The sequence below is a fragment of the Brachybacterium tyrofermentans genome (assembly GCF_014897585.1).
Lineage (GTDB): Bacteria > Actinomycetota > Actinomycetes > Actinomycetales > Dermabacteraceae > Brachybacterium > Brachybacterium tyrofermentans.
The window spans coordinates 1-57,671 of the sequence record NZ_JABUXW010000012.1; the positions used below are offsets into that span (position 1 = coordinate 1).

48 protein-coding genes (1 of these 48 running past the window's edge) are annotated in these 57,671 nt (G+C 70.4%); 20 read left to right on the top strand and 28 right to left on the bottom strand.

The features are described from left to right. Positions 1-445 precede the first annotated feature (445 nt). Positions 446-2,056, bottom strand: coding sequence for an MFS transporter (locus INT49_RS10130; protein ID WP_193117623.1), 1,611 nt, complete (start codon positions 2,054-2,056; stop codon positions 446-448). A 431-nt stretch (positions 2,057-2,487) separates the two neighbouring features. Here INT49_RS10130 and iolD point away from each other — a divergent pair, with 431 nt between their 5' ends. Genes iolD through INT49_RS10155 form a run of 5 tightly spaced genes read left to right on the top strand, consistent with a single transcriptional unit; the run spans position 2,488 to position 9,070 of the window. Further along, positions 2,488-4,398: a 3D-(3,5/4)-trihydroxycyclohexane-1,2-dione acylhydrolase (decyclizing) gene (iolD, locus tag INT49_RS10135; RefSeq protein ID WP_193117624.1), complete on the top strand. Its 1,911-nt coding sequence runs from the start codon at positions 2,488-2,490 to the stop codon at positions 4,396-4,398. A 35-nt stretch (positions 4,399-4,433) separates the two neighbouring features. After that, a complete protein-coding gene (locus tag INT49_RS10140; RefSeq protein ID WP_193117625.1) occupies positions 4,434-5,930 on the top strand; it encodes a CoA-acylating methylmalonate-semialdehyde dehydrogenase in 1,497 nt (498 codons plus the stop codon). Between the two features lie 57 nt (positions 5,931-5,987). Next, positions 5,988-6,938 (top strand): TIM barrel protein, encoded by a 951-nt coding sequence (locus tag INT49_RS10145; protein WP_319021574.1) that lies wholly within the window; start codon positions 5,988-5,990, stop codon positions 6,936-6,938. 16 nt (positions 6,939-6,954) lie between these two features. Next, positions 6,955-7,824, top strand: coding sequence for a sugar phosphate isomerase/epimerase family protein (locus tag INT49_RS10150; protein WP_193117626.1), 870 nt, complete (start codon positions 6,955-6,957; stop codon positions 7,822-7,824). A gap of 58 nt (positions 7,825-7,882) precedes the next feature. Then, positions 7,883-9,070, top strand: a complete 1,188-nt coding sequence (locus INT49_RS10155) for a Gfo/Idh/MocA family protein (RefSeq protein WP_193117627.1) — start codon at positions 7,883-7,885, stop codon at positions 9,068-9,070. Positions 9,071-9,146: 76 nt separating this feature from the next. On the opposite strand, the gene INT49_RS10160 is transcribed toward INT49_RS10155, so the two are convergent. The 9 genes from INT49_RS10160 to INT49_RS10200 all read right to left on the bottom strand — a co-directional run bounded on the left by INT49_RS10160 (position 9,147) and on the right by INT49_RS10200 (position 20,408). Then, positions 9,147-10,874: an ATP-binding cassette domain-containing protein gene (locus tag INT49_RS10160; RefSeq protein WP_193117628.1), complete on the bottom strand. Its 1,728-nt coding sequence runs from the start codon at positions 10,872-10,874 to the stop codon at positions 9,147-9,149. Then, on the bottom strand, positions 10,874-12,565 hold the full coding sequence (locus tag INT49_RS10165) for an ABC transporter substrate-binding protein (RefSeq protein ID WP_193117629.1): 1,692 nt from the start codon (positions 12,563-12,565) through the stop codon (positions 10,874-10,876). The genes INT49_RS10160 and INT49_RS10165 overlap by 1 nt, the downstream gene beginning before the upstream one ends. Beyond that, the gene (locus INT49_RS10170) at positions 12,562-13,611 is read right to left on the bottom strand and encodes an ABC transporter permease (protein ID WP_193117630.1); all 1,050 of its coding nucleotides are present in this window, start codon (positions 13,609-13,611) and stop codon (positions 12,562-12,564) included. Before INT49_RS10170 ends, INT49_RS10165 begins: the two co-directional genes overlap by 4 nt. Then, complete coding sequence (locus tag INT49_RS10175; protein WP_193117631.1) at positions 13,611-14,549, bottom strand: ABC transporter permease; 939 nt, start codon at positions 14,547-14,549, stop codon at positions 13,611-13,613. Before INT49_RS10175 ends, INT49_RS10170 begins: the two co-directional genes overlap by 1 nt. A gap of 190 nt (positions 14,550-14,739) precedes the next feature. Beyond that, a complete protein-coding gene (locus INT49_RS10180; RefSeq protein ID WP_193117632.1) occupies positions 14,740-14,952 on the bottom strand; it encodes a hypothetical protein in 213 nt (70 codons plus the stop codon). A 42-nt stretch (positions 14,953-14,994) separates the two neighbouring features. Further along, positions 14,995-15,285, bottom strand: a complete 291-nt coding sequence (locus INT49_RS10185; protein WP_193117633.1) for a hypothetical protein — start codon at positions 15,283-15,285, stop codon at positions 14,995-14,997. A 118-nt stretch (positions 15,286-15,403) separates the two neighbouring features. Next, positions 15,404-17,731: a four-carbon acid sugar kinase family protein gene (locus INT49_RS21090; protein ID WP_226850227.1), complete on the bottom strand. Its 2,328-nt coding sequence runs from the start codon at positions 17,729-17,731 to the stop codon at positions 15,404-15,406. Between the two features lie 79 nt (positions 17,732-17,810). Then, positions 17,811-19,211, bottom strand: coding sequence for a GntP family permease (locus INT49_RS10195; protein WP_193117634.1), 1,401 nt, complete (start codon positions 19,209-19,211; stop codon positions 17,811-17,813). Positions 19,212-19,436: 225 nt separating this feature from the next. Then, on the bottom strand, positions 19,437-20,408 hold the full coding sequence (locus INT49_RS10200) for a 3-hydroxyacyl-CoA dehydrogenase family protein (protein WP_193117635.1): 972 nt from the start codon (positions 20,406-20,408) through the stop codon (positions 19,437-19,439). Positions 20,409-20,974: 566 nt separating this feature from the next. Between INT49_RS10200 and INT49_RS10205 the strand changes: the two genes are divergently transcribed. Both INT49_RS10205 and INT49_RS10210 read left to right on the top strand, forming a co-directional pair. Continuing rightward, on the top strand, positions 20,975-22,459 hold the full coding sequence (locus INT49_RS10205) for an Nramp family divalent metal transporter (RefSeq protein ID WP_193117636.1): 1,485 nt from the start codon (positions 20,975-20,977) through the stop codon (positions 22,457-22,459). After that, entirely contained in the window at positions 22,456-22,998 is a 543-nt protein-coding gene (locus INT49_RS10210; RefSeq protein ID WP_193117637.1) for a hypothetical protein, read from the top strand. The genes INT49_RS10205 and INT49_RS10210 overlap by 4 nt, the downstream gene beginning before the upstream one ends. A 108-nt stretch (positions 22,999-23,106) precedes the next feature. On the opposite strand, the gene INT49_RS10215 is transcribed toward INT49_RS10210, so the two are convergent. The 3 genes from INT49_RS10215 to INT49_RS10225 form a co-directional block, all read right to left on the bottom strand. Continuing rightward, positions 23,107-23,958 carry a fumarylacetoacetate hydrolase family protein gene (locus INT49_RS10215; RefSeq protein WP_193117638.1) on the bottom strand — a complete coding sequence of 284 codons (852 nt, stop codon included), beginning with the start codon at positions 23,956-23,958 and terminating at the stop codon, positions 23,107-23,109. Between the two features lie 249 nt (positions 23,959-24,207). Then, positions 24,208-25,392, bottom strand: coding sequence for an L-rhamnonate dehydratase (gene rhmD / locus INT49_RS10220; protein WP_193117639.1), 1,185 nt, complete (start codon positions 25,390-25,392; stop codon positions 24,208-24,210). Next, a complete protein-coding gene (locus INT49_RS10225; protein WP_193117640.1) occupies positions 25,389-26,486 on the bottom strand; it encodes a zinc-dependent alcohol dehydrogenase in 1,098 nt (365 codons plus the stop codon). Before INT49_RS10225 ends, rhmD begins: the two co-directional genes overlap by 4 nt. Before the next feature lie 454 nt (positions 26,487-26,940). On the opposite strand from INT49_RS10225, the gene INT49_RS10230 reads away from it, so the two are divergent. Then, complete coding sequence (locus INT49_RS10230) at positions 26,941-27,702, top strand: SDR family NAD(P)-dependent oxidoreductase (RefSeq protein WP_193117641.1); 762 nt, start codon at positions 26,941-26,943, stop codon at positions 27,700-27,702. A 291-nt stretch (positions 27,703-27,993) separates the two neighbouring features. On the opposite strand, the gene INT49_RS10235 is transcribed toward INT49_RS10230, so the two are convergent. From INT49_RS10235 to INT49_RS10245, 3 genes are read right to left on the bottom strand one after another with little or no spacing between them, the layout of a single operon-like run. After that, entirely contained in the window at positions 27,994-29,562 is a 1,569-nt protein-coding gene (locus tag INT49_RS10235) for a tripartite tricarboxylate transporter permease (RefSeq protein ID WP_193117642.1), read from the bottom strand. Between the two features lies 1 nt (position 29,563). Further along, complete coding sequence (locus INT49_RS10240; protein ID WP_193117643.1) at positions 29,564-30,196, bottom strand: tripartite tricarboxylate transporter TctB family protein; 633 nt, start codon at positions 30,194-30,196, stop codon at positions 29,564-29,566. Then, a complete protein-coding gene (locus INT49_RS10245) occupies positions 30,193-31,287 on the bottom strand; it encodes a tripartite tricarboxylate transporter substrate binding protein (protein WP_193117644.1) in 1,095 nt (364 codons plus the stop codon). The genes INT49_RS10240 and INT49_RS10245 overlap by 4 nt, the downstream gene beginning before the upstream one ends. Positions 31,288-31,616: 329 nt before the next feature. On the opposite strand from INT49_RS10245, the gene INT49_RS10250 reads away from it, so the two are divergent. Beyond that, positions 31,617-32,633, top strand: a complete 1,017-nt coding sequence (locus INT49_RS10250; protein WP_193117645.1) for a LysR family transcriptional regulator — start codon at positions 31,617-31,619, stop codon at positions 32,631-32,633. 171 nt (positions 32,634-32,804) lie between these two features. Then, on the top strand, positions 32,805-34,058 hold the full coding sequence (locus INT49_RS10255; RefSeq protein ID WP_193117646.1) for an MFS transporter: 1,254 nt from the start codon (positions 32,805-32,807) through the stop codon (positions 34,056-34,058). 377 nt (positions 34,059-34,435) lie between these two features. Here the strand turns inward: INT49_RS10255 and INT49_RS10260 are convergent, their stop codons facing one another. The 6 genes from INT49_RS10260 to INT49_RS10285 all read right to left on the bottom strand — a co-directional run bounded on the left by INT49_RS10260 (position 34,436) and on the right by INT49_RS10285 (position 40,556). Further along, on the bottom strand, positions 34,436-35,230 hold the full coding sequence (locus INT49_RS10260; RefSeq protein ID WP_193117647.1) for an SDR family NAD(P)-dependent oxidoreductase: 795 nt from the start codon (positions 35,228-35,230) through the stop codon (positions 34,436-34,438). After that, complete coding sequence (locus INT49_RS10265) at positions 35,227-36,297, bottom strand: 2-hydroxyacid dehydrogenase (RefSeq protein WP_193117648.1); 1,071 nt, start codon at positions 36,295-36,297, stop codon at positions 35,227-35,229. The genes INT49_RS10260 and INT49_RS10265 overlap by 4 nt, the downstream gene beginning before the upstream one ends. Further along, the gene (locus INT49_RS10270; RefSeq protein ID WP_193117649.1) at positions 36,294-37,577 is read right to left on the bottom strand and encodes an alpha-hydroxy acid oxidase; all 1,284 of its coding nucleotides are present in this window, start codon (positions 37,575-37,577) and stop codon (positions 36,294-36,296) included. The genes INT49_RS10265 and INT49_RS10270 overlap by 4 nt, the downstream gene beginning before the upstream one ends. Positions 37,578-37,695: 118 nt before the next feature. Then, complete coding sequence (locus tag INT49_RS10275) at positions 37,696-38,499, bottom strand: SDR family NAD(P)-dependent oxidoreductase (RefSeq protein ID WP_193117650.1); 804 nt, start codon at positions 38,497-38,499, stop codon at positions 37,696-37,698. A 46-nt stretch (positions 38,500-38,545) separates the two neighbouring features. Then, positions 38,546-39,466, bottom strand: coding sequence for a sugar phosphate isomerase/epimerase family protein (locus INT49_RS10280; protein WP_193117651.1), 921 nt, complete (start codon positions 39,464-39,466; stop codon positions 38,546-38,548). A gap of 310 nt (positions 39,467-39,776) precedes the next feature. Continuing rightward, positions 39,777-40,556 carry a FadR/GntR family transcriptional regulator gene (locus tag INT49_RS10285; protein ID WP_193117652.1) on the bottom strand — a complete coding sequence of 260 codons (780 nt, stop codon included), beginning with the start codon at positions 40,554-40,556 and terminating at the stop codon, positions 39,777-39,779. 270 nt (positions 40,557-40,826) lie between these two features. Between INT49_RS10285 and INT49_RS10290 the strand changes: the two genes are divergently transcribed. The 7 genes from INT49_RS10290 to INT49_RS10320 all read left to right on the top strand — a co-directional run bounded on the left by INT49_RS10290 (position 40,827) and on the right by INT49_RS10320 (position 48,951). After that, on the top strand, positions 40,827-41,711 hold the full coding sequence (locus INT49_RS10290) for a sugar phosphate isomerase/epimerase family protein (protein WP_193117653.1): 885 nt from the start codon (positions 40,827-40,829) through the stop codon (positions 41,709-41,711). A 152-nt stretch (positions 41,712-41,863) separates the two neighbouring features. Then, the gene (locus INT49_RS10295; protein ID WP_193117654.1) at positions 41,864-42,766 is read left to right on the top strand and encodes a phosphogluconate dehydrogenase C-terminal domain-containing protein; all 903 of its coding nucleotides are present in this window, start codon (positions 41,864-41,866) and stop codon (positions 42,764-42,766) included. 62 nt (positions 42,767-42,828) lie between these two features. Next, positions 42,829-44,328 (top strand): GntT/GntP/DsdX family permease, encoded by a 1,500-nt coding sequence (locus INT49_RS10300; RefSeq protein WP_226850229.1) that lies wholly within the window; start codon positions 42,829-42,831, stop codon positions 44,326-44,328. Positions 44,329-44,553: 225 nt separating this feature from the next. Continuing rightward, positions 44,554-46,269, top strand: a complete 1,716-nt coding sequence (locus tag INT49_RS10305) for a dihydroxyacetone kinase family protein (RefSeq protein WP_193117655.1) — start codon at positions 44,554-44,556, stop codon at positions 46,267-46,269. Between the two features lie 42 nt (positions 46,270-46,311). Beyond that, positions 46,312-46,782, top strand: coding sequence for a ribose-5-phosphate isomerase (locus INT49_RS10310; RefSeq protein WP_193117656.1), 471 nt, complete (start codon positions 46,312-46,314; stop codon positions 46,780-46,782). Between the two features lie 249 nt (positions 46,783-47,031). Further along, positions 47,032-47,811, top strand: a complete 780-nt coding sequence (locus tag INT49_RS10315) for a triose-phosphate isomerase (RefSeq protein WP_193117657.1) — start codon at positions 47,032-47,034, stop codon at positions 47,809-47,811. Positions 47,812-48,144: 333 nt separating this feature from the next. After that, positions 48,145-48,951, top strand: a complete 807-nt coding sequence (locus tag INT49_RS10320) for a hypothetical protein (RefSeq protein WP_226850231.1) — start codon at positions 48,145-48,147, stop codon at positions 48,949-48,951. 103 nt (positions 48,952-49,054) lie between these two features. Here the strand turns inward: INT49_RS10320 and INT49_RS10325 are convergent, their stop codons facing one another. From INT49_RS10325 to INT49_RS10335, 3 genes are all read right to left on the bottom strand, one after another. Continuing rightward, positions 49,055-49,771 (bottom strand): GntR family transcriptional regulator, encoded by a 717-nt coding sequence (locus INT49_RS10325; RefSeq protein WP_193117658.1) that lies wholly within the window; start codon positions 49,769-49,771, stop codon positions 49,055-49,057. A 150-nt stretch (positions 49,772-49,921) separates the two neighbouring features. Continuing rightward, positions 49,922-50,923, bottom strand: coding sequence for a Gfo/Idh/MocA family protein (locus INT49_RS10330; protein WP_193117659.1), 1,002 nt, complete (start codon positions 50,921-50,923; stop codon positions 49,922-49,924). Then, a complete protein-coding gene (locus tag INT49_RS10335; RefSeq protein WP_193117660.1) occupies positions 50,917-51,912 on the bottom strand; it encodes a Gfo/Idh/MocA family protein in 996 nt (331 codons plus the stop codon). The genes INT49_RS10330 and INT49_RS10335 overlap by 7 nt, the downstream gene beginning before the upstream one ends. 229 nt (positions 51,913-52,141) lie before the next feature. On the opposite strand from INT49_RS10335, the gene INT49_RS10340 reads away from it, so the two are divergent. After that, a complete protein-coding gene (locus tag INT49_RS10340) occupies positions 52,142-52,579 on the top strand; it encodes a VOC family protein (RefSeq protein ID WP_193117661.1) in 438 nt (145 codons plus the stop codon). A 64-nt stretch (positions 52,580-52,643) separates the two neighbouring features. Next, positions 52,644-53,222 carry a sugar O-acetyltransferase gene (locus INT49_RS10345; protein ID WP_193117662.1) on the top strand — a complete coding sequence of 193 codons (579 nt, stop codon included), beginning with the start codon at positions 52,644-52,646 and terminating at the stop codon, positions 53,220-53,222. A gap of 15 nt (positions 53,223-53,237) precedes the next feature. On the opposite strand, the gene INT49_RS10350 is transcribed toward INT49_RS10345, so the two are convergent. Genes INT49_RS10350 through INT49_RS10360 form a run of 3 tightly spaced genes read right to left on the bottom strand, consistent with a single transcriptional unit; the run spans position 53,238 to position 57,137 of the window. After that, positions 53,238-54,488: a nucleoside permease gene (locus INT49_RS10350; protein WP_193117663.1), complete on the bottom strand. Its 1,251-nt coding sequence runs from the start codon at positions 54,486-54,488 to the stop codon at positions 53,238-53,240. Between the two features lie 50 nt (positions 54,489-54,538). Then, a complete protein-coding gene (locus tag INT49_RS10355; protein WP_193117664.1) occupies positions 54,539-55,873 on the bottom strand; it encodes an aminotransferase class I/II-fold pyridoxal phosphate-dependent enzyme in 1,335 nt (444 codons plus the stop codon). A 10-nt stretch (positions 55,874-55,883) separates the two neighbouring features. Next, entirely contained in the window at positions 55,884-57,137 is a 1,254-nt protein-coding gene (locus INT49_RS10360; protein WP_226850233.1) for an MFS transporter, read from the bottom strand. Between the two features lie 321 nt (positions 57,138-57,458). On the opposite strand from INT49_RS10360, the gene pdxS reads away from it, so the two are divergent. Further along, a protein-coding gene (gene pdxS, locus INT49_RS10365; RefSeq protein ID WP_193117666.1) for a pyridoxal 5'-phosphate synthase lyase subunit PdxS crosses the window boundary here: on the top strand, positions 57,459-57,671 show its 5' end (the start). It continues 696 nt past the right edge of the window; only the first 213 of its 909 coding nucleotides appear in the window; the start codon lies at positions 57,459-57,461; the stop codon falls past the right edge of the window.

Sequence of the window (57,671 nt, forward strand, 5' to 3'; positions counted from 1 at the left end):
CAGTAGCACCCTCATCGTAAGAGGGCCCACTGTCCGAAAACCACGCGGCACCTCAAAGGGGTGAAGAGGTCATGTCGGGTCCTTTCCCGGGAAGGTGCGGGTCTTGTGTGGTGGTGAGGGGTGCGTGGTGGTGCGGGGTGCGGGGTGGTGCGGGGTGCGGGGTGCGTTGGGGTAGGTGGCTTCGGGGCGGTCGAGGCCGGCGGGAGGCGGTCGGAGGTCGGCGGTCGGCGGTCGGCGGTCGGCGGTCGGCGGTCGGCGGTCGGCGGTCGGCGGTCGAGATGGCCTGACGCGTCGGTATGAGGGGTCGATAGCGACGCGTCAGACCTCATCGGCGCGAGCGCTCGGCGCGTGAGCTCGGTGCGTGAGCTCGGTGCGAGAACTCGGTGCGTGAGCTCGGCACGTGAGCTCAACGCGAGAACTCGGCACGAGAGCCCAGCGCGAGAGCTCAGCGCAGGCGGATCACGCCGCCGGCCTCGCGGAACTCCCATTCGATGCGCTCGAGGGTGAACTTCTTGGTCTCGGGGATGCGCAGGAAGTACCAGATCACCGCGAAGATGTTGATCGCCGCGAAGATCCCGTACGTGGCGACCGGGCCGATCCCGTCCATCATCACGGGGAAGGTCACGGTGACCGCGAGGTTCGCGATCCACAGGATCATCACCGCGAAGCCGTTGGCCGCGCCGCGGATCGCGTTGGGAAAGATCTCCGAGAGCATCACCCACATCACCGGTCCGGGGCCGGACTGCATGCCGAGCATGAACAGCACGATCACCAGCACCACGAGGTAGGGCACGAACGGCGGGATGTCCGGCGAGACCGCCCCGTCGGCCGTGATGTACGGATCGATGCCGAGCAGGAAGATCGCGGTCATCGCGATGAGCGACAGGGTCAGGATGGTCTGGCCCACCAGGAGCACCTGGCGCCGGCCGAAGCGACGCAGCGCGAGCAGGCCCGCGGCCGAGCCGATCACCGAGGCGAGACCGGTGAAGACGTTGAGGATGATCGAGGCCTGGGCGTCGAAACCGGCCGCCATCAGCACCTTCGGCGCGTAGTACATCATCGTGTTCACGCCGGTGAGCTGCTGGAGGATCGCGAAGATGCCGCCGAAGATGATGATCGAGCGCAGCCACGGGACCCGCAGCCCGGCCCGCAGGGTGAGCTTGTCCCGCTTCTCCTCCGCGCGACGGTTGGCCTCCATCTCGGCGACCTCGACGGCCACGTCGTGCGTGCCCTCGATGCGCACCCGCTTGAGGTTCGCGATCGCCTGCACGAGCTCCCCGCGACCCACGTGCCAGCGGGCCGATTCGGGCATCATCCGGATCCCCAGCCACAGCGCGATCGCGGGGATCGAGCAGAGCACCAGCATGAAGCGCCAGGCGTGGCCGTTGCCGTCGGAGACCGCGACGCCGCCGATCCCGGCGAGCAGGCTCCAGGAGGCGGATTCGCCGGCCTCGTAGGTGCCGGAGGGATCGTTGGCCACGACGGCCTCCGGGCCGCCCTGGAGCGAGGCGATCAGGGCGTTCATCCCGAAGGCGATGAACTGTCCGGTGACGATCATGAGCTGGTCGACGGCGACCAGCATGCCGCGCTGCTCCTTGGGCGCCGTCTCCGAGAGGTAGACGGGCACGGTGGTCGAGGCGCCGCCCACGGCGAGGCCCAGCACGAAGCGCGCCGGGTACAGCACCCAGAGGCTCGGCGAGAGGGCGCAGGCCACAGCGCCGACGAAGAAGACGACGGCGAGGATCAGGAGGTTGTGCCGGCGCCCGTAGCGGTCCGAGAGCCGGCCGCCGATGATCGCGCCGACGGCGCAGCCCGCCAGCAGGAAGCCGCCGACGAGGCCCTCCTCGAGGGAGGTCAGGGCGAGGCCGCCGGCCTCCTTGGGCATGTACATGTAGGGCAGGGCGCCGGAGATGACGCCGGTGTCGTAGCCGAAGAGGAAGCCGCCCAGGCAGGCGACGACGGCGAGCAGGCCGATGGAGCGTTTCGGCCCGGCGGCGGGGGTGGTGCGGACGAGCTCGGCGATGCGAGTGCGTTCCGCATGGTGCGACTGGCTCATGTTCCCTCCTTGGAACCTGAGTCCGGTGCGGGACCTCGGGGATCGCGGGGATACACAGGTCTCACCGGAGGCCGGTCGGGGACCGGCAGGGAGTCGGGGAGCCGGGCACGAGCACTCTCGCGGAAGACGTCCATGTCCTACAGGAGTCGCCCTCAAGGCATCTCATGTCCGGTCGAAGTGAGTGTTCGTCACTGACTTGGAGGCAAGCTAGCACAGCGGTCACCGGCGACGGAACCCCTCTATCCCCACTGGGGTCGGCAGCGAGCCGCCCACCAGGGACGACACGGCACAGATCTTGTCCTGACAAACTCTTGACAAGTGCGGGGAACGCTCGGCATGCTGGTCACATCTGAACTCACCGTCGAGTCCCAGCGACAGATGGTGTCACCCAGGGCCCGCCCTTGCGACGGAGCCCGCATCACGGAGGCAGCATGAGCGTCCCCTCGTCGACCCCCGCCGGCACCGTCCGGCTCACCGTCGCCCAAGCCCTCGTCCGGTTCCTCGCCGCCCAGTTCGCCGAGCGCGACGGCGTGCGCGACCGGCTGATCCCCGGCACCTTCGGGATCTTCGGCCACGGCAACGTGGCCGGCATCGGCCAGGCCCTGCTCCAGAACGCCACGGATCCGGCCGACGGGGAGAACCCGATGCCGTACTACCAGGCGCGCAACGAGCAGAACATGGTCCACACCGCCGTCGCCTACGCCCGCACCACGAACCGCCTCCAGGCCTTCGCCTGCGCGGCCTCCATCGGCCCCGGCTCCACGAACATGATCACCGGGGCGGCGCTCGCGACCGTGGACCGCATCCCCGTGCTGCTGCTGCCCAGCGACATCTTCGCCACCCGCACCGTGGACCCCGTGCTCCAGCAGCTCGAGGACGAGACCGCCGGGGACGTCTCCGTCAACGACGCCTTCCGGCCCGTCTCCCGCTACTTCGACCGCATCTCCCGGCCCGAGCAGCTGATCCCCGCGGCGCTGCAGGCCATGCGCGTGCTCACCGATCCCGCCGAGACCGGCGCCGTCACCCTCTCCCTCCCCCAGGACGTGCAGGCCGAGGCGTTCGACTGGCCGCTGGAGTTCTTCCGCGAGCGCACCTGGCACGTGGCCCGGCCGGTGCCCGAGCCCGCCGCCCTGCAGCGCGCGGTCGACGTGATCCGCGCGGCCCGTCGGCCCGTGCTCATCGCCGGCGGCGGCGCCATCTACTCCGAGGCGAGCGAGGCCCTCGCGGCCTTCGCCGACGCCACCGGGATCCCGGTGCTCGACACCCAGGCGGGCAAGGGCGCGCTCAGCGCGGACCACCCCCTGGCGATCGGAGGCGTGGGCTCGACCGGCAACAACGCCGCCAACGAGCTCGCCGCGGAGGCCGACGTGATCATCGGCGTGGGCACCCGCTACACCGACTTCACCACCGCCTCGCACACCGCCTTCCGCAACCCCGAGGCGCACTTCGTGAACCTCAACGTGAAGGCCTTCGACGCCGCGAAGCACTCCGCGACCATGGTCGTGACCGACGCGCGCACCGGCCTGGACGCCCTGCGCGCGGCCCTCGGCGACCATCGGGCTCCTGCCGAGCACGGCGAGCGCGCCCAGCAGCTGCGGGCGCAGTGGGAGGAGCTCATCGAGCCCTGCTTCCAGCCCCACGACCAGGAGCTCCCCGCGCAGACGGAGATCTTCGGCGCCCTCAACGACATGATGGGCGACGAGGACATCGTCATCAACGCCGCCGGTTCCATGCCCGGTGACCTGCAGGCGCTGTGGAAGGCCCGCTCCCCCATCCAGTACCACCTGGAGTACGGCTACTCCTGCATGGGCTACGAGCTGCCGGCCTCCCTCGGCGCGAAGATGGCGAGCCCCACCAGCGAGGTCGTCGCGATCATCGGCGACGGCACCTTCCAGATGGCCCCGCAGGAGATCGCCACGATCGTCGCCGAGCGGGTGAAGGTCATCCTGGTGATCCTGCAGAACCACGGCTGGTCCTCGATCGGCTCCCTCTCGGAGTCCCACGGCTCCCAGCGCTTCGGCACCAAGTACCGGATGCGCAACGAGGAGACCGGGATGCTGGACGGCGAGAAGCTGCCCTTCGACATCCCCGCGAACATCCGCTCCTACGGCCTCGAGGTGCAGGAGGTCTCCGACACCGCGGCCTTCCGCGAGGCCTACCGTCGCGCCGAGGCCTCCGCCGAGGCCACCGCGATCGTGGTGAACACGAACCTGTACGGCCCCAACCCGCCCGGCAACAGCTGGTGGGACGTGCCGGTCTCGCAGGTCTCGCGCCTGGAGTCCACCCAGCAGGCCTCGACCGCCTACGAGGCCGAGAAGGCCCCGCAGCGCCACTACCTCTGACCACCCCTCACCGTCCGACCCGCAAGGAGAACACCATGGGACAGAACGTCCAGCACTGGATCAACGGTCGCGAAGAAGCCGGCACCGGCTCCACCCAGCCGATCCTGAACCCCGCCACCGGTGAGCAGATCCGCACCCTCCACCTCGGCGATGCCTCCACCGTCGACCGCGCCGTCGAGGTCGCCGTCGCCGCGCAGCGCGAGTGGGCGAAGGTGTCGCTGGCCAAGCGCACCCAGATCTTCTACACGATGCGCGAGCTGCTGATCGCGGCCACCGAGGAGATCGCCGTGGTCATCTCGCAGGAGCACGGCAAGACGGTCGCCGACGCGAAGGGCGAGATCGCCCGCGGCCTGGAGACCCTCGAGTTCGCCACCTCCATCACCCAGGACCTCAAGGGCGGCTTCTCGGAGAACGTCTCGACCGGCGTCGACGCGCACACCATGCGCCAGCCGCTCGGCGTCGTCGCCGGCATCACCCCGTTCAACTTCCCGGCGATGGTGCCCTTCTGGATGCACCCGGTCGCCCTGGCCACCGGCAACGCCTTCATCCTCAAGCCGTCGGAGCGGGACCCGTCGGCCTCGAACATCGTGGCCCGCCTCTACCAGGAGGCCGGCCTGCCCGACGGCGTCTTCCAGGTGGTCCACGGCGGCAAGGAGACCGTCGATGCGCTGTGCACGCACGACGACATCTCCGCCGTCTCCTTCGTGGGATCCACCCCGATCGCGAAGCACGTGCACGCCACCGCCTCCGCAGCCGGGAAGCGGGTCCAGGCCCTCGGCGGCGCCAACAACCACGCCGTGGTGATGCCCGACGCGAACATCGAGTTCGCCGCCTCGCAGGTCGCCTCCGGCGCCTTCGGCTCCGCCGGCGAGCGCTGCATGGCCGTGCCGATCGCCGTCACCGTCGGCGACATCCATGACGAGTTCGTCGCGGCGATCACGGCCGAGGCGGAGAAGCTCGTGGTGGGTCCCGGCGACGCCGAGACCACCGACATGCCGCCCGTCATCACGAAGGACGCCCGCGACCGCGTGATCCGCATGACCGACGAGGCCGAGCAGGCCGGGGCCACGATCGTCGTCGACGGCCGTGGACTGGTGGTCGAGGGCTTCGAGAACGGCAACTTCGTGGGGCCGACGGTCATCACCGATCTGGACCGCAGCCACGCCACCTACACCGACGAGGTGTTCGGGCCGCTGCTCGTGGTCATGCACGTGGACAATTTCGACGAGGCCCTCGAGCTCGTGAACTCCTCCCCCTTCGGCAACGGCACCGCGATCTTCACCGACTCCGGCCACTACGCGCGCCGCTACCAGGAGGAGGTCGAGGTGGGCATGATCGGCATCAACGTGCCGATCCCGACCCCCGTGGGCTACTACTCCTTCGGCGGCTGGAAGGACTCCCTGTTCGGCGAGCACCACGCGCACGGCCCCGAGGGCCTCAGCTTCTACACGAAGCAGAAGGCCGTCACCACCCGCTGGCCCTCGCAGAACGAGACCGTCGATGCCTCGATGAGCTTCCCGACCCACGACTGACACCACGGGAACCCCCACCGGGGAGAACCCCGCCACGACCACCGAAGGAGCTGCGCCGTGACCTCTTCCGACGCCCCGCGCATCGACCGTTCCCGCAATCCCGACGCCCCGTTCGACAAGCTCACCATCGGCGTGTGCCCTGATCAGTGGGGCGTGTGGTTCCCCGAGGACGAGAAGCAGATCCCGTGGCGCACCGCGCTCGGCGAGATGGCCGAGGCCGGCTTCTCCGTGATGGAGACCGGGCCCTGGGGCTACTTCCCGCAGGATGCGAAGCAGCTGCAGTCCGCGATGGACGAGCACGGCTTCCGCGTCGTGGCCGGCACCGGCTGGGGCATCCTGCACAAGGAGGAGGCCTGGGCGGAGACCGAGCGCACCTTCCGCGCGATCGCCGAGACCCATGCAGCCGTGGGCGCGGAGTACATGGTGCACCTGCCGCCGATGTACCGCGACGAGAAGACCTGGGAGTTCACCGACGACCGGGAGCTGACCGGCGACGCGTGGAAGCGCTATGTCACCAACGCCAACGAGCTGGGCCGGATCATGAAGGAGGACTACGGGCTGACGATGGTGCTGCACCCCCACGGGGACAGCCACATCGAGATGCCCGAGGAGATCGCGCGGGTCTTCGAGGCGACGGATCCGGAGCTGGTCTCGTTCTGCCTGGACACGGGCCACATCGTCTACGGCGGCGGCGACCCGATCGCGATGATCGACGAGTACCCCGAGCGCATCGGCTACGTGCACATCAAGGCCTTCGACCCGGATCTCACCCGTGAGGCGCACGAGAAGGACTGGCCGTTCGGGGAGGCCGTCGCGAAGGGCGCGTCGGTGTGCCCGCCGAAGGGCCTGCCGAACATGAAGGACCTGGTCGCGAAGCTCGCCACGATGGACAAGGAGCTCTACGTGATCTGCGAGCAGGATCTCTACCCCTGCGAGCCCGGCCTGCCGCTGCCCAATGCGATCGCGACCCGTGAGTTCCTGGCCGAGTGCGGACTCGGCGTGAAGTGAGAAGGAGAGCGACCCGATGGTGAAGATCCTGCTGGACCCGTCCATGTACCACCCGCATCTCTCGGTCGCGCAGGAGCTGCACAAGGCCCGTGAGCTGGGCTTCAACTACCTCGAGCTGTCCCCGCGCGCGGATTTCCACGAGTGGCACCACTACCCCAAGGTGGATCGCCATCAGATCACCGAGGTGAAGCGCGCGATGAAGGACTCCGGGGTGAGGATCTGGTCGCTGAACCCCGTCTTCGACTGGGCCTCGCCGGATGAGCAGGAACGTCAGGCGCAGGTGCGCAACTGGACGCGTCTGCTGGAGATCGCCGACGCCCTCGAGGTGCCGCTGATCGCCACCGAGTTCTCCGGCGACCCGAACCGGGCGCTCGCCTCGGAGCACCAGTTCTACCGGTCCATGGAGGAGCTGGTCCCCGTCTTCGAGAAGTACGGCCTGGAGTGCACGATCGAGGCGCACCCCTACGACTTCGTCGAGGAGAACGACCAGGCCGTGCAGATCATCCGCGGCGTGGACCGCGACTGGTTGAACTACGAGTTCTGCTTCCCGCACGCCTATCACGTGGGCCGCGGGAACCGGGATCCGCGCGAGATGATGGACTACGCCGGGGACCGCCTGAAGCACCTGCACATCGCGGACGTCTTCGACCACACCGCCAACGTTGGCAACCGCTACATCATGAACCCGCCCGGCGTCGACGCCCGCATCCACCAGCACAACGAGATCGGCAACGGCGAGATCGACTGGGACTCCGCCTTCACCTACCTGCGCGAGCGCGAGTACGACGGGCCGATGTCCGTGTGCGTGTTCGGGTGGGAGGAGGAGGCCGACGCCGTCAACGTGCGGATGCGCGAACGCCTGCTCGCGGAGTTCGACGGCGACTGACCACGGGGCCGACGGGGCTACGCGTACCCGCCCCACCACACGACCTCAGGAGAAGACCATGCAAGACATCGGCATCGGCGTGATCAGCCTCGGCTGGATGGGGCGCCTCCACTCCACCTCCTACCAGCGGATCCCCTCCCGCTTCCCCGAGCTCGGGCTGCGGCCCCGTCTGGTGGTCGCGGCGGACCCGCTCGAAGCGAATCAGCTCGCCGCCACCGAGCAATTCGGCTTCGAGAAAGCGGTGGCCAGCATCGATGAGGTGCTCGCCGATCCTGACGTGGAGGCCGTCTCGATCTGCTCGCCGAACTTCCTGCACCGCGACTTCGCGATCAAGGCCGCCGCGGCGGGGAAGCCGTTCTGGATCGAGAAGCCGATGGGCGTCTCCGCCGCGCAGTCCCGCGAGATCCACGACGCCGCGGCCGCCGCCCGCGTGGCCACCGCGGTGGGCTTCAACTACCGCCACGCCCCGGCCGTGCAGCACCTGCGCTCCCTCGTCGCGGATGGCCGTCTGGGCCGGATCACCAACGTGCGATGCTGGCTCAACGCCGACTACGCCTCCTCCCCCGATGGCGCCCTGACCTGGCGCTACGACCGGGAGAAGGCCGGCAGCGGCGTGATCGGGGATCTCCTCTCGCACGGCGCGGACCTCGTCAAGTACGTGACCGGGCAGCACATCGAGGAGGTCACCGCGACCTCGGACATCTTCATCCCCGAGCGTCCGATCCCCACCTCGGCCGGAGTGGGACACGGCGGCATCGAGGTGGGCGAGGAGCGCGGCCCCGTGCAGAACGAGGACTGGGTCGCGGCTCTCTCCCGGCTCTCCGGCGGCGCCCACGCGACGCTGGAGTCCTCGCGGGTGGCCCGCGGGCACCGCAGCGACTACGCCCTGGAGCTGTTCGGCACCGAGGGTTCGGCCCGCTGGTCCTTCACCCGGATGAACGAGTTCGAGGTGATGCTCAGCGACGGTGAGGGCGCCGGCGGCGGGAGCAGCAGCACCGAGCACGGCTACACGACCGTTCTGGCCGGCCCCGGGCACGGGGACTACGCCCGCTTCCAACCCGGCCCGGGCATCCCCATGAGCTTCGATGACCTCAAGACGATCGAGGCGGCGGAGTTCCTCTCCGACATCGCCCACGGCACCCATCTCGCCCCGAACGCGGCCGACGGCCTCGCCGCCGCCGAGGTGTGCGAGGCCGTGGTGCGCTCCGCGGCCAGCCGGGCGTGGGAGACCGTGCCCCGGCCCTAGGCCGGAGCCCGGAGCCGAGCCAGAGGCAGGGGCAGAACCTGGATCCTGGTCTCATACCTGGAGCCGAAACCCGGGCCTACGCCGCCTCGCCGCCATCCTCGCGCAACCGCCGCTCGGGGTCGGGGACGCTCGCGAGCAGGGCGCGCGTGTACTCGTGCTGCGGATCCCCGAGCACCTCGCGCGCGGTGCCCTGCTCTACGGCGCGACCGGCGCGCAGCACGGTCACGTGGTCCGCGAGAGAGCCCACCACGGCCAGGTCGTGGCTGATGAACACGCAGGCGAAGCGGGTCTCGGCGATCGCGTCGCGCAGCACGTCGATCACGTGCGCCTGGATGGTGACGTCCAGGGCGCTGGTGGGCTCGTCGGCGATGAGCAGCGCCGGTTCGAGGATGAGCGCGCGGGCGATGGAGACCCGCTGGCGCTGACCGCCCGAGAGCTCATGCGGGAGCCGGCTCACGTACGAGGCGGGCAGGTGCACGATCTCCAGCGCCCGCTTCACCCGCCGGGCGATGTCGGTGCGGGAGATGCCGCCGGCCAGCTGCAACGGCTCCCCGATGCTCCAGCCCACGGTGCGGCGCGGGTTCAGCGAGGAGGCGGGGTCCTGGAACACGAGCCCCACCCGCGCGTACGCCGCCCGGCGCTGCGAGGCGCCGAGCGTGCGCGGGTCCACGCCCTCGATCTCGAGGGTGCGCGCCTGTGCGGGGACCAGGCCGGCCAGGGCCTTCCCCCAGGTGGACTTCCCGGAACCGGACTCCCCGACCAGGCCGTGGATCTCCCCGCGGCGGATCTCCATGCCGACGTCGTCGAGCGCTCGGTGCGAGCCGCCGCGCCGGTGGTACTCCACGCTCAGCCCCTCGACCCGCACGACGGGTGCCTCGTCGACGGCAGCAGCGGTCTGTGCGGCGGGCGCGTCGGCCCGCCCGGCGTCGGCCCCGCCGGCCCGTCCGGCGTCGTCCGCGCGGGCGGCACGTCGGCCCCGGGCGGCGCCGCCGCGCACCCCGTCGGCCCGCTCGAGGCTCTCGGCGAGGCGAGGCACGGCGGCGAGCAGGGCCTGCGTGTAGGGGGCCTCGGGCGCGGAGAGCACCTCGCGCACCGGCCCCGTCTCGACCACGTCGCCGTCCTTGAGGACCACGACCTCGTCGGCGATCTCGCCCACCACACCCATGTCGTGGGTGATGAGCAGGACCCCGATCTGCCGCTCCGCCACGATCCTCACCAGCAGGTCGAGGATCCCGCGCTGCACGGTGACGTCGAGCGCCGTGGTGGGCTCGTCGGCGATGAGCAGGGCCGGGTCGCCGCTGAGCGCGAGGGCGATGACCACCCGCTGCAGCTCGCCGCCGGAGAGCTCGTGCGGGTAGGAGGCGGCGGAGCGGTCCGGATCCGGCAGGCCGACGGAGGACAGCAGCTCCCGCATCCGCGTCTCGGCCTGCGCCCGGGACCGGATGCCTTCGCGCACGGCGAGGACATGCCGGAACCCCGTGGACACCTTCATCACCGGGGACAGCGACTGCCCCGGCTCCTGGAAGATCATCCCGATCTGCCCGGACCGGATCCGGCGCATCTCCGCGGCCGAGCAGCCGACGAGCTCCGCCGCGCCCAGCCGGGCGCTGCCGCGCACCTCGGCGCTGCGCGGCTGGAGGCCGATCGTGGACAGGGCCGTCATGCTCTTCCCGGACCCTGACTCGCCCACCAGCGCGGTGATCCGCCCCGCGTGCACGGTGAGGTCCAGGCCGGTCACGATGGACCGGCCTGCGATGCTCACCTGCAGGTCGCGGAGGGCGAGGAGCTCGTCGGCAGTGCTCATCAGCCCAGCGTGACCGTGAGGTAGTTCGGGTACGCCGGGAACTCGCCGATCACGAAGTTCTCCACGCCGGAGCCGTGGATGAAGGAGTTCTTCGAGTAGATCAGCGGCACCACGGGGGACTCCTCGAGGATCTGCTTGTCCACGGCGGCCCACTTCGCATGCGCCTCATCGGCGTCGATCGTGGAGGAGGCCTCCAGGATCGCGGCATCGACATCCGGGTTCGCGTAGCGCGCCAGGTTGTAGTTGCCGTCGCCGATCTGGCTGGAGTCGAACAGCGGGGTGAGGTTGGCGTTGGGCGAGGGGACATCGGGCTGCCAGGAGCTGAGCACCAGGTCGTAGCCGGTGCCGTCGCCCGCAGTCACCTCGGAGGAGTAGGCGTTCTCGTCCAGCGGCTGGATCGTCACGGTGATCCCAGCGCGCTTGAGGCCCTGCTGGATGGACTCGGCGGCACCGGTCTGGTCATCGGTGATCACCAGACGCAGCGAGATCTCTCCGGCCCCGGCCTCCTTGAGCAGCGCGGCGGCCTTGTCGACGTCGCCGGTGGGCTCGTCGGAGTACAGCGAGTACTCCTCACGCCCGGCGATGCCCGGGGTGATCAGCGTGGTCGCGTAGTCACCGGAGATCTCGCCGCCCTTGGCGGTGCGGTAGGCCTCCTTGTCCACGGCGTACTGGATGGCCTGGCGGACCTTGACGTCCTTCAGCGCGTCGGACTCGGTGTTCAGCGCCAGGTACTCCAGCGCACCCGGGCCGGAGGTGACCAGGCGGTCCCCGACCTTCGGATCGTTCTGCGCCTGGACCAGCTGCGCGGTGGGCACGAAGGTCGACAGGAACGAGTCCTGGGCATCCGAGCGGTCCGCGATGATCGACTGCGCGACGACGCTCGCATCCTGGGCGAGGGTGAACTCGATCGAGTCCGGGCCGCCGAGGCGGGCCTGGTCGGTGTCCACGTCCCACTTCTCGTTGCGCACGAGCACCGCCTTGCTGCCCGGTGCGTAGGACTCCAGGCGGTACGGACCGCTGGCGACGGGCTCCGTCGCGTAGGTCTCGGGCTCACCGGACTCCTCGGGGACCGGGGCGAACGCGGGGGTCGAGGCGATCCAGCCGAAGTCGCCGTAGGGGCGGTTGAGGTGGAAGACGAGGGTGAGGTCGTCGGGCGTCTCGATCGAGTCGAGGTGCTTGTCCGAGAACGGGCCGGCGTAGTCCTCGCCGCCCTCGAGCAGCACCTTGTGATAGGTCAGGCCGCCGGTGAGCTCAGCCGCGAAGGACCGCTCCAGGCCGTACTTCACGGTCGCCGCGGTGATCGGGGTGCCGTCCTCGAACAGCAGCCCCTCCTGGAGGGTGAACGTCCAGGTCTGGCCGTCGTCGGAGGCCGTGCCGACGTCGGTCGCGAGGTCCGGGATCAGCTCGGTGGGCGCATCGGTCGAGGTCTTCCAGGCGGTGAGCCGGCGCGCGGTCAGGCCCAGCGTGGTGATCGCGAGGTTCTGGCTGGTCGCGGGGTCGAAGCTCATCTCCTCCCCCGTGGAGAAGATGGTGAGCGTGCCACCGGTGTCCCCGCCGCCCCCGTCGGAGGAGCCGCCGGATCCACCGTTCGAGCAGGCGGCGAGGGTTCCCACGCCGAGCACGAGCGGGGTGGCGGCGAGGATGCCGCGTCGCGAGAAGTGGCGCGAGGGATTCGAGGGCTGCGAGGTCATGAGGTCGTCTCCTGGGGGTTCTGGTCGGGCAGGGTGGTGGCGGTGGAGGGGCGGCGCGAGCGGCCGCCCCGGGCGAGCCGACGATCCAGCAGCGGTCGTGCGAGATCGGCGCTGAGGTTCGCGAGCACGATGAGCAGCGAGCCCACGAGCGTGGTGCCGACGATGACCGGCAGGTCCGCGGTGGACGTCGCATCCAGCAGCAGGGCGCCGAGACCGGGCTGGCCGAAGATCCGCTCGGTGATCACGGTCCCGCCCAGCAGCGCCCCGATGTCGAGGGCGATGAGCGTGGTCAGCGGCAGGGCGAGGTTGCGCAGCGCATACCGGTCGATCCGTCGTTCGGACAGGCCGCTGGCCCGCGCGGTGCGCACGTAGTCCAGGCCCAGCTGCTCGATCATCGAGGAGCGCACGAGCCGCGCGTAGATGGCGCCGTTGAGGAAGGCGAGCGTCGCCCAGGGCAGCACCAGGTGCCGCGCCCACTCCAGCGGTCCCTCGGTGAAGGGCTCGTACCCGCCGCTGGGCAGCAGGTCCAGGCGCAGCGCGAAGACCACCACGGCGAGCAGCCCCACCACGAAGGCGGGGGCCGACGCGGCGATCACGGACACGCCGGTCACGACCCGGTCCAGGATCCCGCCCTGGCGCCGCGCGGCGAGCGCCCCGGCGGCGATGCCGAACACGGCCTGCAGGGCCACGGCACCGAGCGCGATCGACAGGGAGACCGGGAAGCGGTCCGCGAGCAGGGCCGTGACCGGCTGGTGGAGCTGGAAGGAGTACCCGAGGCAGGGGGCAGCGCACTCGACGACCACGTCGGCCGAGCCGAACGTGCGTCCGGTGACGATCGCGCCCAGGAAGGTGCCCAGCTGAACCCACCAGGGCTTGTCGAAGCCCATGAAGCCGCGGGCGGCCTCGAGGTCCTCGGGCGAGCAGGGCTTCCCGCACATCCGCAGGGCGGGGTCGATGGGGGCGACGTAGAAGATCGCGAAGGTCAGGCCGACGACGACCAGGAGCACGCCGAGGCTGCGCGCGACGCGCTGCAGGGAGAGGGCCATCAGCGCACTCCCCGGGGGTCGAGGGCGTCACGCAGGGTGTCGCCGAGGATGTTGAAGGAGAACGTCACCACGAACAGCGCGGCGGCGGGGAACAGCAGGAAGGCGGGGTCCACGAGCAGCCAGCTGATCGCGTCGCCGATCGAGCGGCCCCACGACGGGGTGGGCGGCAGCACGCCCACGCCGAGGAACGACAGCGTGGCCTCGGCGCTGATCCGGCCCGGCAGGGAGATGCACGAGTAGACGATCACGGTCGAGGCGACGTTGGGCAGCACCTGGTGACGGAAGAGGTGGCCGAAGCGGGCGCCCATCACCCGGGAGGCGACGACATAGGGCTGCTGCACGATCACGCGGGTCTCCGCGGCGACCACGCGGGCGATGCCGGGCCAGCCGAACATGCCGATGACCAGGGTGAGCAGCAGCGCTCGCGGTGCTTCGAGCGGGAACAGGGCGCTGAGCGCGATGGCGAAGATGAGGAAGGGGAAGCCGAGGGTCACGTCGGTGGCGAAGTCCACCAGCTTCTCGACGATCCCGCCCACGGCACCGGCGACGATGCCGAGCACGACCCCGATGACCGTGGCCAGCACGGTCGAGGCGATGCCCACCAGCAGCGATACACGCGCCCCGTGGACGACCAGGGAGAACAGGTCACGCCCGGTTCCGGGCTCCACCCCGAACCAGTGCTCTGCGCTGACTCCGCCGAAGAAGCCCGTCGGTGACGTATCCGGCCCCAGGGCGTCCGCGTGATAGGTGAACGGGTCGTTCCCGGACAGCGCGCTCAGCTGGCTCGCGAAGATCGCGGACAGCAGGCTGATGACCACCACGACCGCGGCGGTCGCCGGCACCGGGCGCAGGAAGGAGCGCCACACAGGGGCGCGGGAAGGTCGCTCGTCCGTGGAGGCGGCGGCCTCGACCGGAAGAGCATCACTGGTCGTCATCATGGATGCTTTCGGTTGTGCAAAGTTCAGCGTTGGAAAGTATTGCACCACCGCGCGCCGCGGAGCCCGCGACCTCGTCACAATTCGACAACTCCGCCGCCCCGGCTCACGCGGGCGTCGGCGTCGGCGTCGGCGTCGGCGTCGGCGTCGGCGTCACGGTCGAGGCCGGGGCCGGGGCCGGGGTCCCAAGTGGTCAGTCAGCGTTCGCGTCCGTGTTTTCGGACGTGCTCTCGGCCGTGTTCTTCCGTCGTCCCCGGATGACGATGACCGAGACCAGTGCGGCCGAGAGCACGCCAAGGCTCGTGACGAGTCCGCCGGAATGCGTCTCCGGCGAGAGCACGATCCACACGCCGATAAGGATCGTCACGATGGCGCAGAGCCAGGTCACGGCCTTCAACAGGCGCACGGTGCGCTCCTCTCGATCACGGGTCGCGGGTCTCCGCAGTGCTCAGGCGCCATCGGAACCGGCCCTCCCCTCCGACCGGCGTGCGATCTCCCGATCGTTCGCATCCGCCCGACGCGATCCGACAGCAGCACCCAGCGCGATGCCCGCGCCGAGCCCGATCGCCGTGGCATACCCGAAGTCGCCGGGCAGCGCCTGCCCGAGGAGCTGGCCGATGACGGCACCGAGGAACCCGCCCAGGATGATCCACACGGCCAGGATGCCGCTCCGGCTCCACACCGGAGCCCTGCGCTTCCCGGTCACCTCGCGGGCCCGCTGCATGTCGTCCTGCGCCATCGCACTCCTCCTCGCTCGTCGGATTCCCAGGGAATCACAGTCGACCCGCCCGGGGGTCGGGAAAGGGGGGGGGAGAGGTCGGGAGAGAGCGAGGGCGCTGCGGCTGCGCCCGACTCGGTCAGCCCTTCTCGCCGCGCAGCACGTCGAACACGATCGAGTCGTCCTTCCGGTCATGGCCCAGCTCGCTGCCGCGCTGGTAGATCCCTTCGGCCGACGCCGCGAGCGGAACCTCCTGGCCCACCTCTCGGGCGGCCTCGCTCACCAGGCCCATGTCCTTGACGAAGATGCTGAGCGCCGAGCGGACCTCGTCGAACGCCGCGTCGTCGCGCGCGCCCTCGACCATCCGCCCGCCCCGGTCGCCGAACATGAACGATGCGGCGGCGCCGGTGTTCAGCACCTCGTGGACCTGCTTCAGGTCCAGCCCCATGGAGTCGGCGAGTGCGAGGGCCTCGCCGGCGGCAGCGATGTGCACGCCGCACAGCAGCTGGTTGACGACCTTGAAGCGCTGGCCGTCCCCGGGGCGCGGGCCGACGACGGGGGCGTTCGCGGCGAGTGCGTCCAGCAGCGGGCGCACGGTGGCCACATGGGGCTCCGCGCCGCCGACCATGATCAGCAGGTCACCGGTCCCGGCGCGGGCCACACCCCCGGAGACGGGCGCGTCGACCACATGCGTCGTGATGCCCTCGAGCGCGGTGACGGTCGCCTCGATCGCGGCGGGGCCGACGGTGGACATGATCAGCAGCGTGGTGTCAGCGGTGAGCGCGGAGACGATGCCGCCACTGGCACCGGGAGCAGTGCTGGTGCCGAGGGATTTGCTGGAGCCGCTGGTGCCGCTGGTGCCCTCCCCGAGCAGGACCGACTCGAGCTGGGCGGGGGTCGCGACCATGACCACGACGACGTCCGCAGCGGTCGCGGCCTCGAGCGCGCTGTTCACCGGGGTTGCAGCGTCAGCCACCGCCTCACGGGCGTCGGGACTCAGGTCGAAGGCGCGCACGGCGAACCCCGCGGCGCCGGCGGTGCGGACCATCGGCGCCCCCATCGCGCCCAGTCCGATCCACCCGATCGTGGCCGGGGCACGTGCCGCGTCCGGTGCGGGCGCGACGGCGGCGACGGCGGCGGCGAGGCGGTCCACGACGTCGGCGAGGGCCTGCTCGCCGCCCACGTTGCCGGGGAACACCACGTACGGCGCACCCATCACCTCCTCCGGCGCCTCCTGCGCGGAGAACAGCGAGACCTGGCCGGGCCAGAACTGGCCCTCGACCCGGGCCCGCCGGATCCCGAGCCCGTTCGCGGCGACCTCGTGGGAGGTGATGCCACCCTTCGCGACCACCCACGCCGGCTTCACCGACCGCACGCGGCGCACCACCTCGACCACGGCGTCGGACACGCTGCGGGCGATCGCGAGCGACTCGGCGGGATCGTCGGAGCGCACCAGGTCACGGCTGGTGTAGAGCACGCAGTCGTCCTCCTGCAGGGCCGCCCGCAGCCTCTCGACGACCTCGCCGAGGTGCTGCTCGCGGCGGTCATCGAGCAAGGAGGGCACGTGGAGCTCGACCTCGACCAGGGTGCCGCGCTCCTGGACGGCGCGCAGCTGGGTGGTGGTCAGGCCCACGTGCGAGCCGACGACGACCAGTCCGTGGGCCAGGCGTCCCGCGGGGATCGTGATGGAGGCGGGGTCCACGACCTGCGCGCCGCTCTGCCCGGCCAACGGGCGCACGAAAGATGGCCCACAGCGGGTGATGAGGGTGCGGCCCTCCGCCTCGAGCAGCGAGACGGCCTCCGCGACGACCTCCATGTCGGAGTACTCCGTCGCGTTGACGACGACCCAGCGGCGATCGCGGGCGGCGGCAAGGATCTCGTGGACGCGGCCGACGCCGCCGGTGCGGATGTCGTCGAGCCCGATGCTCAGCACGTCGGCCGCACGCACCGCTCCTCCGGAGCGCTCCTCGAGGAACTCCCGCAGGTCGGAGCGGGTGTAGCCGAAGGTGGCGTCGCGAGCGAAGTCGGTGTCCTCGACGCGGCGCGGCACTCCGTCGACGACGGCGTAGTGCACATCGCCCTCGGTGTACCGGCCGGCCTCGAGCATCGCCGGGACCAGCAGGATCGCATCGACCGCGACGTCATGGGCGGCGAGCTCGTCCGCGATGGCGACGGGCTCGGCGATGACGTGCCCGCGCAGCGTGGAATCGGAGCGGGAGACGACGTGCAGGCCCTCCCGGGCGACGGGATCCGCGAGCACGCCGGCGACCAGGCGACGGTTCAGGCAGACGGCGTCGGCCTCATCGAGCGCCCGGGTGTTGGTGAGCACGAAGCACGTCGATCCGGGCTCCGTGAGCACCTCGGCGGGGATCGCGGGGTCGAGGTCGAAGGCGACATCGATCCCGGCGACGCACTGCGAGCCGGTGGGGTCGTCATCGAGGACGAGCAGGCGACGGGAACCGGCCATGATGGGGGTCCTTTCCGGGGCGGTCGGTGCGGGAGAGCAGGGCAGGCGGGCGGCGGCCGGCGCGGCCGCCGCCCGCGGGTCAGGCGGCGATGACGAACACCACCGCGGACAGGGCGAAGCCGACCAGGGAGATGGTGGTGCCCACGACGGACCAGGTCTTGAAGGTGGTCACGGTGTCGAAGCCGCAGAACTTGCCGATCAGCCAGAAGCCGGAGTCGTTCACGTGCGACCACCCGATCGAGGCGGCGCCGATGGTGATGACCATGGCGGCCACGGCGATGGAGTTGAAATCGCCGGCCATGATCGCCGGGGCCATGATCGAGGCGCCGGTCGTCGCCGCCACGGTGGCCGAGCCCTGGGCGATGCGCATGGCCATGGTGACCAGGTACGCGGCGACGATGAGCGGCAGGCCCAGGGCGTCGAGCCCGTCGGCGACCTCGGTGCCGATGCCGGTCTCGGTGAGGATGGCGCCGAACGCGCCGCCCGCACCGGTGATCAGGATGATCGAGCAGACCGGCGCGAGAGCGTCGTCCACGAGCTCTTCGAGCAGTCCGCCCACCGGCTGGCCCCGACGACGACGCGGGATGACGTAGAGCAGCAGCATCGCCAGCAGCGCCGAGAGCGCGAGTGCGACCGGGGTGGCGCCGATGAGGCGCGAGACCTCGAAGGCGAGGTTGTCGGCGCTCACGGTCCCCTGCGCCTCGAGGGTGGAGAAGGCCGTGTTGAAGAAGATCAGGACCAGCGGCAGCAGGAGCACGATCACGATGGCGCCGAAGGCGGGGCGCTCCTCGGCCGGGACCTCGCGGGGCTCGCCGAGCAGGGCCGGAACGGGCGTGTCCGGGAAGCGCTTGGAGATCGCCCGGGCCACCAGGTAGCCGCCGAAGTACCAGGTGGGCAGGCCGATGAGCAGACCCACCAGCACCACGAGGCCGATGTCGGCACCCATCACGGTCGCCGCGGCCGTGGGGCCGGGGTGCGGGGGCAGCAGCGCGTGCATCATCATGAACGACGCGATCGAGGGCAGCACGTAGAGCATGAACGAGCCGCCGAGACGGCGGGCTACCGTGTAGATGACGGGGAGCATCACGATGAAGCCGGCGTCCAGGAAGATCGGGAACCCGTAGAACAGCGAGGCGACGGCGAGGGCGAGCGGCGCGCGCTGCTCCCCGAAGGTGTCGAGCATCTTGTCAGCGAGCACCTGGGCGCCGCCGGTGGTCTCGATCAGCCTGCCCAGCACGGCGCCGAAGCCGACGAGCAGGGCGACCGTTCCGACGGTGGTGCTGAAACCGCCGATCACCACGCCGATCACGTCGCCAACGCCGATGCCGGCGGCGAGGCCGGTGGCGACCGCGACGATCAGCAGCGAGAAGAAGGCGTGCAGGCGGGCTTTGATGATGAGGACGAGCAGGATGACGATCGCGACGACGGCGATCGTCAGGAGCAGCCAGACCGGCCGATCCGCGAGGACGAGTTCTTCCACGGGTGGGTCTCCAGACGTTGAGGAATCACTCCGAGCAGGAGCCCCGACGTCGGAACGCCCGGGGCCCGGTCGGTGCCGGGCCCCGAGCGTTCGGCTCAGGTCCCGGGCAACAGTGCCCGGCCGACGGGCGGTGCCCGTCGGATGAGAAGGAGGGTGAAGAGGAGATCGAGAGGGGGAACGCTCCGTCGGCGGGCAGGTCCCGGCCGACGGGGATCTCCCCGAGGGTCACTCCGCCGTCGGCGTGGCCTTCGGGGCCGGGCCGAGCTCGGCGAGGAGCTGCGACATCTTCGCGTAGGCCTTGTTGCGGTAGGCGATCAGCTCCGCGGAGGTGCTCTCGTCGTAGTCGCCGAGCAGGCCCTTGCCGTTCTTGACGCCCTTGCGATCCGCCGCGACGGAGTCGGTGAGGATCTGCGGGGTCGCGAGGCGGTCGCCGAAGGCGTTCTCGAAGGTCACGAAGCAGTTCGCGTAGATGTCGAGCCCGGCCTGGTCGGCGATCGCGAACGGGCCGAAGAAGCCCAGGCGGAAGCCGAAGGTGGTGCGCACGATGGTGTCGACGTCCTCGGCGGTCGCCACGCCCTCCTCGACCACCGCGGTGGCCTCCTTCAGCAGCGCGTACTGGAGGCGGTTGAGCACCATGCCGGGGGTGTCGGCGACCTGGGCGCCCTGGTTGCCGGACTTCTCCAGCAGCTCCTTGACGGCGGCGACCGCCTCGGGGGTGGTGTCCTTGCCGGCGACCAGCTCGACGCCCGGGATGAAGGGAGCCGGATTGGAGAAGTGGACGGTGAGGAACCGCTCGGGGTTCGTCACAGCGCTCTCGAGCTCGCTGACCGGGATCGTCGAGGTGTTGGTGCCGATGATCGCGTCGGGGCGGGCGTGCTGCGAGATCTTCCCGAGCACGTCGCGCTTGACGTCGATCCGCTCGAAGACGGCCTCCTCGATGAAGTCGACGTCGGCGACGGCCTCTTCGATGGTCTTGCCCGCGGAGATGTTCTTCGCCACGAGGTCGGCGCTGCCGGGGGCGTAGAGGCCCTGCTCCTCGAAGTCGCGCGCTTCCTTCTGGAGGCGCTCGAGGGAGGCGTTGGCGTTGTCGACGCTCACGTCGGCGATGGTCACGTCGAAGCCGGCCATGGCGAGGACCTGGGCGATGCCGCCACCCATGTAGCCGGCGCCGACGATGGTCACGGTGGAGATGGTCATGCGGAGGACTCCTTCGTCGAGGGGCGCCGATCGGGGGGCCGACGCCATGATGCCTGCGCGCAGGGAGCGGTGGCCGCCCGAGCGCTGCGCGATACCCCGAGCATAGCGATCCTATTGGATTCCTGCTAGATCGACGCCCCCACCCACGGGTGCATCTCCCAGGGTGACCACGGGTCCGCTCCGGACCCGATCCAGCTCCGACACCGACCGCTCTCCCGCCGATGACCACCGAGTAGCCCGGCACCTGCACCGATCCGCCGCACCTGGCAAATCTCCTGCGCATCGCGTGGACTGCGGCCCTGACTGTCGGCGGCGCGGACCGTCGGTTCACCTCGAATCGACGATCCTGTAGGAACTGGTTGACAGGAGGGTCGCCACCGACCTACCGTCAGCGACAACGTGAGTGAGGTCTCACCGTGAGCTCCCCCAGAGTACCGCGAGGGGCGCACCGCCCTCCGTCCGAGAACGACCTCGAGACGGCCCCGCGGGACTCGAGACCTCCGCGCCATCCCCGCCCGCCTCCGCGAGCATCCCCTCCCCCGCCTCGCCCAAGGAGCACCAAAGACATGACCACAGGACAGCCCGAGCAGCTGGGCCTCGAGGAGCTCCGGTTCCCCGACGCCGACCCTCGGCTCAAGAAGTGGAGCTTCGGGAACCTCATCGCGTTCACCGGGCCCGGCATGATCCTCGCCTCCGTGACCATCGGCAACGGCGAGATCTTCTCCGCCTCACGCGGCGGTGCCGTGTTCGGGACGGTGATCATCTGGACCTTCGTGCTCTGCGCGATCATGAAGGCCGCGATCGTCTACTCCGGCGGCCGCTACATCGTGCTCACCGGCGAGCACCCCTTCCAGCGCTGGGCGCAGATCATCCCCGGCCCGAAGAACTGGCTGGCGCTGCTGCTCGGCGTGCTCGCCGTGGTCTGCTTCCCCTCCTGGGCGGTGGCCTACTTCAAGGGCCTCGGCCAGTGGTCGAACTGGACCTTCCACACCGACATCGACCCCATGGTCTGGGGCATGTTCTGGGGCATCGTCGGCTTCGCCACGGTGTTCCTGCGCAGCTTCAAGATCGTCGAGAACTTCCAGACCGTCGTCGTCGGCCTGATGATCGTCTTCGCGTTCGTGGCCGTCATCGTCTCCAACCCGCCGTGGGCCGACGCGTTCAAGGGCCTGATCCCGAGCGTGCCCAGCGAATATCCCGCCTGGGTGCGCGACGGCTTCCCCGACGTCGCCTCGCGCCCGATCCCGCTGGAGATCATCGCCTACCTCGGCGCCCTCGGCGGCGGCACCTACGACTACATCGGCTACGTCGGCTCGCTGCGCGAGAAGCGCTGGGGCCTGCTGGGCGTCCCCAACCACGCCGAGCTCGAGGAGAAGCTGCGCCGCCTGGACACCGACCAGGCCCGCATCCCCCTGTCGACGGACGCGGAGAACGTCGCGAACGGCCGGGCCTGGCTGCGCGCCGTGAAGCTCGACGTGCTCGCCTCCTTCGTCTCGGTGACGATCCTGGCGCTCACCTTCATCATCCTCGGCGACGTGGTGCTGGGCACCGGCGCCGCAGAGACCGTGCCCGGTGACGACGACATCCTCACCGATCAGGCCTCCTTCTTCTCGATGATCTCGCCGGTCCTGGTGTACCTCTACCAGATCGCGATCTGGGCCGCGTTCTTCGGGTCGCTGCAGGCCCTGTTCTCGACGATCTACCCGTACACCTTCCGCGAGAGCTTCGCCCCGAGCTTCAAGTCCCTGCGGGACCCGAAGAACTGGCAGAAGGTGCGCATCGGCGTGGCCGCGTACACCTTCCTCGGCGCGACGGTGCTGCTGTTCAGCGGCATCAGCTACACCGCGGTGATCTCCTTCGCCGGCATCCTCGGCGGCGTGCTGTCCCTCGGCGTCTGGGGCTTCGCCCAGCTGTGGACCGAGCACAAGGTGCTGCCGCCGGAGTTCCGGATGCACAAGGCGGCGCAGGTCCTCGTGGCCGTCAGCTCGGTCGCGCTGTTCGTCTTCGGCCTCATCGCCCTGGTCCAGTTCTTCCAGAATTTCCTGGGATGAGCAGCCTGAGCACCCCCGCCCGGGACACCCCTGCCACGGGCATCCCCGGCGGGGGCGTCCCGGCCACGGGCACCTCCCCGACCGCCATGAGAGGATCCGGGACCATGCGCACCCCCATCTATCTGATCGCGATCGCCTCGTGCCTCGTGCTCTCGTGGCTGTTCGCCTCGCGGGAGAACTGGATCGGGTTCGCGCTCGTGCTGATCGGGGCGATCGCCTACTCGGCCCGCCTGATCACCGTCTCGCGCACCGAGCGCAAGGCGGCCGTGGAGGCCGCACGCGGCCCGAAGGTGCGCACCTCGGCCGAGCAGGAGGCGCTCACGTCGGAGCTCGGACAGATGCGCGCCGCCTACGAGCGCAACCGACGGGTGATGCTGCTGATCGCGGTGCTCGTCGGCGGCCTGGCCACGGTGGCCTGGGCCTGGAACCCGGCCTTCGCCCTGGCGCTGCTGATCTTCGCGATCCCCGCTCTGGCGCTCGCCTGGCGCAACACCAGGGCCGTGCGCCGGATCGACGAGGGCCTCTCCTCCGCCCGCTGATGCTCCCGCCCCTGTGGTGAGTGTGAGCGCCGAACCGCACGACGCCACAGAGAATCGCCCCGACAGCCAGCTGGCCGTCGGGGCGATTCTCGATGGGCGGGTGCCTGCTCAGCGGCGCTGGACGAACACCGAGCGCTGGTCGCCGAGACCCTCGATGCCGATCTCGACCACGTCACCGTCGCTCAGGTACGGGAAGCGACCGGAGAGGGCCACGCCCTGCGGGGTGCCGGTGTTGATGAGGTCGCCGGGCGAGAGCACCATGTACTGCGAGAGGTGGTGCACCAGCTGCGCCACGGTGAAGACCATGTCGCCGGTGGTGGAGTCCTGGCGGGCCTCGCCGTTCACGCTCGACCACAGCCGCAGGTCCTGCTGCTCGACCTCGGCGGCGGGCACCAGGGCGGGGCCGACGGGGTTGAAGTTCTCGGCGCACTTGCCCTTGGACCACTGGCCGCCGGACTCCGCGATCTGGTAATCGCGCTCGGAGACGTCATGGCTGGTCACGTAGCCCGCGATGACGTCGAGGGCCTCCTGCTCGTCCTTCAGATAGGAGGCGCGCTTCCCGATGACCACGCCCAGCTCGACCTCCCAGTCGACCTTGGTGGCGCCGGGCGGGATCGGGACGTCGTCGTGCGGGCCCACCACGGTGTTGGGATGCTTGAAGAAGACGATCGGGGTCGTCGGTGCGTCGGCCCCGGACTCCGCGGCGTGGGCCGCGTAGTTCTGGCCGATACAGATGACGGCCTCGGGGCGGGCGATGGGGGCACCCACGCGCTCGGACTCCACGTCCTCCCATACCGGCAGCTCGCCGGCCTGCTGTGCGGCGGCGACGCGGGCGATGCCGTCGGCCGCGAGGAAGTCGCCGGTGATGTCGGCGGTGACGTCGTCGAGGCGGTAGGTCACGCCTTCGTGCACGAGGGCGGGCTTCTCCTGGCCGAGGGGGCCGAGTCGTCGCAGTTCCATGGGTCTCTCCTTCGAAGGGGTGGGGTGCAGGTCGAGGTCGCCGATGTCTTCAGGACCGTCAGAGTCGTCAGGAGCGTCGCGGCCGACGAGCACGGAGGGCGTTCGGACCCACTGTGCCAGGCGCCGGATGGTTCCGGTGGTCCCGACCGCGGAGCGATACATCCCATGTCTGAGCGGGTCGAGCGTCGTCGGTCGCGGGTCGGCGCCCGGGCCGACACGAGGTCGGATCCCAGCCGCAGGGCCAGCGGGTCAGTGGGTGTGGGGGCGCTGTCGCGGGATCTCGGGGTTGAACTCGACGCCGAAGCCGGGGGTGTCCGGCACCCGGATCTTCCCGTTCTCCGGCACCGGTTCTCCGAGCAGCATCGGGGAGAACATCGGGACGATCTCCTCGGCGGTCGGGTGCATCATGAGGAACTCGCTGAACGGGCTGTTCGTGCGGGTGATCACGAAGTGGTACGAGTACACGGAGGAGCCATGGGGCACCACCATCGCGCCGTGCGCGTCGGCGAGCGCGGAGATCTTCAGCAGCTCGGTGATGCCGCCGCACCAGCCCACGTCGGGCTGGATGATGTCCGCGCAGCCCATCTCGAGCAGCTGCCGGAAGCCCCAGCGGGTGGCCTCGTGCTCGCCGGTCGTGATGAGCATGCCCTTCGGGACGTTCTTGCGCAGCTGCTGGTAGCCCCAGTAGTCGTCGGGGATGAGCGCCTCCTCGAGCCAGCGCAGCCCGTGCTCGTGCGCCCGGTGCGCGAGCCGCGTCGCGTAGTCGACGTCGAGCGACATCCAGCAGTCGTACATGAGCCAGAAATCGTCGCCGACCTTGTCCCGCATCTCCGCGAGCAGGGCGATGTTCTTCTCCATCCCCTCCTCGCCGTCGGCCGGACCATGATGCAGCGGCATCTTGCCGCCGAGGAAGCCGAGCTGCTGCGCGACATCGGGCCGCGCGCCCGTGGCATACATCGACAGCTCGTCCCGCACCGGCCCGCCGAGCAGGGCGTACACCGGCTCCTGGCGCAGGCGTCCCAGCAGGTCGTAGAGGGCGAGGTCGACGGCGCTGATCGTGTTCAGCACGATGCCGCGGCGCCCGTAGAACAGGGTCGAGCGGTACATCTGGTCCCAGATCCGCTCGATGTCGGTGACCGCCGCGCCCTCGAGGAAGCGCGCGAGGTGCTTCTCGACGATCCAGGCCCCGAGCTCGCCGCCGGTGGAGACCGCGAAGCCGATCGTGCCGTCGTCGGCCTCGAGCTCGACCATCAGCGTGCCCAGCACGTTCAGTCCGAAGGACTGGCGGGAGTCGGCGTACTCGGGGTAGATCGACATGGGCGTGGAGATGTGGTCGTCGATCCAGTGGTCCGCGCCCTGGTCGTGATAGTCGGCGCCGCCGCCGGAGACGGTGTAGGCGCGGACGTGGGCGATGGTGCGCTGATGGGCGCTCATGCGGTGATCCCCTCCTGCGGTGAATCCAGGGGTGAATCCTGGGCTGAACGATCGGAAGTCTCCTGTCCGTCGAAGCGGACCAGGATCTTCCCGGCCGGGCCCTTCCCGGCGGCGAGAGCGGTGAAGGCCTCCTGGGCCTTCTCGGGCGGCACCACGGCGCTGACCAGCGGGGCGACCTCCTCGGCGTGCTCGCCGATCCAGGCAGTGGCGTCGGCGAAGTCCTGAGCCGAGTAGGTGAAGGAGCCCACGACGGTGCGCTCCTCGGTGCTGATCGCGAAGGCCGGCAGCTCGAGGCGGGGAGAGCCCATGCCCACCAGGACCACGCGGCCGCCGAGGGTGGTGGCCGAGAGCGCGTCGGTCATGGTCACGCTGAGGCCGACGGCGTCGATCGCGAGATCGGCCGGGCCGCCCAGCGCCTCGGCGACGAGGTCCGCGGTGGATCCGGTCGACGGGTCCAGCACCTGCGCACCGAGCGAGGCGACCAGCTCGCGGCGTCGCGGATCCATCTCCGACAGCGCGATGTTCTCCACGCCGGCTCGCTTCAGGGCGATCACGACGCTCTGCCCGATCGGTCCACCGCCGATGACCAGCACCTTCTCCTCAGGGGCGGGGCGGCCAAGGCGCACGGCGTGCACGGCGACGGCGAGCGGTTCGACAAGGGCGCCGAGCTCCAGGGGCATCGCCGGGTCCAGCAGCAGCACGTTGCGGGAGGGCACCACCACGTAGTCGGCGAAGGAGGCTTGGATGTCCTGGGCGACGCCGATGACGTGCTTGCCTGGAGCGTGCTGCTCGCGGCCGCGGTACTCCTCGGCCTGCTCCGGAGGGACGACGACCGGGTTGAAGGTGGCCGGCGCCCCGAGAGGCAGGGCCGCGGCATCGACTCCCTCGCCGAGCGCGGCGATCGTGCCGGAGGATTCATGGCCCATCACCTGCCCCGGGACACGGCGGCCGTTGTCGCCGGTGAAGCCATGGAAGTCGGAGCCGCAGATGCCGGTGGTGCACAGGCGCAGCAGCACCTCGCCGGGGCCGGGCTCGGGGCGTGCCGTCTCGACGAGGTCGAGGCGATGGAAGTCGGTCAGGACGAGTGCTCGCACGGGGGCTCCTCCGCGATGGGGTTCGACGCTCAGGAATCGATGCTCAGGAATCGATGCCGACGCGACACAGGACGACGACCCCGGGGAGACCCCGGAGACAGCGGCCCGGAGCACGACTTCGTGCACGACGGGCACCCATTCCGGACGCAGACATCGGATGTTAGTGTCCGGTGGGGATCGGGAGCCGAGGCTCCGGATCACGCCCTTCGGACGCTATCAGCGCTCCGGACGGCAGGACCCGTCCTCGTGATCCGCGTTCCGGGAACCCTCTATCCGATATCCACAATCTCTGCGCGACACCCCTCCCACCAGCGCGAACACCGCCCAGGTGCACCACGACGATCCGTATCGCGAGCAGCTGCGACCCGTGGGCCGCGAAAGCCCAGGTCGGACCATTCCAGCCCACCCCGATCCCCATATCCTGTAGGCACGACCACTCGACGAGGAGCTCACCATGACCGCTGTGACCGAACCAGAATTCGCCGGCCTGAAGGCCATCGTGACCGGCGGCGGCGCCGGCATCGGCGCGGCCACGATCCGTGCGCTGCAGGCCCGCGGCGCGGCCACCGCGGCGCTGGACCTCGACCCGTCGGGCGCACCCGAGGGTGCCCTGCAGATCCAGGTCGACGTCACCGACTCCGCCGCCGTGACGACCGCGGTGGACCGGGCGGCCGCGGAGCTCGGCGGGATCGACATCGTCATCAACAACGCCGGCATCGGTGCCCAGGGACTGGTCGACGCGAACGACGACGCCGAGTGGGCGCGCGTTCTCGACGTCAACGTGGTCTCCGTGGCCCGCGTGACCACCGCAGCCCTCCCCCACCTGCGCAGGTCCCAGGCCGCCGCGGTGGTCAACACCGCCTCGATCGCCTCGATGCTGGGCCTTCCCGAGCGCGTGCTCTACTCCGCCTCCAAGGGCGCCGTGCAGTCGATGACCCTGGCCATGGCCGCGGACTGGGTGGCCGAGGGCATCCGTGTGAACGCCGTGGTGCCCGGCACCGCGAACACCCCGTGGATCGGTCGCCTGCTCGAGAAGGCCGATGATCCCGAGGCCGAGCGCGCCGCACTCAACGCCCGCCAACCCCACGGTCGCCTGGTGGAGCCCGAGGAGGTCGCCGAGGCGCACTGCTACCTCGCCTCCCCGCGCAACCGCTCCACCACCGGCGTGCTGCTCCCCGTCGACGGCGGCATGACGAATCTGCGCACCCGCTCCTGAGCGTCGCGCAGGAGGTACAGCACCAGCCGGCACAGGGCCTCGCCCTGTTGGGAGCCGGCCCGGCGGATCTCCGCATCGTGAGGTTGGCTGAGCGTCGAGAACGCACCACGTGTCGGTGAGGGGCTCCTCAACGACACGTGGTGCACTCTCGAACTCGAATCAGCCGCATCGGCCACTCCCGCCCTGCGCCTGTCGCTACCTGGAAGGGTCGCTGGACGGACGAGTCGTCAGACGGCAGGTCCAGGTCTGCGGCTGATGCACCCTGGTACGGCCGCTCCGCAGACGACGCGATCAGGCCTTCATGTCAGCACCGTCGTCCGCACCTGCGGCCTGGTCCTGCGCGGCCCTGAGGACCGTGGCCCGCTCGGCACGACGGCCCAGCCAGCCCATCATCGGTGCCGAGGCGATCGCGAGGATCACCAGCACGATGAGCACCGCGCTGATCGGCCGCGTGAAGAACTCGGTGAGGTCCCAGTTCGTCTTGATGACCGACTGCATGAAAGTGCGCTCCACGATCGGGCCCAGCACGATGCCGAGCACCACGGGCGCCAGGGGGATGCCGCCCTTCTCGAACAGGTAACCGATCACCCCGAAGATCACCATCAGGCCCACCTCGAGGTAGCCGTTGTTGATGGCGAAGGCACCACAGATCGAGATCGACACGATCAGGCCCATCAGCACCGACCGCGGGATCCGCAGCACGAAGCCCGAGGCCCTGATCAGCAGGAAGCCCAGCGGGAGGAGCAGCAGGTTCGCGATGATGAAGATGATGTACAGGGAGTACAGGGTGTCCGTCTGGTAGAGGAACAGGTCCGGACCAGGGGTGATGCCCTTGACCAGCAGCACGCCGATGAGGATCGCAGTGATGGTGTCGCCGGGGATGCCGAAGGCGAGCGTGGGGACGTACGCCGAGGCGATGCCCGCGTTGTTCGCACTGGAGGCGCCGGAGATGGCCGCGATCCGCTGGTCGTCCGCCGCGTTCTTCCCGGGCCGGATGCGACTGGTGGAGCGGGTGAACGCGTAGGCGATCCAGGCCGCGATGTCGGCCCCCGCACCGGGCAGGGCCCCGACGACGCCGCCGATGATCGAGCCGGAGCCGACGCGACCCTTGTTGCGCCAGATCGCGCGGAAGGTGGGCCGCACCATGCCGGCGCCCTCGATCCGCGGGATGGGCATCGATTCGCCCTTCTTCGCGGTCACGGCCCGGAGCACCTCGGAGAGGCCGAACAGGCCGATCATCGCGGCGATGAAGTCGACACCTCGATACAGCTGCTCGTCCCCGAAGGTGAAGCGCGGGAAGCCGAGCGTCACGTCCAGGCCGACGGTCGAGACCAGCAGACCCACCATCAGGGCGATGCCGCCCTTGAGCTGGGCACCCTTGGAGACGATGACCGCTGCTGTGAGGCCGAGGACGGCCACCCAGAAGTACTCGTAGCTCGTGAAGCGCAGGGCGAACTCCCCGAGGATCGGGGAGACGAAGATCAGCATGATGGAGCCGAACAGGCCGCCGAACACCGAGGCGACGAGCGAGACGCCGAGGCCGAGGGCGCCCTTGCCGTTGCGGGTCAGCGCGAAGGCGTCCTCCGTGTAGGCGGCCGACGACGGGGTGCCGGGTATGCGCAGCAGGGCGCTGGGCACGTCACCGGCGAAGATCGACATCGCGGACATGGTGATGATCGCGGCGATCGCCGGAACCGGGTCCAGGAAGAAGGTGAAGGGCACCAGCAGAGCCGCGGCCAGGGTCGCCGTCATGCCTGGCAGGGACCCGATGACCAGGCCGAACAGAGCGGCCAGGATCATCACCAGGATCGTCGTGGGATCGGCGACCAGTTCGAGGGCGCTTCCGAAATTCTCGATCATGTCAGAACCCCTGGATGAAGCCGTCGGGGAGCTGGACCATCAGGGCCAGCTCGAACATGGACCACAGGCCGAGGGACGCGAGCACGCCCGTCGTCAGCGCCAGCCACCACTTCGCGCGCAGGGACCACACGATCGCGGTGACCAGGATGGCCATGGTGAGCGGGAAGCCGAGGATCTCGGCGAACAGCACGTAGAAGACGATCCCGCCCATGAGGACGGCGCCGTTGATCCAGCGTCGCGCGCCGTCGGAGCCGATGTCCGTGTCCAGCACCGCGACGGTCTCCAGCTCGGAGACGGGGACGTCCCCGTCGGATTCCGGGACCGAGGCCGACGCCAGCGACAGGGAGTCGTCCTCGGGGGAACCGGCGCCCGCGGCGACCGCCGCGAGCTCGGCGTGATGCCGTCGCTCGCGGCGCGCAGCGAGCACACTGGTGAGCGCCAGCAGCGCACCGAACAGGATCAGCAGGCCGCCGATCATCATCGGGAACAGGCCGGGGCCGGGGATCCCTTCGCGGATGTACGGCATGGAGGCGCCGTAGGGGATCACGACGGCCCCGACCGCGACGGAGGCGGCGCTGATCACGAGGTTGCCGCGTGTCGCCCCCGTCGCGCTCATGGTGTCGCCGGCGGTCATTTCGCCAGGCCTGCTTCCTTCATGACCTCGCCCTTCTTGGCGTCGTCCTCTGCCATCAGGGCCTGGAAGTCCTCAGCGTTCGCGTACTTCACACCGAGGCCCGAATCGGTCATGAAGTCGTTGAAGGAGTCGGACTCGGCGATCAGGCCGAGGTGGCACTCGAGCTCCTCCACGACGGTGGCGTCCATGTCCTTGGGGCCGGCGATGCCGCGCCACACCGTCATGGAGTAGTCCGATCCGGTCTGCTCCTGCAGGGTCTCGACGTCCGGGAACGCCGGGTCGCGCTCGGTGCCCATGACGCCGAGCGCCTTGGCGCGGTCCGAGTCGAGCATGGTCTTGGACTCGCCGAGCGCGTTGGTGGTCATGTCGATGCCGCCGGCCACGAGCTCCTGGAGGGCCGGAGCGGCTCCTTCGGAGGGCACGAAGTTCACGGCGTCGACGGGCAGGTCGTTGTCCAGCAGCATGCCCAGGAGCGCGAGGTGCCAGATGCCGCCCTGGCCGGTGCCGGAGGCGGTGACCTCGCCGGGGTGCTCCTCGATGTAGGTCAGGAGCTCCTCGGCGGTCTCCCACTCGGCGTCGGCGGCGACGGTGATGCCGGCGCCGTCCTCGTTCATCTGCGAGATCGCGGTGAGGTCCTCCCCGCTGATGTCGGTCAGGCCCTGGTGGTGCATCATGCCGATCTCCACCGTGACCAGGCCGATCGTCTGACCGTCGGGGGCGGCGTCGACCATCGCCTGGTGGCCCACGACGCCGGATCCGCCGGTGCGGTTGACGACGTTGATGTTGGTGTCCATCTGGGTGGAGAGCTGCTCGCCGATGAGGCGGCCGACGCCGTCGGTGCCACCGCCGGCAGCCCAGGGGACGATCAGCTCGACGGGTCCGCTGGGGTACTCGGCGTTGATGTCGTTGCAGCCCTGGACGGCATTGTCGTCGGCGGCGCCCTCCTCGGCCCCACCGGAGCAGCCGGCGGCCACGAGGGCGAGCGCCGCGGCCCCGGCGATGCCGGAGAGCAGACGGCGGGCGGGCCGACGAGCGGGGTGCTGCGGAACGGATCGGGTGGGGGTGCTGGGGGTCGGAACGGTGCGCGTCATGGCGGACTCCACTTCATCGTGCGGGTCGGGGGATGCGAGGCTCATCGCGAGGATGCGGAACACGTCGGCGAGGGTGAGCCACCTGCACAGCGGTGTGCTGGGGTCAGTCGGCGGATCCTCCTCATCGAGGTGTCTCGAAAACTACCAACGCCAGGGCCCATGACTCCCCTGGCGGCGATCCGCGATCCGAAAATCCTATATACGATATTGGTAAGGTGTGTCACAGAAGGTCCATGACCAGCACCGACGCTGTCACCGGCGATATCCGTCGACATCGGATCGTGACCACGAGATCGCGCCCACCTGACCCACCCGACTCTGGAGGATGCATGCCCCGCGTCGAACAGACCGACTGGCTGGAGACCTTCGTGGCCGTGATCGACCACGGCAGCTTCTCGGCCGCCGCCCGCGCGCTGCACCGCGCCCAATCCCGGGTGAGCACGCACGTCGCCTCCCTCGAGCGCGCGCTCGGCGGCACCCTCGTGGATCGCAGCCACCGCCCCATCGGGCCGACGGAGCTGGGTGTCGCCTTCCTTCCCCATGCCCGGGCCGTGCTCGAGGCCCTCGAACGCGGCGCCGAGGCCGTCGAGCAGCACACCGGCACCCTGCGCGGGCGAGTCGTCATCGGCTGTCACCCCAGCGTGAGCGCTGGTTTCCTGCCCGCGGTCCTGGCCGCCGTGCACGCCGAGCATCCCCTGCTGCGGATCGAGCTCACCGAGCACACCACCCCGGATCTGGTCTCCGGGATCGGCGCCGGGCGCTTTCACATCGCGATCCATTCCCTCGCCGCGGATCCCCCGTCGGACGACCTCCAGAGCGTGCACCTGTGGACCGAGCGCTTCGTGGCGATCGTGCCTCCCGGGCATCCGATCCTCCCGCCCGGTCCTCTCCCCCGTGAGGGGCTGGACCCGCAGACCCTGCTGGCCCATCCCCTCATCGCGGTGGCCCAGCCCGGTGCCGCGGCGGATCCCGATACGGGCAGCGCGCTGCAGGCATGGGGCCTGGAGATCCCGCTGGCCTGGCAGTCCGAGCAGCCGCAGTCGGTGGTGAACCTGGCCCGCGCGGGGCTCGGCGTCGGCGTGCTGAACGCCCTGGCCGCGAGCGTCTCCGACACCTGCGACATGGTCGTGGCCCCGGTGGGCTCCCTCGCCGAGGGTCGAGACGTGGCGGCCACCCGGGACCGCCGGATCGTCTCCTCGCCGAGCGTCGACGTGGTCTACCAGGCGATCCTCGACACGCCGGCGCCTCCTGGCGTCCGGCCGACGGGGCCCCGCTCGGAGCCCGGCCGCGACGCGGGCGCGGCGCAGACATCGGAGCCGACTGCGGGCGGCCTGCGTCGTCCTTGACGGCGCGACAGAAACCATAGATCCTATAGGCCCATCTCCAGCGCTCATCTGCCGAGCCCTCGAGGCCGCCTCGTCGCCGGTACCGGAACCCGGCGCGTCCGGACCACCGCACGACCTCCCGGACGCCCACGAGGCACTCCCCTTCTCGTAACGACGCGACAAGGAGTTCCTGTGCACGACGCCCCTCGCCTCACCCGCGCCCACCTCATCTGGGCCGTGGGGGTGTTCGCCTACCTCTGCGCGGTCTCCGGCCGGGCCTCCTTCGGGGTGGCCAGCGTGGAGGCCTCGGCGCGCTTCGGGGTCGACGGGGCGGTGCTGAGCCTGTTCGGCGTGGTCCAGCTGGGCACCTACGCAGCCGCCCAGATCCCGGCGGGCCTGCTGCTGGACCGGATCGGACCCCGACGGATGATGGTCCTCGGCGCGGTGACCATGGCCGCCGGGCAGGTGCTGCTCGCCCTCGCGACCGACGTCCCCACGGCTCTCATCGCCCGGCTGCTCACGGGGGTCGGCGACGCCGCCACCCTGATCAGCATGGTGCGGCTCATCGCCACCTGGTTCCCGACCGGGCAGGTGCCTCTGTTCACGCAGCTCGCGACCATGATCGGCCAGTTCGGCCAGGCCGTCGCCGCGGTCCCCTTCCTCGCGCTGCTGGTGAGCGCGGGGTGGACCGCCGCGTGGTCCTCGCTGGCCTTCCTGCTACTGCTGAGCGTGCTGCTCGTGATCGCCGTGGTGCGCGACGAGCCGCCGGGCGAGCCGGACGCCGCTCCTCCGGCACCGATCAGGCCCGCCCAGTTGCTGCGCGACGTGTTCACCTCGCGCGCGGCATGGTCAGGTTTCTTCCTGCATGCGCTGACGCTGGCCTCGGTCAACGCGTTCCTGTTCCTGTGGGGCGTGCCGTACCTGACCAACGGCCACGGCCTGAGCCCGGCGGAGGTCGGCGCGCTCCTCACCGTGAACGTCGTGATCATGGTGGCGATCGGCCCGCTGATCGGCGTGCTCACCGGCCGCTTCCCCCGCCACCGCGCCCGATTGGGCTGGATCGCCGGCGCCATCCTCTCCATCGTGTGGGTGGGCACCCTCCTGGCCCCGGGCCCGCTCACCGCCTGGCAGCTGATGCCGCTGATCATCGCCCTGGCCGTCGGCTCCGCGACCTGCTCCGTCGGCTTCGACCTCGCCCGCACGGGCGTTCCCCGCCGGGCGATCGGCACCGCCACGGGCATGGTGAACATCGGCGGCTACTCGTTCTCCCTGCTCTCCGTGCTCCTGGTCGGCGTGCTGCTGGACCTGCTCGCGCCCGACGGCGCCGCGAGCCTCGACGACTACCGCCTCGCCCTCTCCTCGATGGGCGTGCTGATGGGCGCCGCCGCGCTGGGGCTGCTCCTCACCACGAGGCGCCGGGCCGACGACCAGCCTGCGCGCTCCTGAAGGCACCTGAGCGCGCGTACGTTCGCTGAGCTCGCCTCAGCTCGCCTCAGTACGCCTGAGCATGCCCCGGAGAGCCAGTCTCCGCGTGGCCTGGGAATCAGTCCCCACACCCGCGCATCCCACCTCGCACCTCGCACCTCGCACCTCGCACTTCGCCGCACCAGCTGTCGAGCCTGCACCACGTGTCGTTGAGGGCGGCCTCAACGACAGGTGGTGCAGGGTCGATCGCCGGGCGGCCCAGAATCACGCGCCAGGGAACCGTCGTCTGGAGAGATGCGGGCAGGGCCGTGCCGCCCGCGAACGGCCGCCCGCGAACGGCCGCCCGCGAACGGCCGCCCGCGAACGGCCGCCCGCGGATGGCCGCCCGCGAACGACAGTCAGCCGACGCGCAGGCCGCCGTTGAGGTTGTAGGTCGCGCCGGTGGTGAAGCCGCCGTGCGGGCCCACGAGGAAGGCGACCAGCTCGCCGAGCTCCTCGGTGGTGCCGAGCCGGCCCACGGGGGTGCGGGCGACGAACTGCTCGCGTCGCTCTCCCTCGAGCGGGCCGCCCATGATGTCGGTGTCGATGTTGGCCGGAGCGATCGCGGCGGTGGTGACGCCGGTGCCGGCGACCTCCTTTGCGAGGCCACGGATCAGGCCCTCGACGCCGGCCTTGGAGGCCGCGTAGGCGGAGGTGGAGAAGTTCCCGCCGCCGTCCTGCGCGGCGGTGGAGCTCATCGCGACGATCCGGCCCAGACCCTGCTCGAGCATCCCGGGCAGCACGCGCTGGGCGAGATGGAAGGTGCCCAGGGTGTTGATCGAGAGGGTGCGCAGGAAGTTCTCGCTGGTCATCTCCAGGAACGGAGTGGGGTTCGCGATGCCGGCGCTGCACACGAGCGAGCCGATCGCGGGAGCCGCCGCCTCCTGCTCGACGGCCGTGATCGCAGCGTCGACCGAGGCCTGGTCGGCGATGTCCACACGTGCGGTGACGACATGAGGCGAACCCGCCGCGCGGGCCTCCTCGGCGACGCTGCGGAGCCCGGCCTCGTCGAGGTCGAGCAGAGCGAGCGGGCGACCCTGCCGGGCGAGGGTCAGCGCCACGCCACGTCCGATGCCGCGCGCCGAGGCGGCGCCGGTGACGACGGTGGTCAGGTCGACGATGCGGGCCTCGTCGGCCGCGGAGCGCTCGGTCATCGGCGCGTTCCGTCGGCCGACGCCGGTGCCCCGTCGGCCCCGCGCGACGAGGGCGTGCCGTCGGCCCCGCTCGGCCCGTCGGCCGACGCCTGCGGGGTGTTCACGATGTTGCGCGGAGCCCGGCCGCTGGCGACGGCGGTGACCTCCCCGAGCACCTCGGCGCCGGTGTTGTCGGCGAAGTCCTTCGTCCAGCACAGCGCGTGCGGGGCGAGCACCACGTTCTCCAGCGCGAGCAGGGGGCTGCTGGCCGGGAGCGGCTCGACCTCGAAGACGTCGAGCCCGGCCCCGGCGATCGTGCCGTCCTGCAGGGCGGTGATCAGGGCCGGCTCATCGACCACGGCGCCGCGGGCGATGTTGATGAGGAATGCGGAGTCCTTCATCCGGGCCAGCTCCGGGGCACCGATCAGGTGACGGGTCTGGGAGTTCGCGGCGACCGTGACGATCAGGTAGTCGCTGCGGGCGATCACCTCATCGAGCTCGAGCTGGGTCGCGCCGACCTCGGCGCAGAACTCGGGACGGGCCGACCGGTTCCAGGCGATGACCTCGAGGTTCAGGGCGCGCAGCTGGCGCACCGTCTCCTGCCCGATGCCGCCCAGACCGATCATGCCGATGGTCGCGGTGGCCAGGCCCGGGCCTCTGTACTCCGCCTTGCGGTCCCAGTCGGCCTCGCGGACCAGGCGGTCCTTGGGCAGCAGGTTGTGGGCGAGGGCGAACAGGAAGGTCAGCGCGGTGTGGGCCATCGGCACCCGCAGCCCGGTGGGAGCGTTGGTGACGGTGATCCCGGCGGCATCGCAGGCCTCGAGGTCCACGGAGTCGAAGCCGGCACCGAAACGGGCCACGTGCGTGAGCGTGGTGACGCCCTCGAGCTGCGCGGCGCCGAAGGGCGTGCCGCTGAGCAGCAGCACAGCATCGAAGCCCTCGAGCGCCCCGGGGCTGATCGGGACCTCGACCCGGGACCATTCGATCCCCTGCTCGGCGAGCGTGCCCAGGCCGATGTCGCCGTAGATGGTGGAGCCGTCCGCTTCGGAGTAGTCCGCAGTGACGGCGAGCTTCCAGGGGCGGCTCATGCGCTCGGCCCGTCGGCCGTCGTGCCGGATTCCGGCTCGCGGTGCAGGCCCGTGCCGTGCCAGGCCTCGGGGTAGTCCACGAAGCCGCGGTCCAGCGCGTCGATGCTGGTGGCGCCGAGCTGACCCATGGCCAGCTCGAGCTCCTCGTCGAGGATGTCGAGCACGCGCAGCACGCCCTTCTCACCGCCCGCGGCGTTGCCGTAGCCCCAGGCACGGCCGATGGAGACCAGGTCCGCACCCACCGCGAGGGCCTTGGCGATGTCGTCGCCCGTGCGCACACCGGAGTCGAACACGACGGTCATGTCCTCGCCCACGGCGTCGACGATCGAGGGCAGCACGCTGATGGTGCTGGGCGTCGAGTCGAGCTGGCGGCCGCCATGGTTGGAGACGTAGATGCCCTGGGCGCCGACGTTCCGGGCCCGCTGCGCATCCTCGGGGGTGAGGATGCCCTTGATGTACACCGGGCCGTCCCACTGACGCCGTACATCCTCGATGTCTGCCCAGGTCAGGGTGAGGTTCGTGAGGTAGCGCTTGACGAACTCCTGGTGGGAGACGGCGTTGTCGCCCTGAATCTCGCCGGCAAGGTTGCGGAAGCCGATCGTCGGAGGCTTCATGATCGCGCGGGTCCAGTTGAGGTGGCGCACCGCCTGCACCGCGTTGCGCGGAGTGATCTTCGGGGGGATCGACATACCGTTGCGGTGGTCGCGGTACCGCTTGCCGTTCAGGGGAACATCCACCGTCACCACGAGCGCCTCGGCGCCGATGGCCTTCGCCCGGGAGATCAGGTTCGAGACGATCTTGGGGCTCTTGTACATGTACAGCTGGTACCAGAGCGGGCCGGTGGCCTCGTCCGCGAGCTCCTCCATCGCCCAGTTCGAGGCGGTGGAGATCGTGAAGGGGATGTTCGCCTTGCCGGCCGCGCGCACCGCGCCCAGCTCGCCCTCGCCGCCGATCATGCGCTGCAGGCCCAGCGGCCCGAGCACATAGGGGCGCTGGAGGTCCATGCCGTCGACGGAGGTGCTGATGTCGATCGTGGAGATGTCCGTCAGCCAGCGCGGACGGAACCGCACCTCGCGCAGGTCGCGGGTGTTCGCATCCAGGGTGATCTCGTGGTTCGAGGCCCCGTCGACGATATCGAAGGCCATGGTGGGAAGGCGCTTCTTCGCGAGCTGCCGGATGTCCTCGATGGAGGGGGCGGATTCCATCGGGTCCAGGCGGAAGCCGCCCGCGGCGAGCATCTTCGCGAATTCGAGGGCACCGGAAAGTGTCGAGTCGGCCAAGGGGTCTCTCCTTCGAGTCGGTATGGCTGGTCCTGCTGTCCTGCTGTCCTGCTGTCCTGCTGTGCGACGGTGCACGAGGTGCGGCCCCGGGGTGGTCGCCCCGGGGCCGAGGGGTCTCTCAGTGCATGTGCTTGCCGCCGTCGACGTTGATCGACGTGCCGCTCACGAAGCTGGAGTCCTCGCTGACCAGGAAGTTGATCAGGCCGGCGACCTCCTCGGGCTGGCCCACGCGCTGCAGGGGGATGTTGGCGCTCATGCCGGCCTTGCGGTCGTCGGTGAGCGTGCCACCCATGATGTCGGTGTCGATCGGGCCGGGCAGGATCACGTTGGCGGTGATGCCGTACTGGCCCAGCTCGCGGGCGGCGCCACGGGTGAGGCCCTGCACGGCGGCCTTCGCGGCGGCGTAGCCCGTCTTGGAGAAGGTGCCACCGCCATCGAGGGCGGTGATGGAGGCGGTGTTCACGATGCGACCGCCGAAGCCGCCGTCGATCATGCGCGTCGCCGCGGCCTGGATCATCAGCAGGGTGCCCTTGCCGTTGACGTTCATGACCTTGTCCCAGACCTCCGACGTGATCTCGAAGATCGAGTGGGGGCTGGGGATGCCGGCGAGGTTCACCAGCGCGGCGATCGGCGGCATCTCGGCGTCGATGCGCGCGAAGGCGGCGTCCACAGCGGCCTGGTCGGAGATGTCGACGCCGACGCCGATGACCTTCTGCCCACTCTCCGCGGGGAGCTCGGCGGTCAGCTCGGCGGCGAAGGCCTCCGTGGCGGCGCCGTCGATATCGGCCGCGACGACGCTCCACCCCTCGGAAGCGAGCTTGCGGGCGACGCGACGGCCGATGCCGCGCTCGGCGCCGGCACCGGTGACGATCGCGGTGCGCTCGTCGGGGAAGGGCTGGATGCGGTTGATCTCGAGAGTCATGCGTGAACTCCTTTGTTCGGAAGGGATTGTTCTGGCGGGTTGCGGATCAGGCGAGGGCAGAGGCCAGCACCTGACGGATGTACTGCACGTTCTCGGCGATGACGCCGAGGGAGTCGGAGCCGTAGTGCTCGCAGCAGAACGGACCGGAGTAGCCGAGCTCGAGGGCGCGGAGGATCACCTGGCGGTAGTTGATGTAGCCGTACTTCAGCGGCATCGGGGCCGAGGAGTACGCGCCGGTGGCCGGGTCGAGGTCACGGGTGTAGTTCTTGATGTGCCAGAAGTTCGAGTGGGGCAGCACCTTCTCGAACATGTCCGCCCACGGCTCGACCTCGCGGTGCAGGCGCACGAGGTTGCCGATGTCCGGGTTCAGGCCCACGGCCTCGTGACCCACGTCCTTGACGAAGGCCACGGCTTCGTCGGCGGTGCCCACGTAGGTGTCCTCGTACATCTCGAGGCTGACCTCGATGCCCTGGTCGCGGGCGGCGTCGCCGAGGGTGCGGATCCGCTCGATGGCGAGGTCGCGCAGCGCCGGGTCGTCGACGTGGCCGTCGGCCAGCCAGAACCAGATGGCCTTCTGCTGAGCCTCGGTGGTCGCCTGCATGAAGCCGGTGTTGACCACGCTCACGCCGAAGCTGGGGGCGAGGTCGATGAAGCGCAGCGCGTCGGCGACGTTCTGCTCGCCGTTCTTCACGTCCACGACCGAGTTGCGGGTCATGGAGATCGAGGAGAGGGTCATGCCCTCGCCGTCGAGCACGCTGCGGAACTCCTCGACGCGCTCGTCGGAGAGCTTCGCGAGCGGCAGCCAGGCGTCGGTGGGGTCGATCTGGTCGACGCCGAGCGCCTTGACCTGGCGCAGCTGGGAGGCCCAGACCGAGGAGGAGGCCTCCAGGGTGGGGGTGCCGTCCGTCGTGGTGCTGCCGAACGACAGCATGTTGGCTCCGATGGGCCAGTTCTCCGCTGTGAACATCGTTGTCCTCTTTCCTCGTGACGTCTCGTTGCCGTCGATCCTATAGGATCGTTCGCCATCGTGGGAAGGCTTTCCGCGAGAAATCGTCGATCGCCGTTCGACGGCACTGGTGACACGACGACGTCCAGCGGGGTCGGGTACCGAGCACGAGGTCGCCCTGACGGCACGGCGACGTGGCGGGCAGGAGCAGTCGCGAGAAGCGTCGATGACCTCCTCCCGGGTCGGTGGTCACCCAGAGGCGGACGACGCGCCTCGGTCCACGCTTCCCCGCGTGCCGTTCATCGAGCCGTCGTCCCACGTGGACGCCAGGTCAGGCGCTTGGCGTGGTATCCCGCAGGAGCCGCTCCGCGGCCGTAGCCATGTGCTGCTCCATCGCCATTCCAGCCGCGGCGGCATCGCCGGCGGCGACGGCCTCGGCGATCATCCCGTGCTCGAGGATCGCCCGGTCGATGTCCTCCCGGTTGTCGACCGACCGTTCGAACCAGACCCGCAGAAGGGTGCGCGTGGTGGCCAGCAGCTCGCCGACGAGGGCGTTGCCGCCGATCTGAGCGAGGACGCGATGGAAGGCGACGTCGGCGGCCACGTACCCCTCGGGGTCGTCGGCCGCAGCCCGCTGATCCTCGACGATCCCCGTCAGCTCCGCCTTCTGTTCGGCGGTGGCGGTGAGCGCGGCGAGCTGGGCGGCGCTGCGCTCGAGGGCACCGCGCACCACGCTCAGCTCGGCGGTGCGCTCCTGGTCCATCAGCAGCGACCAGCTGAGGGTGCTGGGGAGCAGCTCCGAGGTGCCCGAGCGCAGGTAGGTGCCCGACCCGGCGCGGGTCTCCACCACACCGAGCACCTCGAGAGCGGAGATCGCCTCGCGCACCGCGCTCCGGCCCACGCCGAGCTCTTCGGCGAGCGCACGCTCGCCCGGCAGGCGATCACCGGGGCGCATCGACTCACCGAGCAGGAGATCGAGCAGGCGGTGCGCGACGGCGCTGCTCGGAGAGCGGTTCAGGCCTGTGGGAACGATCCGGCGAGCCCCGAAACGGGCAGGCGACGCGCTGTCGTCGTCCGACGGTTCGGCGGCATGCAGGGATGGGGTGGTCACAACGTCTCACAGTACCGGCACGGCCCAATCGACCGACGTCCGAGGCGTCTCTGCAAGGCGGGCCGGCCTCAAGATCCTCTCCGCAATTGGCCAACCGGTTGACCAATTACCATTTGTGGCGCTAGTGTCGGCGAGGTCGTCGGCAACACCGGCAGCATCCACCGGCACGACCGGCACAACCTCCAGCGCGGCGCCACAGCAGCCCGGTCTGAGAGCCCAGCCGCGACGAACTTCCTGAACACCGCGATTCCCACGATGGAGTGACCGCGCATGACGCACCCCTTCCCGATCGGCATCGGCACCTATGCCCTGTTCTGGGAGTTCGAGGGCCGCAACCCCAAGCCGTTGAGCATCGCCGGCATGATCGATCGCGCTGCCCAGCTGGGCTGCGACGTCTTCCAGATCTGCGATGACCCCCGCGTCGAGCAGCTCGACGCCGCCGAGCTGCGGGAGCTGCGGGAGCGCGCCGAGATCCTCGGCGTCGAGCTCGAGCTCGGCACCCGCACCATCGGCCGCGAGCACCTGTCGCGCTTCCTCGACATCGCCGAGGCGCTCGGCGCGCGCACCCTGCGCTCGATGATCCAGTCACCGGAGATCGCCGAGGGTGCCGAGTCCGCGGTGGAGGAGCTGCGAGCTGTCCTCCCTCGCCTGGAGGCCCTCGAGGTCACCCTCGCCCTGGAGACCTACGAGCAGGTGCCCACCACGACCCTGCTGCAGGTGATCGAGGCGGTCGGTTCCCCGCTCGTGGGGATCTGCCTGGACCCCGCGAACTGCGTCTCCGCGCTCGAGCACCCGAAGCAGGTGGTCGAGTCGTGCGCGCGCCGCACCGTGAACCTGCACGTGAAGGACTTCGCCTTCGCCCGTCAGGAGGGCTGGGTCGGCTTCACCTTCTCCGGCGCACCGCTCGGGGACGGGCTCCTCGACCTCGAGCACGAGCTCGCCGCCGTGTACGGCGAGGCCGCACCGGCCACCGGACGTCGCGCCGCCCAGCCCCACCGGGAGGGTCCGACCGGGGAGCACCGCACCCCGAGCGCGATCGTCGAGCACTGGCTGCCCTGGCAGGGAGACCTGCAGAGCACTCTGACCGCCGAGCGGGCCTGGACCGACCGCACCCTCGCGGCCCTGCGCGCCTGGCGCGACGCCCGCGTCGGCTGAGCCGCAGGCCTCGCCCCACTGCCCCACCGCCCCACCGCGTGTGGCCCCCCGCACCTGCACCTGCCTCTGCACCCGACGTCACCACCGCCAGCGGCCCGCCCGGGCCGATCAGAGCGCCCCACCCGGGGCACCACCCACGAAGGAGTCATGCCATGACCAGCAGCAAGGAACTCAACCCCCTCTTCGGCAAGTCCGTGGAGCTGGACCCCTCGATCTCGGTCGCCGTCGTCGGAGCGGCCGGCAAGATGGGCACCCGCGTCTCGAACAACCTCAACCTCACCGACGCTCCCGTGTACTACGTGGAGGCCTCCGAATCCGGCCAGCAGCGTCTGGCCGAGCTGGGCCGTGAGGTCACCGAGCTCGAGGACGCCGCGAAGGCCGCCGACGTGGTCATCCTCGCGATCCCCGATGTCATCCTCGGGAAGGTCTCCGAGCAGGTCGTACCCCTCATGAAGGAGGGCTCGGTGCTGCTCACCCTCGACCCCGCCGCCGCCTATGCCGGGTTGCTCGCCGAGCGCGAGGGCATCCACCAGGCCTGCGCGCACCCGGCCCATCCGTCGGTCTTCCTCGAGCGCACCACCCCCGAGGAGTGGGCCGACACCTTCGGCGGCATCGCCGCGCCGCAGGAGGTCGTGGCCGCCTACGAGGGCGGGGACGAGGCGATCCGCGAGCGCACCGCCGCCGTGATCCGCGCGATCTACGCCCCCGTGATCGACGTGCACTGGGTGACGATCAAGCAGCTCGCCCAGCTCGAGCCCACCCTGGTGGAGACCACCGGCTGCATGATCGGCCAGTTCCTCAAGGACTCCATGGACCACGCGATCCACGAGGTCGGCATCCCCGAGGACGCCGTGAAGGCCCTGTTCTACGGGCACATCTTCATCTCGCTGACCAATGCGCTGCGCGGCTCGAACCCGTTCTCCGACGCCTGCCTGCGCGCCATGGACTACGGCCGCGAGTCGATCATCAAGCCCGACTGGACCAAGGTCTGGGACGACGCCGAGCTCGACAAGGTCCTCGCCACGATGCTCGACCTCGACACAATCGAGCGCTGACCAGCACCCCCTCTGCCGGGGCGCCCTGACCCAGGTCGCCCCGGCCCACCGAGAAAGGCCCGATGATGTCGCCATTCCTCCTGCTCGGGATCGCCGTCGCCGCGATCGCGATCCTCCTGTTCACGGTCATAGCGCTGAAGTGGCCCGCCTATGTGTCTCTGCTGGTCGTCTCCGTGCTGACCGCCCTGGCCGCCGGCGTCGCGATCCAGGACGTCGTCCCCCTCATGATCGAGGGGATGGGCGGCACCCTCGGCAGCGTGGCATTGCTGGTGGGGCTCGGGGCGATGCTGGGCGGCATCATCGAGAAGACGGGCGGTGCCGAGGTGATCGCCCAGCGCGCCGCCGAGGTGCTGGGCGAGAAGCGCCTCGCCCAGGCGCTGCTGATCGCCTCCGGGCTGGTCGCGATCCCGATCTTCTTCGACGTCGCCTTCATCATCCTGGTGCCGATCATCTTCGCCTTCGCCAAGGCGGCCGGGCATCGTGCTCCGATCGCGATCGGCATGCCGGTCGCCGTGCTCATGGTGTTCATCCACAACACGGTGCCCCCGCACCCCGGAGTCGTCGGCTCCACGACGCTCCTCGGCCAGGACCTCATGGGCCTGGTGACGCTGCTGGGCATCGCGCTCGCGATTCCCATGGGCGTCCTGGTGCACGTCGTCGGCACGAAGGTCATCGGCTCCCGCGCCTTCTCCCTCGATCCCGAGATCTCACAGAAGTACGCGATAGCCGGCGCAGCGAGCGTCTGCGCAGCAGGATCCGGCGCATCGGGCGGGCGCACCACAGGCTCCGCGCCCTCGGCCCTCGACACCGCCCCGACGGACGGCGAGGTCCTGACGGACCGCGAGGTCCCGACGGACGGCGAGGTGCGAGCGGATGGCGAGACTCATCGGCGTCCCCCGGCGACGCTCGTGATCGCCCTGATCCTGCTGCCGATCGTGATGATCGCCTGCGGCACGGTGGGGACTCTCGTGTTCCCCGACGGCAGCTCGGCGGCGAACATGCTCTCCTTCATCGGCGCTCCCGCCTTCGCACTGCTGGTCGCCACCCTGATCGCCATGTACCTGCTCGGCGTCATGCACGGCTGGGGCAGGCAGCAGATCAGCGAGGTCATGGACGGCGCGCTCGGCCCCGCGGCGATCGTCATCCTGGTGACCGGAGCCGGCGGAGTGTTCGCCAAGGTCCTCACCGAGACGGGTGTGGGCGACGCCGTCTCCGGGCTCCTGCTCGACGCGGGTGTGCCGATCCTGCTGCTGGCCTTCCTGGTCGCCCTGGTGTTCAAGGTCGCCCAGGGCTCCGGCACCGTCGCCACGCTGTCCGCTGCGGGGATCATCCAGAGCACCGTGCTCGCCGGCGATTACTCCTCGCTCCAGGTCGCGCTGATCATCCTGGCGATCGGCCTGGGCTCGCTGACCCTGTCCCACATCAACGACTCGGGATTCTGGATCGCGACGAAGTTCCTGGGGCTGTCGGTCGCCGATGGGCTGCGCACGTGGACCGTGCTGACCACGGTGCTCGGTGTCAGCGCGATGGTGATCCTGAGCCTGGTCTGGCTCATCGCCTGACGGCTCCGCCTGCTTCCCCCGATGCGGCCGCATCGACCGACGATCCCCGCACCCCGGCGACGGCCGTCGCCGACCCTGCACTCCAGCTCTTGATCCCGTCGCTGTCCCACCCCGAACTTTTCCTATAGGATCGTGGGGACGACGGGGTCACCGACCCCACCCGTTCGACACCGACTGCGCGCCGCCGGTCCCCCGATTCGGACGCCCTGTGGAGGAATCTCACCGATGACGTATCTCTTCAACGACCCCGCCGACTTCGCGACCGATGCGGTCCGCGGCCTGGCTCTGTCCCACCCCGACCACATCGCCGTCGTGCACGGCGGCGTGGTGCGTCCGACCGCGACCCCGAAGGGGCAGCCCGCCCTGGTGATCGGCGGGGGCTCCGGCCACTATCCCGCCTTCGCCGGCTGGGTGGGCCCCGGCATGGGCCACGGCGCCCCGTGCGGCAACATCTTCGCCTCTCCGTCGGCCTCGCAGGTGTACTCGGTGGCCCGCAACGCCGAGAACGGCGGCGGCGTGGTGCTCGGCTTCGGCAACTACGCCGGCGACGTCCTCCACTTCGGGGCGGCCGCGGAGAAGCTGCGCGCCGAGGGCATCGACGTGCGCATCATCAAGGTCAGCGACGACATCGTCTCCAACACGCCGGAGAACCACCGCGACCGCCGCGGCATCGCCGGTGACCTGCCCGTCTTCAAGATCGCCGGCGCGGCGATCGAGGCCGGCGCGGACCTCGACGAGGCGGAGCGCATCGCCTGGAAGGCCAACGACGCCACTCGCTCCTTCGGCGTCGCCTTCGACGGCTGCACCCTGCCCGGCGCCTCCGAGGCCCTCTTCCATGTCGCCGACGGGCAGATGGGCGTGGGTCTGGGCATCCACGGCGAGCCCGGTGTGCGCGACGAGCCGATCGGATCGGCCGACGAGATCGCTGCGCTGCTGGTCGAGGGCGTCCTCGCCGAGCAGCCCGAGCGCGCCGCGGACGGCTATCGGGGCCGCGCCGCCGTGATCGTCAACGGCCTGGGCACGGTGAAGTACGAGGAGCTCTTCGTGGTCTACGCGAAGGTCGCCGAGCTGCTCGAGGACGCGGGCATCACGCCGGTGCGCCCCGAGGTCGGCGAGTTCATCACCAGCCTCGACATGGCCGGGCTGTCCCTGACCCTGGTGTTCCTTGACGAGGAGCTGGAGCAGCACTGGCTGGCCCCCGTCGACACCCCTGCCTTCCACCGCGGCGCCACGCCCGCCGTGGAGCGCCCCCGTCGCGAGACCTTCTGGGAGGCCGGGGCCGACGAGACCCCCGAGTCCACCGAGGAGTCCCGCGAGGTCGCGACCAGGATCGCCGGCGTGCTGGACCTGTTCGAGGCCGTCTGCGCCCGCGAGGAGGCCGAGCTGGGCCGGATCGACGCGATCGCGGGCGACGGCGACCACGGCCAGGGCATGGCCTACGGCACCAAGGGCGCCGCGGCCGCCGCGAAGACGGCCCTCGCCGACGGCGCCGGAGCCCGCACCTTGCTGGTCCGCGCCGGCGAGGCCTGGTCCGAATCCGCCGGCGGCACCTCCGGCGCCCTGTGGGGCGGCGCGCTGATCGCCGCAGCGAGCACCTTCGCCGACGACGCCGGCAGCTCGCCCCGCACGATCGTCGAGGCGGTCGACGCGGGCATCGACGCGGTGCTGCGCCTGGGCGGGGCGACGGAGGGCGACAAGACCATGGTCGACGCCGCGATCCCCTTCCGCGCCGCCCTCGCCGACGCGTTCACCGGCGACAACGCCTCCGCGGCGATCCTCTCGGCCGCCGGCGTGGCCCGCTCTGCGGCCGACGCCACCGCCGACATCACCGCGAGCCTCGGCCGGGCCCGCGTGCTGGGCGACAAGTCCCTCGGCACGCCCGACCCCGGCGCGATCTCGTTCTCCATCCTCATGACCGAGCTCGGGCAGCACCTGGCCTGACATCCTGGAACCACCTCACCTCACCACTCGAAGGAGACCCTCATGGCACTGACGATCATCGTCGGCGGCGACAACGCCGGCTACGGCTACAAGGAAGAGTTCAAGGCCCTGCTCGAGGCGGACGACCGCGTCGAATCGGTTCTCGACGTCGGCGTCGGCTCGGCCGACGACGGCACCTTCTACCCCAACGTCGCCGTCGCGGCCGCGGAGAAGGTCGCCGCGGGCGAGGCGGACCGGGCGCTGCTGGTGTGCGGCACGGGCCTCGGCGTCGCGATCGCGGCGAACAAGGTCCCCGGGATCCGCGCCGTGACCGCGCACGACCTCTACTCCGTGCAGCGTTCCGTGCTCTCGAACAACGCGCAGGTGCTGTGCATGGGCCAGCGCGTGATCGGCCTCCAGGCCGCCCAGGAGCTCGTGAAGGTGTGGCTCGACCTCGAGTTCGACCCGGAGTCCTCCTCCGCGGCGAAGGTCGACGCCATCTGCGCCTACGACGGCTCCCTCGACCAGGCCTGACCCGCCCGACCCCGCCCGCAGCCGTGCTCCGAAAGGTTCCACCTGGATGGCACCTTTCGGAGCACGACCGGCCGAATCGCCCCGGCGAGAGTCCCCACGGCGCACCGGGAGTCACCGGAGCGCACCGGGACACCGGAGACTGATACCGGCGTCACCCCTGCGCGGCGTCGGGAACGGCGCCGCGGGCTGGACGCACGGTGACCTCCGCAGGACCCGGAGCACCCCTCGAACGACACGGAAGGATCCCGCATGAGCACCTTGTGGATCGGCACCAGCTGGAAGATGACCAAGACCCTGGCCGAGGGTCGGGCGTGGGCCGAGGGCCTGCGCGACCAGTTGGGCGGCCAGGACAACCTGGACCGTGCCGCCCCGACCGGCGTGCAGCCGTTCGTCATCCCGTCGTTCACCGCGACCACCACCGTGCGGGAGGTCCTCGGCGAGGACTCCCCCGTGCTGCTCGGGGTGCAGAACGCCCATTGGGAGGACGCCGGCGCCTGGACTGGTGAGGTGTCCGTGCCGCAGGCCAAGGATGCCGGTGCGCAGATCGTCGAGATCGGTCACTCGGAGCGTCGTGAGCACTTCGGCGAGACCGTGGAGACCACGCGGCTGAAGGTCGCCGCGGCCCTGCGCCATGGCCTCACGCCCCTGCTGTGCATCGGCGAGAGCCTCGCGGTGAAGGATGCCGGCGGCTCCTCCGAGTTCATCCTGGAGCAGGCCGCCGGGGCTCTGGGCGGGCTCAGCGCCGAGGAGCTCTCGCGTGTGGTCATCGCCTATGAGCCGATCTGGGCGATCGGCGAGAAGGGCCGACCGGCGACCGTCGAGGAGCTGATCGAGCCCTTCGCCGCCCTCGGCGCGCAGTACACCGGGACGGTCGCCGGGATCCTGTTCGGCGGCTCCGTGAACCTCGACAACGCGGCGGACCTGCTCCGGATCGACCATGTGACCGGCCTGTTCGTCGGCCGTACCGCGTGGGAGCTCGACGGCTACCTCGAGCTGCTGCGCATCGCCGAGGCCCACGCAGGGTCCTGAGCGCCGTGCCCCCGGGGAAACCGGGGGATGGCCCCCAGGCCCTGCTCGGGGTCCGGCGATACCCTGAGAGCAGTCGGTGACGAGAGACGACGCCGGTCCCTGCACACGGGCCCTGCAGCTGGGTCCTGTCGATGGGTCCAGCAGCTGGGTCCCGCACACGGGTCCTCCGCAGAGGCCCCGCACGAATGCCCGGCCCGTCGTCCCCGCCGCGGACGTCAGCTCAGTCCCACGAGAGGCCTGGGGGTGCCCATGAGCGAGCAGTTCCGGACGAATGCTCAACCTGATCGGCGGGGTCGTATGCCCCGCCCCCGTCCCATGCCCCGAGGCCGGGACATGACCCGGTCGACGGCGGCGGGACACCGCCCTGCGTGGGGCCCACCTGGTGATCCGCTCGTGGGGACGGTCCATGCCCCGCTCTCGACGGCGGTCGCCGTGCCGCGTCGGCGCGGGCGATGGCTCACCACCGTCGTGCCCACCGTCCTCGGCGGCACGTTCGGGATCAGCAGCTTCATGGTGCTCGGGGTGAGCAGTCTGATCGGGGGCGCGGGCCTGCTGGCTCCCTTGCTGGCCGGCCTGGGGGTCGGCGTCGTCGTCGGCGGCGGCACGGCCTTCCTGCTGCGCAACCGCACACAGAAGCCGGTGCGTCTGGGTGCCACCGAGCTCCCCGCCGGGACCCGGGCGGCGCTGGAGAAGATCGTGCACTCCACGAAGCACCAGCGACGGAGCCTCACCCGGATGCGGCGGGCCAAGCCCGGCCCGGCGGTCAAACCGGTGCTGAACCGGGCGGAGCTGCTGCTGCAGCGGATCAATGCCCTGGTGGGCTCCGCGGCTCTGCAGTCCCGTCGTGCGTCCGACGACGACGTGCTGATGCTCGAGGGCATGGCCGCTCGCTACGTCCCGGAGCTGGTGCGTGCCCTCGAGGACACCGCCGGCTTCCTCTCCCCCGTCACCGGCGAGGCACGGGAGAAGGCCCTGACGAATCTGCAGAGCATCGACCAGCAGCTGGCGGCGCTCGGCGAAGAGCTGGACCGGATCGAGCACGACATCGTCGCCGGGGTCACCCGTTCGCTCGACGTCCACTTCGAGTTCCTGAGGCGCCGCCTGCCCGATCAGGCCGCGGATCCGTTCGAGGACCGCTGACGCCGACGGCGACCCGCACCCGTCGGGGACCTGCACCCGTTGATGATCCGCACGAATGAGCGATCGGCGCCCGTCGGCGACCTCCTGAGGAGGCCGCCACAGCTCAGGCGATTTCCGTGGTGGCCTGCGCCTCGACCTCGCTGGTCTGGATGGACCGCACGAGCACCGCGTCGAGGTGGTCGGCGAGCGCCTTGAGCGCCGCGTCGTGATGGTGCTGGCGCACCTTCGCCAGGATCGTGCCGTGCTCCTCGTACGCCTCGCGGGCGTCGAGCTGGAGCGGCCCGCCCTCCCAGGTCTGGCGCATGCGGTGCGTGTGGGTGCTCAGGCTCTCGAACATCTGGGCGAGGTAGCGGTTGTCCGCATGCTTGTAGAGCACCTGGTGGAAGCCCCAGTCCGCCTGGAAGTGCTCATGGACCAGCTCGTAGGAGACCTCGCTGGTCTGTTCCGCCGCATCGATGCGCTCGATGATCTCGGCGTGGTGGGCCTGCGCCGCCTCGAGGTCCGCGAGCAGGTCGTCCCAGTGCTCGAAGGCACGGTCCAGCACCGCGAGCTCGATGATCTTCCGGGCCGCGAGGAGCTCGGTGATCTGATCGCCGTCCAGCATCGGGGCGACGACGTATCCGCGCAGCGCGACGTATTCCACCAGGCCGGAGCGCTCGAGGGACACCATCGCCTCGCGCACCGGGGTGGGTGAGACCTCGAGGTCGCGGGCCAGTCCGTCGATGCTCAGGCGGGAGCCCGGCGCCCACCGGGCCTCGAGCAGACGCTGGAGGATCAGCTCCTCGACCTCGTCGCGCAGCACCTGTCGTCTGATGGCCATCTGATGATTCCCTTCGAGCGCGGGGGTCCGGACGTCAACGGCCGAACCCACGCAGCAGTGGTCCCGATTTCCCATAGGATACCCAGCCGTCGGCGCCGACGGCTGGGTATCCGAGGAACTGGGAAGCGGGAGTACCGGGAGGGTCGGGCCTCAGGCCCGCGCCAGCTCCACGGGCTGACCTGTGCGCACCGACTCCTGCGCCGCGGCGACCACGCGCACCGTGCGCAGGCCCACGTCGCCCGAGGGCTCCACGGCCTGGCCCGCCCGCACGGCCCCGAGGAATGCCTCGAGCAGGGCCGCGTCGGGGTCCACGCCGTAGGGCAGCCACTGGCCGGGCCCGCCGACGTGCTCGGCGAAGGCGTCGACCTGGAGCTGACCGCCGGTGCCCACGGCCTGGATCCGCAGGCCGCCCCAGGTGGGGGCGTCGGCCGGCTGCGACCAGGAGCAGTCGATGATGGCGACCAGACCCGAGTCGTAGGTCAGGGTGACGAGCCCGCCGGTCTCGGCGCCCGCGCCGGCCCGATCCGCCCAGAGGATGCGGTTGGTGATGGCGTGCACCGTCGTGGGCGGGCCGACCATCGAGTCGAGAATCTCGGCGATGTGCACGGTGTGGTCTACGAGGGAGCCACCGCCGGCGAGCTCCACGTCGGTGAACCAGGCACGGGTGTCGGGCAGCTTGCCGTTGTTGGTGCCGGTGATGCCGATGACCTCGCCGAGGGCGCCGTCGGCCACAGCGGCGCGCAGGGTCTCCACGGCCGGCGCGAAGTGCACCGGGAAGGCGGTCATGAGCACCACGCCGGCCTCGGCGCACGCGGCGACCATGGCCTCCGCGTCGGCGACGTTCGTGGCCAGCGGCTTCTCGCACAGCACGTGCACGCTGCGGCGGGCCGCCTCGAGCACGAGGTCCTTGTGGTGGGCGTTCGCACTGGTCACGACGATCGCGTCGGGACCCTCGGGCCAGGCGTTCCAGGCCTCGTCGTAGGAGCCGACGACCGTCACCCCCTGCACGTCGCCGAACCCGTCGGGATCGGCGACCACCAGGTCGATGTCGGCGCGCGGCTCGAGCAGGGCCGCGTACGCCCCGGCATGGGTGTGCGCGCAGCTCATGAGGGCGATCTTCAGCGTGCCCGGGGTGGGCGATGCGGTCAGCATGTGATGCTCCGTCCGGTGCGCAGGGATTCGAGGGCGGCGCGGGAGACCTCGACGGCGTAGGCACCGTCGGCCGCGCTGACCCGGGTGGGGGTTCCGGAGCGGAGGGCGGCCGCGAACTCGAGGATCTCCTCGGCGTACGGGCTGCGCATGCCGCTCACGTCGGGCAGGAAGCCGTCACCGGCGGCCTGCTGCTCGGTGGCGACCCCGTCGAAGACGACGCCCGGATCACCGGCGGAGTCGTACTGCAGGCGGCCCGCGTCCCCGGCGAGGTCGAAGGTGTAGCGGAAGGTGGTGCCGGGCGGGCCCCACAGGCCGCGGCAGTGGCTGATGGCGCCACCGGTGTGGGTGAGCACGGCGTGGGCGGTGCGCACGGTGTCGGTCGAGCTGGAGATCGACTGCTGGGCGTAGACCCGCTCGACGGGCCCGGCGAGCCAGATCGCCTGGTCGATGTCGTGGATCATCTGGTCCATGATGATGCCGCCGGACTGCGATTCGTCGGCGAACCAGGGCTGTGTGGGGAAGGATCCCGTGCGCTCGAAGCGGAGCACCGCGAGCTGCCCGATGGTGCCAGCCTCGACGCCGGCCCGGGCTGCGGCGTACTGCGGGAAGAACCGCACCACGTGCGCCGGGAACAGGCGACGACCTGCGCGGTCGGCATGCTCGACGACGGCGCGCGCATCCTCGGTGGTGAGCGCGAGCGGCTTCTCGCACACGACGTCCTTGGCGGCGTCGAGCGCCTGATGGACGATCTCGGCGTGCACGGCGGTGGGGGTGCAGACGTCCACGACGTCGACCGCGGCGAGGAGGTCTTCGAGGGTCGCGTGGACGGTGGCTCCGAACTGCTCCGCGTATTCCTCCGCCCCGTCGAGGCTGAAGCAGTGCAGCTCGGCACCGATCTCCAGCCATCCCGGGGTGTGGGCGCGGGAGATGCCGCCGGTTCCGATGATGCCGACGCGCACTGGCGCGACGGGTGGTGACGACGTGGTCATGGTCAACCTTCCGGGCTGGACGGACCCTATTTACGAAAGCGGTTTGCGTAATCCTTCCCGGAGTCCCGTGCGGTGTCAAGAGTCGCCAGGGGTCAGGGCGTCCGCCGCAGCAGCGATCGGTGGGAGGTCTGCAGCAGCGGCGACCGCCGTCCGCAGGAACGCCGACGGGCGGCGCGACGGAGCGTCGGTCCTGCCGCTTATGCTCTCGCCACCCGACGAAGGGACCACCATGACCACCCCATGGAAGCTCACGATCGACTGCTCCTCCCCCGCGCTGCTGGCGCGCTTCTGGTCGGAGGCGCTCGGCTACGAGCCCGCCCCGGTGCCGGCCGGCTACGCCAGCTGGGAGGCGTGGCTGATCGCCTATGACGTGCCCGAGGACGAATGGGACGACGGCGCCTACCTCCAGGATCCGACGGGCGCGGCACCCTCGATCTCCTTCCTGCGGGTCCCCGAGGCGAAGACGGTCAAGAATCGGCTTCACCTGGACGTCCAGGCCGGGGGCGGACGGCAGATCCCCCAGGATCAGCGGTGGCCACGGGTCGCCGCGGAGGTCGAGCGCCTCACCGGCCTCGGCGCGACGGTCCTCCAGCAGCACGACGGACCCGACGGCCCCGACCACGTCGTCATGGCCGATCCCGAGGGCAACGAGTTCTGCGTGGTCTGAGGGCGCGCCGTCGGTCCAGGATCGAGCCCTCACGACCCGGCCGCGGCCCGCTACCCTCACTGCCATGAGCAGCATTCCTGACCCGGCCGACACCCGCACCCAGCGCGAACGAATGCTTGCCGGCGACTGGTACATCTCCGACCAGGAGCTCGGGACGCTCCAGCTGCAGGCGGCTCAGCTCGCGGATCGGTACCACCGGGCGTGGCTCGATGACGCCCCGGAGGCCCGTGACCTGCTCCAGGAGCTGCTGGGCGGGGTCGGTGAAGAGACCGTCGTGCGCCCGCCGATCTCCCTGGACTACGGCAGCAACGTCACCCTCGGAGCCCGCACCTTCGTGAACTACTACCTCACGGCGGCCGACGTCGCGGCGATCACCATCGGCGACGACTGCCAGATCGGCCCGAACGTCCAGCTGCTCACGCCGATCCACCCCACCGACCCGGGGCCCCGGCGGGAGGGCCTGGAGCGCGCCGAGCCGATCACGATCGGGGACAACGTGTGGCTCGGCGGCGGGGTCACCGTGCTGCCCGGCGTGAGCATCGGCGACAACTCGGTCATCGGAGCATCCGCCGTGGTCACGAAGGACATCCCGGCGAACGTGGTCGCCGTCGGCAACCCCGCCCGGGTGATCCGCGAGCTCTGAGATCGGGCACAGCGCCTACGTCGCGACGTCGGCCCTGCCAGCCCCGTCGCCCCCGCCGATCGCGTCGGCCGTCTGCTGCTCCCGGAACATGCTCCCGAAGAAGATCGCGACCAGCAGCGCGAGCGCGGCCGGCACCAGCCAGATCGGGATCCAGTCATGCGTGCCGTCGGCGGCGAGGAAGGCGTCGACGATCGGCCCGGAGATCAGCGAGCCGATCAGCAGGCCCACGCCGTAGGTGGCCAGGGAGATGAGGCCCTGCGCAGCCGAGCGCACCCGCGCGGGGGCGAAGCGGTCCGTGTAGATCTGCCCTGCCACGAAGAAGAAGTCGTAGCAGACGCCGTGCAGCAGCAGTCCGATCACCACGAGCCACAGCAGGGAGCCGGAGTCACCGAGAGCGAACATCGCATAGCGTGCGGCCCAGGCGAGCATGCCTATGAGCAGGGTCTTCTTCACACCGAGCTTCCTCAGCATGAGCGGCATGAGCAGCAGGAACCCGGCCTCCGAAAGCTGCCCGAGGGACTGCACCGCAGCGGCCCTCGGCACCCCGATCTCGTTGAGGTAGAGGTTGGTGAAGTTGTAGTAGAACGCCAGCGGGATGCAGATGAGGATCGAGGCGATGAAGAAGACCAGGTAGGAGCGGGACTTCAGCAGCGCCAGGGCATCGAGGCCCAGGATGTCCCGCACGGTGGCGGGGCCGTCGCTCGGCTCCGGCGGGGTGTGCGGGAGGGTGAAGGCGTAGACGCCCAGCAGCGCCGAGCCGATCGCGGCCATGACGAAGGTGTTCGAGAGCGCCCCGCCGGTCTCCCAGCCGAGCCAGCCGATGAGCAGGCCCGCGATGATCCAGCCGATCGTGCCGAACACGCGCACGCTGGGGAACTGCCGCTCCGGGCTCTCCATGCGGCGGAACGAGATCGAGTTCGCGAGCGCCAGGGTGGGCATGAAGGACACCATCGCGAGCAGGGCGAAGACGAAGAAGGGACCGAAGTCCTCCTGGCGCCCGGCGAGGAACAGCATCACCGCGCTGAACAGGTGCAGCACGCCGAGGATGCGCTGAGCGGCGAAGAAGCGATCGGCGATCAGGCCCACGATGAAGGGGGCGAGGATCGCGCCGAGACTCTGGGTGAGGAAGGCGAGCGCGATCTGGCTGCCCGTCGCCTCGAGATCGCTGGCGAGGTAGGTCCCCAGGGTGACGAACCAGGCGCCCCACACGAAGAACTCGAGGAACATCATGGCCGAGAGGCGGGTGCGGGTCAGCGAATCCAGCATGCCGAGGACCTTAGCCTGTGAACTGGGTCACCGAGAGGAGTTCCGTGCACTCAGGCGGCGTCGCGGGCCGCGTCCGCGACGTCGGCGGCGAGCGCCCCCGCGTCCTCGTCGGAGAGGTCGTGCACGGTGAGCCGCAGGTGGCGCGAGGATCCCGCCTCGGGCGCGAGCCGGAAGTCGTACCCGGTGCGCACGAGCCACCCCCGCCGCATGAGCCGCTCGGCGACCTCACGGGCCGGGGCCGGGACGGGCACCCACAGGCTCATCCCGTCGCCGGCCTCGACCGGCAGGCCCAGCGCGGTGAGGCGGGCGGCGAAGCTCGCGTTCCGCTCGGCGTAGTGGGCGCCGGCGCGGCCGATGAGCGCCAGGGAATCAGGGTCCCGCATCACGGCGTGGGTGATCCGCTGCAGCAGATGGCTGACCCAGGTGGTGCCGGGGCTGAGCCGCTGCGCGAGCCGGCCCGCGGTGTCAGGGTCGGTGGCGGTCACGGCCAGGCACATGTCGGGGCCCACGAACTTCGAGACCGATCGCAGCAGCGCCCAGCGCCGATGCCCCGGACCGATGATCGAGTGGAAGGGCCGCTGGGAGAGGTAGGAGTAGTAGTCGTCCTGGATGACCAGCACGTAGGGATGTTCGTCGAGCACCTCGCGCAGCTGGGCGGCGCGCTGCTCGCTGAGCGAGGCCCCGGTGGGGTTCTGGGCGCGCGGGGTGCACACGACGGCGCGCACTCCCTGCTCCAGGGCGGAGCGCAGGCCCTCGACGGTCATCCCCTCGGCGTCGACCGGGACCGGCACCGCACGATATCCGCCGAGGCGGGCGATGTGGATGCTGGCCAGGAAGCACGGGTCCTCGAGGGCCACGGCGTCGTCCCGCATGAGCGCCTGGGCGAGCAGCCGCTCCACGGCGTCGACGGCGCCGCTGGTCAGGGTGAGCCGCACGTCGGCGGGGTTCCCCGGGGCGTCCGGTGTCATCCAGTCCCGGGCCCACTGCTCGAGATCGCGGTCGATCACGGGTTCCCCGTAGAGCACCGGGCGGCCCGCGGCGGCGGCCAGCGCCGGCGCGAGGTCCGGGATCAGGCGCGGATCGGGGTTGCCCGTGCCGACATCCCGGAGGGACCCGGCGGCGGCGAAGCCCTCCTGCGCCACGGCGGCCCGCTGCGCGACCCGCGTGCCGGCGCGCCCCTGGGAGACGACCACGCCAGAGCGGGCGAGGTTCCGGTAGGCGGCCACGGCGGTGTTGCGGTTGACCTGCAGCTGCTCGGCGAGGGCGCGCACGGAGGGCAGGCTCTGCCCCGGGGCCAGCTCGCCGCGGTCCACGAGGGCCCGCACGCTGTCGGCGATCTCCACGGCGGTCCCGCCGCTGATCACCAGGTCGTCGTCGTTGCTCACCCGACCGAGTCTAGGCGGGGTCCGGACGCAGGCTGACGGCTCGGATGACCAGCGCGAGCAGGAGGGTGACGACTGCGAGCACCCACCAGCCCCATCCCCCGGTGGTTGCGACCGCCAGCCCCAGGACCCATGGCGCCACGGAGGCCAGCAGACCGTTGCTGATCCCGTAGAACGCCCCGTACTGACCCTGGCGCTCCTCAGGTGCCAGCCGGAAGAGCAGCTCCATGGTCCCGGCGGTGTAGAGCACCTCACCCAGCGTATGGAGCGACACCAAGGCGATGAGCGCCAGGACGAGAACCGCGTCCGACGTCGTCCATCCACTGGCGAAGAACAGATAGGACACCGCAACACAGATCGCACCGGCGACGAGTCGACGACCGGCGGACTCGATGCTCGTGATTCCGGCGCTGGCCGGCACCTGAAGCGCGGCTGCGAGAAGCGAGTTCACGGCGACGACGACTCCGACGACCCACGTCGTTCCCGGGTGATTGACGATGACCCACAGCGGCAGAGCGAACGACAGCGCGTGCAGATAGATGCTGACCATCCCGTTGGCCAGGGAGAACACCGTGAACCGGCGGTCCGGCAGAACCGGGCTCGGCCTTCGGGCAGCTCCAGGAGGCGAGGCCGGGACGGGAATCCTCGTCAGCAGAACGGCAGCCACGGCGAAGGTGAGAGCGTTCGCCAGGATCGCCACCTGGAAGGCCCCCAGCAGACCGGAGCCCAGCACGATGCCCGCCGCGAGAGCACCGAGGGAGATGCCGATCGTCAGCACCGACCTCAGGGAAGCACGGACGAGAGCAGGGTTCTCTCGAGCGATCCGGCGGATCAGCGCGGTGTTCGAGGACATGCACAGTCCCTGGCCGAGGCTGATGAGGCACAGGGCGATGACGAAGCTGAGTCCGTTCCAGACGACCACGAGCACGGCAGTGGCAAGAGCGGACAGGACCAGCCCGGAGAGGAACACCGGTTTCGGGCTCCACGCATCGGAGATCTTCCCGCTGAGGAAGTCCCCGCCGATCGCCAGTACGGTCGCCGTGAACAGAGCCGTCGAGACCATCCCGATCGAGAATCCGAGATGCTGCGTATAGAACAGGATGTTCACGGTCGCGAAAAGCCCATTACCCACTGCATTGATCCCCGTGAGTGCAGCGAGTTTGCGAATCTTAGGAGCGGCTGTTACCGTCCCGGCCGCCGTGACGTACGAGGAGATCAAGGTCGAGACCAGCAGCGATCTTGAACGGCCTGCGGCCCGATTATCCATGGCCAGAGATTACCACTGAGGCCGCATTGAGAATGCCTCGATGCGTAGTTCAACAATGCGCACGCAGACCTTTTACTCTGTGTTATCGTCATGCATTTCGACCAGCGCGACGACAGCAAGCCCTCAGCAAGACGTCGCACCACTTTCCTCGTGCCGACACTGCTCCGCACTGTCGACACCACCCAGCCCACACGCTCCGTGGACCACCCGTCGACGCTTGACCCATGCCGTGCTACTTTTTGGCCTAGGCCAATGTGGTGCAGGGAGGGTCGACGCGTCGGACACCGTCGGCCCGCGCCGCGCGAGCGACAAGGACACCTCATGAACAGCACCCCCACTCCCAGCACCCCCACCACGGGCACCGGCACCGTCAAGCGCGGGCTCGCGGACATGCTGAAGGGCGGCGTCATCATGGACGTCGTCACCGCGGAACAGGCGAAGATCGCCGAGGACGCCGGCGCCGTCGCGGTCATGGCCCTCGAGCGGGTCCCGGCGGATATCCGCGCCCAGGGCGGGGTCTCCCGCATGAGCGAT

Excerpts from the sequence above, each read along its gene's own strand:
- INT49_RS10280 (WP_193117651.1), bottom strand. The coding sequence starts at position 39,466 with ATGTTCACAGCGGAGAACTGGCCCATCGGAGCCAACATGCTGTCGTTC.
- INT49_RS10335 (WP_193117660.1), bottom strand. The coding sequence starts at position 51,912 with ATGACCACGTCGTCACCACCCGTCGCGCCAGTGCGCGTCGGCATCATC.
- INT49_RS10240 (WP_193117643.1), bottom strand. The coding sequence starts at position 30,196 with ATGACCGCCGGCGACACCATGAGCGCGACGGGGGCGACACGCGGCAAC.
- INT49_RS10315 (WP_193117657.1), top strand. The coding sequence starts at position 47,032 with ATGAGCACCTTGTGGATCGGCACCAGCTGGAAGATGACCAAGACCCTG.
- INT49_RS10330 (WP_193117659.1), bottom strand. The coding sequence starts at position 50,923 with ATGCTGACCGCATCGCCCACCCCGGGCACGCTGAAGATCGCCCTCATG.
- INT49_RS10250 (WP_193117645.1), top strand. The coding sequence starts at position 31,617 with ATGCCCCGCGTCGAACAGACCGACTGGCTGGAGACCTTCGTGGCCGTG.
- INT49_RS10230 (WP_193117641.1), top strand. The coding sequence starts at position 26,941 with ATGACCGCTGTGACCGAACCAGAATTCGCCGGCCTGAAGGCCATCGTG.
- INT49_RS10210 (WP_193117637.1), top strand. The coding sequence starts at position 22,456 with ATGAGCAGCCTGAGCACCCCCGCCCGGGACACCCCTGCCACGGGCATC.
- INT49_RS10130 (WP_193117623.1), bottom strand. The coding sequence starts at position 2,056 with ATGAGCCAGTCGCACCATGCGGAACGCACTCGCATCGCCGAGCTCGTC.
- INT49_RS10310 (WP_193117656.1), top strand. The coding sequence starts at position 46,312 with ATGGCACTGACGATCATCGTCGGCGGCGACAACGCCGGCTACGGCTAC.
- INT49_RS10360 (WP_226850233.1), bottom strand. The coding sequence starts at position 57,137 with ATGGATAATCGGGCCGCAGGCCGTTCAAGATCGCTGCTGGTCTCGACC.
- INT49_RS10170 (WP_193117630.1), bottom strand. The coding sequence starts at position 13,611 with ATGGCCCTCTCCCTGCAGCGCGTCGCGCGCAGCCTCGGCGTGCTCCTG.
- INT49_RS10320 (WP_226850231.1), top strand. The coding sequence starts at position 48,145 with ATGACCCGGTCGACGGCGGCGGGACACCGCCCTGCGTGGGGCCCACCT.
- INT49_RS10305 (WP_193117655.1), top strand. The coding sequence starts at position 44,554 with ATGACGTATCTCTTCAACGACCCCGCCGACTTCGCGACCGATGCGGTC.
- INT49_RS10260 (WP_193117647.1), bottom strand. The coding sequence starts at position 35,230 with ATGACCGAGCGCTCCGCGGCCGACGAGGCCCGCATCGTCGACCTGACC.
- INT49_RS10245 (WP_193117644.1), bottom strand. The coding sequence starts at position 31,287 with ATGACGCGCACCGTTCCGACCCCCAGCACCCCCACCCGATCCGTTCCG.
- INT49_RS10160 (WP_193117628.1), bottom strand. The coding sequence starts at position 10,874 with ATGAGCACTGCCGACGAGCTCCTCGCCCTCCGCGACCTGCAGGTGAGC.
- INT49_RS10150 (WP_193117626.1), top strand. The coding sequence starts at position 6,955 with ATGGTGAAGATCCTGCTGGACCCGTCCATGTACCACCCGCATCTCTCG.
- INT49_RS10350 (WP_193117663.1), bottom strand. The coding sequence starts at position 54,488 with ATGCTGGATTCGCTGACCCGCACCCGCCTCTCGGCCATGATGTTCCTC.
- INT49_RS10340 (WP_193117661.1), top strand. The coding sequence starts at position 52,142 with ATGACCACCCCATGGAAGCTCACGATCGACTGCTCCTCCCCCGCGCTG.
- iolD (WP_193117624.1), top strand. The coding sequence starts at position 2,488 with ATGAGCGTCCCCTCGTCGACCCCCGCCGGCACCGTCCGGCTCACCGTC.
- INT49_RS10165 (WP_193117629.1), bottom strand. The coding sequence starts at position 12,565 with ATGACCTCGCAGCCCTCGAATCCCTCGCGCCACTTCTCGCGACGCGGC.
- INT49_RS10185 (WP_193117633.1), bottom strand. The coding sequence starts at position 15,285 with ATGGCGCAGGACGACATGCAGCGGGCCCGCGAGGTGACCGGGAAGCGC.
- INT49_RS10275 (WP_193117650.1), bottom strand. The coding sequence starts at position 38,499 with ATGACTCTCGAGATCAACCGCATCCAGCCCTTCCCCGACGAGCGCACC.
- INT49_RS10265 (WP_193117648.1), bottom strand. The coding sequence starts at position 36,297 with ATGAGCCGCCCCTGGAAGCTCGCCGTCACTGCGGACTACTCCGAAGCG.
- INT49_RS10155 (WP_193117627.1), top strand. The coding sequence starts at position 7,883 with ATGCAAGACATCGGCATCGGCGTGATCAGCCTCGGCTGGATGGGGCGC.
- INT49_RS10140 (WP_193117625.1), top strand. The coding sequence starts at position 4,434 with ATGGGACAGAACGTCCAGCACTGGATCAACGGTCGCGAAGAAGCCGGC.
- INT49_RS10345 (WP_193117662.1), top strand. The coding sequence starts at position 52,644 with ATGAGCAGCATTCCTGACCCGGCCGACACCCGCACCCAGCGCGAACGA.
- INT49_RS21090 (WP_226850227.1), bottom strand. The coding sequence starts at position 17,731 with ATGGCCGGTTCCCGTCGCCTGCTCGTCCTCGATGACGACCCCACCGGC.
- INT49_RS10325 (WP_193117658.1), bottom strand. The coding sequence starts at position 49,771 with ATGGCCATCAGACGACAGGTGCTGCGCGACGAGGTCGAGGAGCTGATC.
- INT49_RS10235 (WP_193117642.1), bottom strand. The coding sequence starts at position 29,562 with ATGATCGAGAATTTCGGAAGCGCCCTCGAACTGGTCGCCGATCCCACG.
- INT49_RS10200 (WP_193117635.1), bottom strand. The coding sequence starts at position 20,408 with ATGACCATCTCCACCGTGACCATCGTCGGCGCCGGCTACATGGGTGGC.
- INT49_RS10175 (WP_193117631.1), bottom strand. The coding sequence starts at position 14,549 with ATGATGACGACCAGTGATGCTCTTCCGGTCGAGGCCGCCGCCTCCACG.
- INT49_RS10300 (WP_226850229.1), top strand. The coding sequence starts at position 42,829 with ATGATGTCGCCATTCCTCCTGCTCGGGATCGCCGTCGCCGCGATCGCG.
- INT49_RS10215 (WP_193117638.1), bottom strand. The coding sequence starts at position 23,958 with ATGGAACTGCGACGACTCGGCCCCCTCGGCCAGGAGAAGCCCGCCCTC.
- INT49_RS10295 (WP_193117654.1), top strand. The coding sequence starts at position 41,864 with ATGACCAGCAGCAAGGAACTCAACCCCCTCTTCGGCAAGTCCGTGGAG.
- rhmD (WP_193117639.1), bottom strand. The coding sequence starts at position 25,392 with ATGAGCGCCCATCAGCGCACCATCGCCCACGTCCGCGCCTACACCGTC.
- INT49_RS10290 (WP_193117653.1), top strand. The coding sequence starts at position 40,827 with ATGACGCACCCCTTCCCGATCGGCATCGGCACCTATGCCCTGTTCTGG.
- INT49_RS10205 (WP_193117636.1), top strand. The coding sequence starts at position 20,975 with ATGACCACAGGACAGCCCGAGCAGCTGGGCCTCGAGGAGCTCCGGTTC.